The following is a 57,671-nucleotide window of genomic DNA, read 5'->3' as shown; positions in this document are numbered from 1 at the left end:
CGTGGGTGGAAATCCACCCATCACACCTCTGTCATATGCCGGTGCAGCTCGTATTTCTGCATTTTTTCGTAGAGCGTTTTGCGGGAAATGCCGAGGCTCTCATAGACGGATTTCAGATTGCCGCCATGGACGGCTATCGCGCGCGCAATCAGGCTTTTTTCATAGGCTGCGACCCTCGTGGCAAGCCCTTCCCTGCCATCATCCTGAAACGGCGGCGAGGCTTCGGAAGCATCGCTTTCCAGGCCAAGGACGAAGCGGTCCGCCGCATTGCGCAGTTCACGCACGTTGCCGGGCCACTCGCGAAGGGAAACGACTGAGAGCAGTTCTTGCGGCACGTCCATGTCCTCCCGCCCGTAACGGGCGGCAGCCTCCCGCACCAGATGCAGGAACAGCAGCGGTATATCGGCGCTGCGCTGCGACAGGGAGGGCACGAGGATTGTCGCGACGTTCAAGCGATAAAGAAGATCGGCGCGGAACCGGCCTGCGGCAACTTCCTGTTCCAGATCGACCTTGCTGGTGGCGATGAAACGGACGTCGAGTTCAACGGTTTCATTGGAGCCGAGGCGGGTAATCACCCGCTCCTGCAAAACACGCAGAAACCGGCCCTGCAATTCGAACGGCATGGAGCCGATCTCATCCAACAGGATCGTGCCGCCGCGGGCATGCTCGAACTTGCCGTAGCGCGGGCGCAGCGCACCCGGAAAAGCACCGGCCTCATGGCCAAAGAGTTCGCTTTCGATCAGCGTCTGCGGAAGGGCGGCGCAATTGATCGCGACGAAGGGCCGGGTGGCTCTGGCGCTGATATCATGCAGCGCCCGCGCCACCACCTCCTTGCCCGCACCGGTATCGCCGACGATCAGCGTATCGGCATCCGTCGCGCCGATGGCGCGGATACGATACCGCAGATCGACCATGACCTGGGTTCGGCCGGGCAAACGCGTTTCGAGATCGTCATGTTTGCCCGCGACCGCCTTCAGGCGGCGGTTTTCCAGTACCAGCGCGCGTCGATCATTGGCCCTTTTGATGATCCCGGCGAGGTATTGCGGCGTGAATGGCTTTTCGATGAAATCATAGGCGCCGTTGCGCATGGCGTTGACAGCCAGTTGCACATCGCCATGGCCCGTCATGAGGATCACAGGTATTTCCGCATCAAGCTCCCGCACCTTCTGCAGCAGCGTCATGCCATCCATGCCGGGCATGCGGATATCGCTGACCACGACGCCGTCGAAGCTGTAACCGATGAGTTCGAGCGCATGTTCGGCGCTCGCCAGCATGGTGACGGCGAAACCGGAAAGCTCCAGCGCCTGTGCGGTGGAAAAGCGCAACTCCTCCTCGTCATCGATCAACAGAACCCGCGACATGGTCATTCCGCAGCCGCCTCCATACACCAGGCGGCTGCCGGCAATTCGATCTCGAATTCCGCCCCGCCCTCTTCATGGTTTCGGACACGCAACTGGCCGCCGAAATCCTTGATGATGTTGTAGGAGATGGAAAGGCCAAGGCCGAGGCCGCGCCCTACCCCCTTGGTGGTGAAGAAGGGATCGAAGATGCGTTCAGAAATCGCCGGCGGCACGCCGGGGCCACGGTCGCGAATGAAAATCGACACCGTCTGGTCATGCTGCACAGCCTTGAGGGCAATGCGGCGATCCTCTCGCCCTTCCACGGCATCGGCGGCATTGGAAATGATGTTGACGAGTACCTGCTGCAGCCGCACTGAGCCTGCCTTCACCGCAAGCGGCACCGGGCCGAGATCGACCTCCAGCACCGCATTGGCGGCATTCAGCCGCGCACCGACGATTTCCAGCGTATCGCGAAGCACGGCCTCCAGACCGACCGCCGCCATTTTTTCGTTGGGCTTGCGGGCGAAATTTCTCAGGTGTTTGCTGATGGACGCCATGCGATCGATGAGGCCCGAAATGCGTCTGAGATTTTCCGTCACGTCGTCCAGACGCCCGCGCTCCACCAGAAGCGAGGCGTTTTCCGCATAGTTCTTGGCAGCAGCAAGCGGCTGATTGAACTCATGCGACAGCGCGGCCGACATCTGACCGAGTGCGGCAAGCTTGCCCGCCTGCACCAGATCATTCTGCATCTTGCGCAATTGTTTCTCGGTCTGGCGGCGTTCGGCGATCTCGTGCTTGATCTCCTGGTTGACCCGCGCCAGATCAGCCGTGCGCTCCTCTACCCGGCGCTCCAGCTCCGCCTGCGCCTCCGCCTGATGGGTCAGTCGCTCACGCAGACGCCGCCGTCTCTGTAGCATGGCGGCAATGAGGGCAGCAGCGAGGCACAGACAAAGGATGATCGCGATCATCGCCGTCTTGACCTGTGTTCTGACTGAACCCGTATCCATCAGCACGCTGACAGTCCAGCCGGCATCCGCCATCGGCTGCGACAGGACCATATATTCCCTCTCACCGTCATTCTGGGTGATCGTCATCAGTTGATGGGAGCCGAAATTGCCGTTTTTCAGCGGCAGTTCCTTCAAGCCGGCGTTTGCGTAACGGCGCGATGTCTCCGTGCGCGCCAACCTTTCAGGGGTCAGCGGCATCAGGCCGGAATAAAGCCATTGCGGCGTTCCGGTCATGAAGATGATGCCTTCCGGATCGGAGACCAGAATACGGTTTTCACCATCACCGAAGGAGGCCTCTATGCCTTCAATATCGACCTTGAAGACGATGACGCCCTTGATCTCCTGATTGAAGAGGATCGGCGCAGAAAAATAATAGCCGCGTTTGTGAGAGGTGGTGCCGAGCGCGAAGAAGCGTGACTTGAAGCCTTTGGCCGCATCCTGAAAATAGGGACGATAGCTGAAATTCTCGCCGACGAAGCTCGTGGGTCCATCATAGTTGCTGGCCGCGATAGTCTCGCCATCCAGCGTGATGATGTAGATATCGGAGGATTCCAGCAGGGTGTTGATGGATTTGAGGTAGACATTGGCACGCTGGCGCAGCGTCTCATCCTTCGGATGCGCAACCAGCTCTTCAATGTCGTCGTGGTCAGCAATCAAAGCCGGCAGCGGCTCATAACGGCTCAAAAGCCCGCCGAGGGCCGAGACGGCCAGCCGCAGAGTGGTGCGGCCCTGATCGGAGACTTCGCCGAAATAGCTTTCCGCGATGATGCCGCCGCCCCTTGTCACGGCGCCATAACCGAGGCCGAGGCTGAGAAATATCAGCAAAATCCAGCGATATTTCACCGAAGCTCCTCTCCCACATCAGGCGCCCGCTAACTCCCACAGAGAGTGTAAGAGGTGTTATCTTATTTTCCAAGTGACCCGCCTTTGACTGACGCCACCTTCAGAAAACAAAAAACCGGCCACGAGGGCCGGTTTTTTGCAAATAAGATTTCAGAAAAGCTTATGCGCTTTCCTTCGGCGTCAGAACCTGACGGCCGCGATACATACCGGTCTTCAGATCGATATGGTGCGGACGGCGCAGTTCGCCGGAGTTCTTGTCTTCAACGTAGGTTGCAGACTTGAGACCATCAGCCGAGCGACGCATGCCGCGCTTGGACGGGCTTGTTTTTCTTTTAGGTACAGCCATTTTTGTTACTCCACTTTAGCGGCGAAACAACGTAACCGGCCAGAACCAAAGGCCGAATGTCGGGTGTCTCGATATCGGAAATTTGGCGCGCTTATACATGCCCAAACGGGCTTTGACCAGCCCTGACACGCATTTTTTCCGATTCAGCGGAATTGGTGCGAAGGGCCGCCGTCAGGCGTAGCAAATCGTGCCTCACCTCTTATCGAAAACAATAAGCTCCTTGAAGTGGTTCATATCCTTGAATTCACAGAAAGCTGGTGGCCGCATCTCAATGACCGGCGCTGCCGCCCGCAGTTCTTCCAGTTCTTCATCAAGCATCGCCTGCCAGCGCTGCAGGCATTCCGGATCGAACCAGCGTGTGACGTAAGACAGCGTAATGTGGAACTCATAACTTTCATGGTTGGGATGCCGGTAACCGAAGGCTTGGGCAAATGCATCCCGCCACAATGCAACGATCCGGTCGTCTTCGGCTGTAACACCCTGCATCACCAGCCCTGTTGGCTTGAGGCCAGTCACCTGCATGTTGAAAACCGGAAGGGCGGGAAAGGCCAAAAGACGGTCGCGATAATGCTCCGTCATCGTGTCGATCGGCGTATCGAGCGGCATGTTCTCCGGCCAATAGGGCAGCGCGCGCCGGAACTCGATGATGCCCTGAAATACCGTCATATGCAGGCTGGAAACCGGCGTGAAGGCAAGCTGCGATGCCTCGGGCATATCCAGGAAACGCTGGCGCGTCTTGATGATAGCGCTTTCGCTCTGCGATGCTTCGAGCAGATGGCAAACCACCGTATTGCCCGGCTCGGGCAGAAATTCGCCATCCAAATTATAACGGCTGCCGAGATGGCGCGGTGGCTTATCGTGGCTGTTGGCGGAGAAATATTCCAGATCTTTTGAGACGAGCGAGGCGTGCATCGGGGAACTCCTTGTGAGAGGTTTCCCCTAGTCCGCGCGCGCAACAAATCAATGACATTGACCGATCAGATGGCCGGTCAATGCGCCTCGTCCCAATTCTCCGCAGCACGCGCATCCACCTGCAACGGCACCTTCATGGAAATTGCAGGCATCGCGGCATTCTCCATCACCGAGACGACGACAGGCAGGGTCTTTTCGATTTCCGCTTCTTCGACTTCGAAGATGAGTTCGTCATGCACCTGCAAGAGCATGCGGGCGGAGAGCTTTTGCTCTTCCAGTACCGGCTCGATACGGACCATCGCACGGCGAATGATATCGGCGGCAGAACCCTGGATCGGGGCATTGATGGCCGCACGTTCGTTGAAGGCTTTCACCGAAGGATTGGAGGAGCGGATTTCCGGATAATGCGCGCGGCGGCCGAAAATCGTTTCGACATAGCCGTTTTCGCGGGCGAAAGCTTTGGTCGCTTCCATGTAATCGCGAATGCCGGGGAAACGCTCGAAATATTTCTTGATATATTCACCGGCTTCCGAACGGGCGATGCTCAGCTGGTTGGCGAGACCGAAAGCGGAAATACCATAGATGATACCGAAGTTGATGGCCTTGGCGCGGCGGCGCACTTCCGAGGGCATGCCCTCCACCGGCACGCCGAACATTTCCGATGCGGTCATCGCATGGATGTCGATGCCGTTTTCGAAGGCGTTGCGCAGCTGCGGAATATCGGCGACATGGGCCAGCACGCGCAGTTCGATCTGGCTGTAGTCAGCGGACAGTAGCTTGTGGCCGGGCGTGGAGATGAAGGCCGTGCGGATTTTGCGGCCTTCGGCCGTGCGCACCGGGATGTTCTGAAGATTAGGCTCCGAGGATGACAGACGCCCCGTCGTGGTCGAAGCGAGCGCGTAGGAGGTGTGCACGCGTTTCGTTTCAGGATGGATATATCCCGGCAGCGCATCCGTATAGGTCGATTTCAGCTTGGTCAGCTGCCGCCAGTCAACGATCTTGCGCGGTAGTTCGGCACCTTCCGCCGCCAGATCTTCCAGGACCTGCGCCGATGTCGACCATTGGCCGGTCTTGGTTTTCGAGCCACCGGGCAAGCCCATCCGGCCAAACAGAATATCACCAAGCTGCTTTGGTGATCCGATATTAAAGCGTTCGCCCGCCAGCTGGTAGACTTCCTCTTCGAAGGCCCCCGCTTTCTGCGCCAGTTCACCGGAAAGACGCGACAGGATCTGTCGGTCCACCGTGATGCCTCGCTCCTCCATATGCGCGAGGACCGGCACCAATGGGCGCTCCAACCGCTCGTAGACGCTGGTGAGGCGAGCTGCGGCAAGCTGCGGCTTCAGCACCATCCAGAGGCGCAGGGTGACATCCGCGTCTTCCGCTGCATACGCCGTCGCCTTGTCGATGTCGACGAAATCAAAGGTGATGCTCGACTTGCCCGAACCTGCCACGTCCTTGTAAGCAATAGGTGTGTGGCCCAGCCAGCGTTCAGACAGCGAATCCATGCCATGCGTGGCCTTGCCGGCCTCGAGGACATAAGAAATCAGCATCGTATCGTCGAAGCTCTGCATGACGACGCCATGGCGTTTCATCAGCAGATAGTCATATTTGAGGTTCTGGGCGATTTTCAGAACCGCCGGGTCCTCAAGGAGGTTTTTCAAACGCGCCAGCGCCTCGGCAAACGGCACCTGCCCTTCGGCAAGCTTAATACCATCGCTGAAAAGATCGCCGCCGGAACCGGTCTTGTGCGTCAAGGGAACATAGGCAGCGCGGATATCGGTGCCCGAGGCGTCCTTGCCATTATCGGCAATGGCCAGCGAAAACCCGACGAGTTCCGCCTGCATCGGATCGAGCGAGGTCGTTTCGGTGTCGAATGCGACGACGCCGGTCTCACGGGCCGCAGCAACCCAGCGGTCCAGTTCTGCAAGGTCTCTGATCGTCGTATAAGCGGTCGTATCGATTTTGGCGGCTGAAAAAAGCGCCTGGCGCGCGGCGGTGAGGTCGGCAGGCGCGCTGCCTTCCCCGGTCAGCTTTCTCGCCGGAGCAGCGGGCGAGGTCGAGGCGGCAGTTGCGCCAGCGGCTACGTCACCCGCCCTAACGGCGGCAGCGGGCGCATCGAGATCAGGACCATGGGCATCGGCGCCCCATTGCACCGGCACATTGGCGGGGTCGATGGCAGAGGCGTCGCTGTCGGTCGCTTCGGCAACGCGGCGGGTCAGCGTCGTGAATTCCATCGCCTTCAGAAAAGCGATGAGCTTCGGGCCGTTCTGCGGTTCGAGCACCAGCGCCTCGAGAGATTGCTCCAGCGGCACATCGGTTCTGAGCGCCACGAGCTGTCTGGAAAGGCGGGCAAGCTCCGCATTGGCGATGATGTTTTCCCGACGCTTCTGTTGCTTGATTTCGCCCGCCCGTTCCAGCAGCGTATCGAGATCGCCATATTCCTCCAGCAATTGCGCCGCCGTCTTCGGCCCGATGCCGGGAATGCCGGGAACATTATCGGTGGAATCGCCGGTCATCGCCTGCAGGTCGATCATCTTTTCCGGGCCGACGCCCCATTTTTCGATGACATCAGGAACGCCGATCTGCTTGTCCTTCATGGCGTCGTACATATGCACATTGGCCGTGACGAGCTGCATCAGATCCTTGTCGGAAGAGATGATGGTGACGTCAGCGCCGATCGCCTCCGCCTGCCGGGCGTAAGTGGCGATGATGTCATCCGCCTCGAAACCTTCCGTCTCGATGCAGGGAAGGTTGAAGGCGCGTGTCGCCTCGCGGATCAGGCCAAACTGCGGAACCAGATCTTCCGGCGGTGCAGAACGGTTGGCCTTGTAGAGATCATAAAGCTCGTTGCGAAATGTTTTCGACGAATAGTCGAAAATCACGGCGAAATGCGTGGGCGTGACGCCGACATCGGTGTTGCGCGCATCCTTCAACAGCTTCCACAACATGTTGCAGAAGCCGGAGACGGCGTTGACCGGCAGCCCGTCCGACTTGCGGTTCAGCGGCGGAATGGCATGGAAGGCCCGGAAAATGAAACCGGAACCGTCAACGAGGAAGAGATGATCGCCTTTTTTCATGGCGATATGGATAGCGCGGGGCCGTTTTGGCGTCCACCGAAACTTCGCACAACACACCGCAAAGCACTGGAAACGAGGCGGCGCGAATAGGCCGGAAAATTCACCTGAACGTTACCGATTTGTAATCAGCCCTTCCCTTGAAAAGCCGCATTTGCAGACACATTTCATAAGGGACGGCGCCTGATCACGCCGTAGTCTGATTGCTGGCTCGTCCCCCGCCGCATCAGACCGGACAAAGGCCTTTCCCCCTCTCCGGGCCTTTGTCCTCCAATATGACCGCCATGGCCGATCCCTCCCGGCCATGGCGGTTTTATTTTGTGCCGGGTGCCGGGCTGACATAAACATATCATACGATATATATCGCGCTATCGAATTGCCGGAATATGCCGGCAGAAATGCTCTACGGACGGAAAAATGGGATTTTCCCGGGACGATTCGGCAATTTATCTCGCCACGAAAATGGCGCGGGAATTCACCATGGCGCTGCAAAAAAGAGCTGCTGCCCTGGGCTTCTCCCCCGGGCAATTCCCCGTCCTCATCGAGCTATGGCATGAGGAAGGCCTGACGCAGCGGCAATTGCTTGATAGAATCGACGTCGAACAGGCAACGCTTGCCAATACCCTCGCACGTATGGAGCGTGACGGGCTGATCATCCGCAAGTCTCATCCCAGCGACCGCCGCGCCCAGATCATTGAACTGACCCAGCGCGGCAGGGATCTGGAGGCAAACGCCATTGCAGCATCTGAGGCCACCGAAGACACGCTGCTTAAGGATTTCCGCCGTTTCGAAATACAGCTCCTGCTGGAATATATGCGCCGGGCGATCGAAAGCGCGAAAAAAGCGAAATAGCATTTGCACCTTGAAACCGCTGCTTATTTGCTCCGCGACCTGTCATTGCTGAGGGCTTCGGGTTTTGTTGATGCGTAATTTCGGATGGAAAACCGCTTCGCAGTTTTCCTGAACTGCTCTATCGTTCCGGCGGCTGTACGTTTGGCGATTCACGACACGTCAGCCCCTTGTTCCCACGCGATGCGCGATGCCCGGATGCCTCGTCCATCGCCGGGTCACGACAGACATGACAGGATCAGCGATGACAGACGTTTCCCCCATTCTTTCCACCGCCGACGACAATCTTACATCCAGCCTCGAGCGGCTGTTCGAACTGGTGCGCATTCCGTCGATTTCCACGGATCCGGCCTATAAGGCGGAGTGCCGCAAGGCGGCGGAATGGCTGGTCAGAACGCTCTCCTCACTGGGATTTGAGGCTTCCGTTCGCGATACGGCCGGTCATCCGATGGTGGTGGCGCATCACGATGCAGCCACCAAAGACGCACCACATGTGCTTTTTTACGGCCATTACGATGTGCAGCCCGTTGATCCGCTCAATCTCTGGGAAAACGACCCGTTTGAGCCGACCGTGAAAGATATCGGTGCCGGTCGTCAGGTGATTACCGGACGCGGAACGGCTGACGATAAGGGCCAGCTGATGACCTTCGTGGAAGCGTGCCGGGCTTACAAGGCCGTCAATGGTGGCCTGCCGGTGCGCGTCACCATTCTCTTTGAGGGCGAAGAGGAATCCGGCTCACCCTCGCTGAAGCCGTTCCTCGAAGCCAATGCGGATGAGCTGAAGGCCGATTATGCGCTGGTCTGCGATACCGGCATGTGGGACCGCGATACGCCCGCCATCGCAGCTGCGCTGCGCGGCCTCGTCGGTGAAGAAATCGTCATCACCGCAGCCGACCGCGATCTGCATTCGGGTCTTTTCGGGGGTGCGGCCGCAAATCCGATCCACATTCTGACGGATATTTTGGCCGGCCTGCATGACGAGACCGGCCGCGTCACACTTTCCGGCTTTTATGACGGCGTGGAGGAAACTCCTGCCAACATCAAGGCCTCCTGGGAGACGCTGGGGCGCACGGCGGAAGCCTTCCTCGGTGAGGTCGGCCTTTCGGTTCCCTCAGGCGAAAAGGGCCGCACCGTGCTGGAGCAGACCTGGGCGCGGCCGACGGCGGAAGTCAACGGCATCATCGGCGGCTATACTGGCGACGGCTTCAAAACCGTAATCGCCGCAAAAGCTTCCGCCAAGGTGTCTTTCCGTCTGGTTGGCGAACAAAACCCAGCGGCCATTCGTGAGAACTTCCGGGCTTATGTGCGCTCGAAAATCCCGGCGGATTGCTCGGTGGAGTTTCATGAGCATGGCGCATCGCCGGCCATCCAGCTTTCCTATGATTCACCCGTACTGACCAAGGCCAAAAACGCGCTTTCGGACGAGTGGCCAAAACCCGCGGTCGTCATCGGCATGGGCGGCTCGATCCCGATCGTCGGTGATTTCCAGAAGATGCTGGGCATGGATTCGCTGCTTGTCGGCTTCGGCCTTACCGACGACCGCATTCATTCGCCTAATGAAAAATACGACCTGCAGTCCTTCCACAAGGGCATCCGCTCCTGGGTCCGCATTCTCGACGCGCTGGCGGCGAAATAATCAAAAAAAGAGGAGGCGTCGGCTACCCGGCTCCTCCTCCCTTTTTGTTTGGTGCTCAAAAACAAAAAGGCCGGGGCAAGCCCGACCTTTCCATCCGTTTTCGTCAATGCCAGTACATCCGTGGTCAAAGCGTTCAACGGTCTGATGCTTCAGAGCGCGTCGATCATGTCGACGCTGCTTTCACGATCAGGATCAGCTGTTTCGGTTAATCTTTGGTTAACACGACAACAACGGCACTATTAAAATGCCTGCCTGACAGTTTTCATCCGAAACACTGTTGAACCTTATATTGGTATGCGATCCGTTCTTTTCAAGGCCGGCCCGTTCAGGACCATCTTTCAAAAGAAAAAGGCCGGAAAAATCCGGCCTTTCCATTCATGTCAGTGGCCCGTTGGGGGCCAGATCGCTTATCAGGAAACGACGAGCTCGCTTGCGGACATCTTGCCCGAGCGGCGATCCTGCATCAGCTCGTAGGAGAGCTTCTGACCGTCGTTGAGGGCGGTCAGACCAGCGCGCTCAACAGCGGAGATGTGCACGAATACGTCCTGCGAACCGTCGTCAGGCTGAATGAAGCCGTAGCCCTTGGTTGCGTTGAACCACTTTACTGTACCAGTCGCCATAACGATTTCCTTCCGTTGGCAAATTGTATTTGCACTGCAAGCAGTGCGGTCTTGGGTCGAATTTGAAGGAAAGATCGTCGTGTGCACCCGAAAAGGCGCCGAAGCTCTGGTCGTCAAACAAATATCGATGGGCGAACACCTAGGTTGGCAAGGGCTAAAAGTCAAGTTTCTTTGAAAACAGCGTGATCTTTGTGAAGCACGAGCAAACCGAAGCCGCTGAAAACAGGGCCAGAAACAGCAAAAACCCGGCGCGGGAGGAGGTGCGCCGGGTTCTTGAAACTGACTGACAATTGGGAGGAGGAGTATTGTCAGTCCAATCGGGCGACGCTGGGAGGAGGAGTGCGTCGCTTCGATGGTTTGAACATACAGGATATCAGCTCAAAAAACAGACACTTCATCGCAGCGCAGCATTGCATAAAATGCATAGCTATCTCCTGGTGTCTTGAAGCTCGCTCGGTTACCGCCTAATAAATACGCATGACTATCGAATCCGTGAGAGCCTTCTTCACCGAAAAATTGCCGGAAGTGACCGTTATCGAAACGGAAGCCAGTTCGGCAACCGTCGCGCTGGCCGCCGAAGCACATGGCGTCGCCCCCGACCAGATCGCCAAAACTATATGCCTGAAGGCTGGCGACACCATTCTTCTCGTCGTCGCCGCGGGTACGAAGCGGCTCGACAACCGGAAATTCCGCGATCATTTCGGCACCAAGCCGCGCATGCTGGGGCCGGAAGAGGTCGTTGCGGTGACCAGCCATCCCGTCGGCGGCGTGTGCCCTTTCGGGCTGCCCTCACCTCTTCCGGTGTTTTGCGACATATCGCTGAAAAATTATGATGAAGTGGTGCCGGCGGCCGGCGCCACCAATGCGGCGGTGCGGATTTCGCCCGATGCCATGGCTGAATTGACGGGAGCGAAATGGGTCGACGTCTGCCAATGACGGCGATTTGATCCCGTCTGAACTTAACCCCGCCTTAAATTGCCGCATTTAAACTCTTCATCCTGGATTAAGGATCGCGCCGGCATAGAAGCCTGAAGGTCATATGGGTGCGCGGCGTCGTGAATTAAGGAGCAATTTCGGCTGGATGGCAGGCAAGGGCAAATCACGCGATCGGGTAGAACCTTCCTTCGGGGATTTCCACGAGTCCGGTGATGATCTGCGCCTCGATGCGAGCGAGCGCATCAGTGGGACCGCAAAACAGCCTACCAGAAAGCCCAAGGCCACCGCTGGGCGCGCCAAATCGCAGAAAAAAGAAAAGCGCATCCGCAATTCCTCCGGCCGCGGCGCGACGGGCATTGTCCGTTCGTTGGTTTACTGGTGCGTCGTACTCGGCATCTGGGGCGGTATCGGCGTTGCCGGCCTTGTCCTCTATTATGGCGCACGCATGCCCAGCGCCAGCAGCTGGTCCATTCCCGAACGCCCGCCGAATGTGAAGATCGTTTCGGTCAATGGCAGCGTGCTTGCCAATCGCGGCACGACAGGCGGCGAGGCGCTCGCGCTGGAAGACATGTCGCCTTATATTCCGCAGGCCGTCATGGCGATCGAGGACCGGCGGTTTTATTCGCATTTCGGCATCGATCCGCTCGGTCTCGGCCGTGCGATCGTGACGAATGTGCTGACGGGGCGAACCGTGCAGGGCGGCTCGACGCTGACGCAGCAGCTGGCGAAAAACCTGTTCCTCTCTCCCGACCGGACGCTGGAGCGCAAGGTTCAGGAAGTGCTTTTGTCCTTCTGGCTGGAACATGAATTCACCAAGGACCAGATTCTCGCGATGTATCTCAATCGCGTCTATTTCGGGTCCAACGCCTATGGCGTCGAGGCGGCTTCCCGGCGTTACTTCAACAAATCCGCGCGCGACGTCAATCTGGGCGAAGCGGCGATGCTTGCCGGGCTTCTTAAAGCGCCCTCGCGCCTTTCACCGGCACGAGATCCGCAGGCGGCGGAAGAGCGGGCGCAGGTGGTGCTGCAATCGATGCGCGATGTCGGCTTCATCACCGACGATGAAATCAAGACGGCCATGTCGCAGCCGCCGACCAAAGCCAAACGTTTCTGGTCCGGCGCCGAACATTACGCTGCCGATATGGTTCTGGAGGAAGTGCGCGGCCTGATTGGCGACGTCAAGCAGGATATCGTTGTCGATACGACCATCGACCCCAATCTCGAGCGTGACGCCGAAAAGGCGCTTACCCATGTGTTACAGGGAGACGGCAAGAAGCAGGGCGCTTCGCAGGCGGCGCTGGTTTCCATCGATGGCACGGGCGCGATCCGGGCCGTGGTGGGCGGGGCGGATTATGCCGAAAGCCAGTTCAACCGCGCCGCCAAGGCGAAACGTCAACCCGGCTCGGCATTCAAGCCCTTCGTATACGTGGCCGCGCTTGAATCGGGGCTTACCCCCTACACCATCCGCAATGACGGGCCGGTCCGCATCGGAAACTGGACACCGGAAAACTACGAGAAGAAATATCGCGGCGAAGTCACGCTTGCCACTGCGCTTGCCAACTCCTTGAATACGATCGCCGCGCAACTGGTGATGGAAGTTGGCCCCGAGCGGGTGACGCAGGTGGCGCATCGCATGGGCATCGAATCGGAGTTGCAGAACAACGCCTCCATCGCGCTCGGCACCTCGGAAGTTTCGCTGATGGAGCTGACCGCTTCCTATGCACCCTTCATGAATGGCGGCTACAAGGCGACGCCGCATATCGTCAAGCGTATTACAGACGCGGACGGGAAGGTGCTTTACGAAAACAAATACGACAATCCGCCACGTGTGCTGAGTGAGGAAATCGCCGCGACGATGAACGGCATGCTGTCGCGCGTCATCACCGAAGGCACAGGCAAGGCCGCACGCCTGCAGGGCTGGCAGGCGGCGGGAAAATCCGGCACCACCCAATCCTTCCGCGACGCACTTTTTGTCGGCTATACAAGCAATCTCACCACAGGCGTCTGGTTCGGCAATGATGACGGCACCTCGATGAAAAAGGTGACCGGCGGCGGGCTTCCGGCAAGGGCCTGGAAAGATTTCATGACCGCCGCCCATTCCGGGCTTTCGCCTTCGCCGCTCTTCGGCCTTGGCGCGGGTGCCGTGCCGCCGCTTGGGGAAATGCAGCAACCGGCGCCCGAAAACGCACCTTCCTCCATCGGCGACATCATATCCAATGCGCTCGGCGGCGGCGCAACGAACACCCGAGCCTATCCCGAAGCGCCGGTTTCACCGAACCCTGCTCAGCCGGGTGTCGCTATGCCGCCCGCAAATATCCCGTCCCGCGACATCGAACCCGGCTATGCGGCCGGCAATGGGCCCGTTCCGCCTGCCGATATCGGTGGTGAGGCGTCTCCGAATTCCAGGCCAAAACAGACGACCCTGCTTGATATTCTGATGGGTAATTAATCGCCTTTTTGGTAGCCGTCCGACCAGTTAGGTGGCGAACGGTAAAGCGCGTCGATCCTGCTATCTTCTCCACGACGCCCTCCGTTTTCCAGCAGCTTAATCATCTGCGACCCACAGCCGGCAGCCGACGTGGCCTTGGTGCCGCAACATATGCGTGCACCTGCGTTAACCGTAGATTGCTATTTGCGCAGTGATAGCTAAATTTCAGATGACTTTTACGGTAAATGAATTATTAATCGATCATATAAATTAATTTTCTTGTTTCAAAATAACTTTTCAGGGTTCCATATTATGCTGGGTACTAAAGGCTCATCGCATGCCGTTTTTTACGGTGCTCCCTATCCTGCGACCGCCAGTTTCGAACCGGCGGAAATGCAAACTTTCATTTCGGAAAAAAGCCCATCAACGCTGCAGCGCGGCCAGTTCGCGCTCAAAAGAACAATCGACATTGCAGGGGCGTCCATCGCCCTTGTCGCGCTCGCTCCCGTATTGCTGACGGTTGCGGCGCTGGTCAAATTCGATAGCAAGGGGCCAGTCCTGTTCTCGCAGGTCCGCTGGGGCATGAACGGGCGTAAAATCCGCGTCTATAAATTTCGCTCCATGCAGACCGAACTGGGCGACGCCACCGGCGTGGCGCAAACAGTGAAGAACGACCCGCGCATAACCCGTATCGGCGCAGTTCTGCGCCGCACGAACATCGATGAATTGCCACAGCTTATCAATGTACTGAAGGGCGACATGTCGCTTGTCGGCCCGCGCTGCCATGCCATCGGCATGCTGGCGGCCGGCCGCCCTTATGAAGAGCTGGTTCCTCATTATCATATGCGGCACCAGATGCGGCCGGGTATAACCGGCCTTGCACAGATGCGAGGGCTGCGCGGCCCGACGGATCGTAGTGACAAGGCGCGGGCGCGGATTGTCTCCGATCTTTATTACGTCGACAATTTCTCGGTCTGGCTGGATATCAGGATCATGGTCGGAACCGTGATTTCCGAATTGCGCGGCGGCAAGGGCTTCTGATCTTTTAAGAGCGGACATGCCTTAGAATGAAAAAAGCCCGGCATCACTGCCGGGCTTTTTCATGAATCAGATTTTTTCTTCAGTTCGTCGGCGCGGGAGCAGCTGCCGGATCCGGCAGCGGCGCCGGGTTCGCCGACAGCGTGCGCAGATAAGCGATCAGATCAGCTCTTTCTGTTTCTTTCTTCACACCCGCAAAGCCCATGGCCGTTCCGGGAACGTGTTTCTTGGGAGATTCGAGGAAGAAGCTGAGATGATCGTAATCCCAGTTCACGGAACCGCCCTTGGAGAAATCCTTCATGCCCGCGGAATAGCTGAAACCTGCATGGCTGGCGATCGGCCGGTTGACGATATCGAAGAGATTGGGGCCGACCTTGTTTGCACCACCACTCTCTCCGGTATGACAGCTCGTACACTTCTTGAAGACCGTTTCGCCCTTGGCAGCGTCGGCGCTCGCAAGCAATTGCGCGATTGGTGTCGCTGCGGCAGCGGCTTCTCCGCCGGCTGCTTCTCCGCCGCTTTCTGCAGCAGCAATAGCATAACCTTCCTTCTCGGGCGTGGGCGCATGAAAAATGCCCTCAGACGCAATTGACACCGACATCAGGACAAAAACCGTACCCAGCAACGCCCCAACGCCCATATTTACATAAGAATTCATCTATATGCGCTCCCTCGCATCCGCTCCATATAACCGGGCATCTTGAAATTACTCGAAAGCTATGGCTTTTGCACAGCCTGCGCAACTTGAATAATGGTCCCCACTCCGTGACGTTTTGACACTTTTCGGAGGGGATTTGAAGGGTGTCGGATGAAGAATCGGGATTTCGAGAAAGCTGTCGTCCTCATACCGGCACGGATGGCATCCACACGCCTGCCGGGCAAGCCGCTTGCGGATATTGGCGGCAAGCCGATGATCGTTCAGGTGGCGTTGCGTGCACGAGAAGCAGGTGCGGAACGAATCGTCGTTGCGGTGGATGACGAACAGGTTTTTTCGGCTGTTCAAACCGCCGGTTTCGACGTGATGATGACGCGGGACGACCACCAGTCCGGCTCGGACCGCATTTTCGAAGCGCTGCAAAAGGCCGATCCTTACGGCAACGCCGAATACGTCATCAATGTGCAGGGCGATCTTCCGACCATCGAGGCGGAGACGATCCGCGCCTCTCTGCGCCCGCTGGAGAACCCCGCCGTCGACATCGCCACTCTAACGGTGGAAATCACTGACGAAGACGAAAAAACCAATCCGAATGTCGTGAAAGTCGTGGGCAGCCCGCTCTCCGAAACTCGGCTGCGCGCCCTTTATTTTACGCGTGCGACCGCACCTTCTGGCGACGGCCCGCTTTATCACCATATCGGGCTTTACACCTATCGCCGCGCCGCACTTGAGACATTCGTGAGCCTTCCGCCCTCGCCGCTGGAGAAACGCGAACGGCTGGAACAGTTGCGCGCGCTGGAAGCCGGCATGCGCATCGATGCGGAAATCGTTCGCTCCGTGCCGCTCGGCGTCGACACACCGCATGATCTCGAAAAAGCCCGCACCATTATTGCAAGCAGAACCTTTTAACGGAAAATTTCATGACCTTGAGCACAAATCGCATTGCCTTTCAGGGCGAATTCGGCGCGAATTCCGACATGGCCTGCCGCGACATGTTCCCGGATATGGAGCCTCTGCCATGCCCCACTTTTGAGGATGCATTCAACGCCATTGAAAATGGCGAAGCCGATCTCGGCATGATCCCGATCGAGAACACGCTGGCCGGCCGCGTCGCCGATATTCACCATCTGCTGCCGGAATCGCGCCTGCATATCATCGGTGAATATTTCATGCCGATCCGCTTCCAGCTGATGGTGATGCCGGGTGTGAAAAAAGACGAGATCCGCACCGTCCATAGCCACATTCATGCGCTTGGCCAGTGCCGCAAGATCATCCGCTCCAACGGGTGGAAACCGGTTATCGCCGGCGATACCGCGGGTGCGGCCAAGCAGGTTTCGGAAAAGGGCGACCGCAGCATGGCGGCCTTGGCACCGCGCCTTGCGGCCAATCTCTATGGTCTCGATATTCTCGCCGAAAATGTCGAGGATTCGGAGAACAACGTCACCCGTTTCGTCGTGCTGTCGCGTGATGAAAACTGGGCCAAACGTCAGTCTGACGACAATTCTACCGACGAAATCATCGTCACGACCTTTGTTTTCAACGTCCGCAACATTCCGGCCGCCCTCTTCAAGGCCATGGGCGGCTTTGCCACCAACGGCATCAACATGACGAAGCTGGAAAGCTACCAGCTGGGTGGAAAATTCGTGGCGACGCAGTTTTACGCCGATATCGAAGGCCATCCGGATGACGAGCCGGTACGGCATGCGCTGGACGAGTTGCGCTTCTTCTCAGAAAAAGTCCGCATTCTCGGCATCTACAAGGGCCATGCAATGCGCGGCAAGCTCAACCAGAGCTGAGCCTGTCGCAACGCGTTTCATTTCGTCCATTCCACCCAGTCGCGCATCAGCCGGTGCGCGATGGCGCCGCCCGGAGGGGCGGAAAAGCCGTCACCCGTCGCTGTCTCCAGCATCGTGGCCACCTCAGTGCGCGTAAACCACCGGCAATCCTCCAGTTCGATCTCGTCACGGGCGATATCGAAAGAGAGCGCTTCGGCATAACAGCCGATCATCAGCGTATGCGGCATCGGCCACGGCTGAGAGGCATGATAACGCACGCGGCCGATGTCGACACCGGATTCCTCATGCGTTTCGCGGCGGACGGCCTGTTCGATGGTTTCACCCGGCTCAACGAAGCCGGCAAGGCAGGAATACATGTCCGGCGCAAAATGGGCGCCGCGACCAAGCAGGCAAAGATCACGCTCGATATCGATTGTCATCATGATGACGACAGGATCGGTTCGCGGAAAAATAGTGTGATTGCAGGCAGCGCAGATCCGCTTGTAACCGCCGATCCGCAGCTCCATGCTCCCGCCGCATTTTCCGCAAAACCGGTTGTCGGCATTCCAGTGCGTCAGGCTGACAGCCTGGGCAACCTCGCTGAGTAACTCCTCATCGAGCAGATGGTCGCGGTAAAGCGTGCGGGCGTCGGCGAGCTTGTAGTGGCTTGCCAGCTGGTCTTCGGCGACGGCAACTGGCACGGCGATTCTCGGTTCGCCGGTTTCACGGTATCCAAGCAACACGGCATTGTCGAAATCCGGCTGCAATTCGGCCAACTCATAGGCGGAGAACAGGGGATCGATGACCTGATCATCGTGCTTCAGCACAAGCCGGTTACCCGAGAAGGCAAAAATATGGGTGCCGTCGATTTTCAGCGCATCGGCAACGCACTCTTCCGTCCGCTTTTCGGCGAAACGGTCGAGGGCATTTTTAGAAAAGGCTGTCAGCAGGCTTGCTTCGGGATGGGGAGCGTTGGTTTCAAAAATTGTCATTGACATCATCAGAGCGCGCCGGAGATTTTTTTCATGAAAGTTTCCTTTTCGCCCACCGCATAGGGCACCGCCGTTCCGTGACCCCAGATGGGGCCGGGCCAGCAGGTGTCACCTTCATTGCGGGCGATAATATGGACGTGAAGTTGCCGGACGATGTTGCCCAGCGCACCGACATTGATCTTGGTGGCCCCCGTGACATCCTTTAGCGCGGCGGCGACGAGATTGGTCTCAAATGTCAGCATAGCCTGATCGAGCGGGGTCAGATCAAACAATTCGCTGACATCGTCTCGCTGCGGCACCAGCACCAGCCAGGGCCAGCGGTTATCGTTCTGCAAACGCAATTCACATAGTCCCAAACGCGTTACGAGCACACTATCGCGCGCCAGCCTGTCGTCCAGCCGGAATGTCTCCAAGGTGTCCTCCCTGTTTGTTTTCATCGTGATAGCAGTTTTTTGAAGGCTTGGCTTGCATTTGCTGTCGATATTGCCGATATGTGGCCCCGGGAGGTTGGTGGTGGACGAGCCACTCGCCAACCGGGTCAGGTCCGGAAGGAAGCAGCCCTAACGAGCCAGGCACGGGTCGCCGTGCCAGCCTCCCACCTTTTTCAAAATGCCGCTCAGCTTTCGCCGGGCCAGTTCAGCCCCGAAACAAACTGGCAAAACAAACTGGCGAGGCGATGAGCGATACCGTACCCACCACAACAAGCGAATCCCAGAGCGGGACCGGCTACCGGGTACTGGCACGCAAATATCGCCCGAAGGATTTTTCCGATCTGATGGTCGGCCAGGAGCCGATGGTTCGCACGCTGACCAACGCGTTCGAGACCGGACGCATCGCGCAGGCCTATATGCTGACTGGCGTTCGCGGCGTGGGCAAGACGACGACGGCGCGCATTCTCGCCCGGGCGCTGAATTACAAGACCGACCTGATCGACAAGCCGACCATCGACCTGCGCATTCCCGGCGAGCATTGCCAGGCGATCATGGAAGGCCGACATGTCGATGTCATCGAGATGGACGCCGCCTCCCACACCGGTATCGACGACATTCGCGAGATTATCGAGCAGGTGCGTTATCGTCCGGTCTCGGCGCGCTACAAGGTCTATATCATCGACGAAGTGCACATGCTTTCGACGCAGGCCTTCAACGGTCTTTTGAAGACGTTGGAAGAGCCGCCGGAGCATGTGAAATTCATCTTCGCAACCACCGAAATCCGCAAGGTGCCGATTACCGTTCTGTCGCGGTGCCAGCGCTTCGACCTGCGCCGCATCAGCGCCGCCGATCTCGTCGGCCTGTTCACCGCCATTGCCGGCAAGGAAGGTTTCGAAGCCGAGACACAGGCGCTTTCGATGATCGCCCGTGCGGCCGAGGGTTCGGCCCGTGACGGCCTTTCCCTGCTCGATCAGGCGATTGCCCATGGCAGCGGCCGCGTGGAGGCAGAGGCGGTGCGCGGCATGCTCGGCCTTGCCGACCGCGCGCGCATCGTCGATCTGTTCCAGCACGTCGTCAAAGGCGATGTTGCAGCCGCTCTCTCAGAATTCAACGGGCAATATGAGGCGGGCGCGAACCCCGTCGTGGTGCTGAACGACCTCGCCGATTTCACCCACCTCGTCACCCGCATGAAATATGTGCCTGACGCGGCGGAAGACCCGTCGCTTTCCGAGGTCGAACGTGTGCGTGGTGCGGAATTTGCCGAAACCATCGCCGTGACGGCCCTGTCGCGCATCTGGCAGATGTTGCTGAAGGGCATTCCGGAAACGGAAAATGCCTCGCGTCCGGCAGGTGCTGCCGAAATGGTGCTGATCCGTCTTTCGCATGCCGCCAATCTTCCGGCACCGGAGGATGCAGCACGGCGTCTGCTCGAACTTTCTGCCGGCGATGGTGGCTATGCCAACGGCGCGCCTTCGGGCGGCGGCAATGGCGGCGGCGCACGAGCCTATTCGTCAGCGCAGACCGTGGCTGCCACAAGACCTGTCGATCTTCCGGCCCAGCGCCCGGCGACGCCGCAAACGTCTGCCATACTGCGCGCCGTTCCCGACAGCCGCCCGCGCGACATGCAGGTCGTCACGCCGAAGACCGAAGAGCGGCCCGAGCCAAAGGTTCCGGTCAACTCCCTGCAGGATATTGCCGACCTTTGCCAGAAAAACCGCGACCCCGTCATGCGGGCGAAGGTGCGCAACTTCGTGCGGCTGGTTCGGCTGGAACCGGGCCGGCTCGATATGCGCCTCGGTGAGGGCGCTCCCGGCTCGCTGCCCGGCGAGCTTGGCGTGAGGTTGAAGGAGTGGACCGGTATCCACTGGATCGTCAGCCTCAGCAAGGAAGAGGGCCAGCCGACGCTGGTGGAGGCCGAGGGCAATGCCCGCGACGCCCGCCTTGTTGATGCAAGACAGGACCCGGATGTCGTCGCCATTCTCCAGCAATTCCCCGGCGCAAAAATCACCGACGTGCGCATCAGAGCTGTCGAACAGGATGAGGCGGACGAGATCGCCCCGCCATCGGTCGCCGAATCGAGCGACGGCGACATCCTTCCCGGCGACGACATTGAATTTTAATATATAACAAAAACAGGAGTTTGGCACATGCGTGACATCATGGGTATGATGGGCAAGGTCAAGGAAATGCAGGCCAAGATGGAAAAGATGCAGGCGGATATCGCCGCGCTTGAAGTCGAAGGCAAATCCGGCGGCGGGCTCGTGACCGTGAAGTTGAACGGCAAGGGCAGCCTGCTGGGCCTGAAGATCGACCCGTCGCTGTTTAGGGAAGACGACGTCGAAATTCTCGAAGATCTGATCGTTGCCGCCCATAATGACGCCAAGGAACGTGCCGAGGCCATCACTGCCGAAAAGACCAAAGAAATCACAGCCGGCCTGCCGATCCCGCCCGGCATGAAGCTGCCGTTCTGATATTGGCGCTCATACCTCCAGCATGGCGCGGAAGCGGCTTGCAAGCGGTGTGTCGAGATAGGCAGCGCGTTCCTCCTGCGTCAACTGCATGGGGCGGAAGCGCTGCAAAATAACCGGTATGGGCAGTTTCGTTCCCTCATAAGGTTCGAGGGCGATTTCCTCACCGGCGGCAAGCATTCCGCCTTTCAGCACCCTGCAATAGAAACCCGGCTGACCGGCCTGGCGAAAGCGTGGTGCGAAGCCGGGGTCGCCGAGCCGGGCTGACAGGGTGGCGCAGGGAATGCGGGCGGCGGTCACTTCCAGCACCACTTCCTTTGCCAAAAACCTGTCGCCCACATGCAATTTTGCGCTGTCTACGCCGTCCAGCACCAGATTTTCCCCGAAAAATCCGTCCTCGACCGTAAAGTCAAGCGTGTGGGACCAGAAGTCGAGATCGACTGAACCCATGACGTAAATTGCCTGATCCGGCCCACCGTGATGTTTGCGATTGCAGACGGCATCGCTGACGATGCCTTCACCATCCACCATGACCGGGCCTTGCACGGCATATTTGAAAATGCCCGTTTTCGTCGTCTTTCCCGGCAGGGTCTTCGCTTCGCCGCGGCATACCGCCCGTATTTTCATGGACTGCCCTTCGCGCTTCATGATTCCCGTTTCCCGATTTATGCAGTAGAAAGCGCTCATGGCAAAACGAGTCACCGGTCCCGAAATCGAAAAACTGATCCAGCTTCTGGCAAAAGTGCCGGGGCTTGGCCCCCGCTCGGCCCGGCGGGCGGCGCTGCATCTCATCAAGAAGAAGGAGCAGCTTCTCGGGCCGCTGGGCCATGCCATGGGCGAGGCCTATGACAAGGTGAAGATCTGCTCCTGCTGCGGCAATGTCGATACCATCGACCCCTGCACCGTCTGCGCCGACGACAGGCGTGATCAGTCTATCATCATCGTGGTGGAAGACGTGTCTGATCTTTGGGCGCTGGAGCGGGCGAGCGCCATGAACACCGCCTATCATGTGCTGGGCGGCACGCTGTCGCCGCTGGATGGCGTCGGGCCGGAAGATTTGAATATCAAGGGATTGATCGACCGCGTCAGTGCCGGTGGTATTCGTGAGCTTATCATCGCCGTCAATGCGACGGTGGAGGGGCAGGCAACCGCCCACTATATCACCGACCGCCTCTCCGATCTCGGCGTCAAGATCACCCGGCTTGCGCATGGCGTGCCGGTGGGCGGCGAGTTGGACTATCTGGACGAAGGCACATTGACGGCAGCGCTTCGAGCCCGCACGACGATCTGACGCCTTCCTTCACTCCGCACGACCCAAAGAGGAGACCGAATGCGAAACCGATTTGCACCCACGGCGCTGGCCGCCATTCTTTCCGTATTTTCAGCGACGGCGGCCTTGGCGCAATCCGTGCCGACAGGGGCGACTGCTGCCCGATACGACGCCGAATTCAATACGTGGCTGAAAAAGGAAATCTGGCCGGAAGCGCGCAAGGCGGGCATTTCGCAAAAGACGCTCGAAGCGGCTCTCGGCGGTCTCTCCATCAACTGGAAGCTGCCTGATCTCATCATCCCCGGCCAGAAACCGCCGAAGGAACAAAGCCAGAGCCAGGCGGAATTCTCTTCACCGGGCGCCTATTTCTCCGAGAAGCGATTGCAGGGGCTTGCCGGCACCGGTCGGTCGCTTGCAGCAACACATGCCGCCACCCTTCGCCGCATCGAAGCGAAATATGGCGTGCCCGGCGATATCATCGTGGCGATCTGGGGCCGCGAATCCGGTTTCGGCCGTGCGAAACTGCCGCATTCCGTAGTCGATGTGCTGGCCACGAAGGCCTATATGTCAACTCGCAAGGAGATGTTCCGCACCGAGCTGATTGATGCGCTAAAGATCATCGAGAGCGGCGATATTGCAGCCTCGCGCATGATGGGCTCCTGGGCCGGCGCGCTCGGCCAACCGCAATTCATGCCGTCGAGCTACCTCAAATATGCGGTGGATTTCGATGGCGACGGTCGGCGGGATATCTGGAATTCCGTACCGGACGCGCTGGCATCCATAGCGAACTATCTTTCTCAGCGCGGCTGGCAGCGCAACCGCGACTGGGGTTTCGAAGCCTCGATCCCGGCCAATGTCTCCTGCGCGCAGGAAGGCCCGGACCTTGCGAGGCCGGTGGCCGACTGGGCGAAGATGGGCATTACCCGCATTTCCGGAAAAGCCTTTCCGGCCAATGACCTTACTGCCGATGGCATGATGCTGGTGCCGGCCGGACGGCATGGGCCGGAATTCGTGGTGACGCCGAATTTCTACGTCATCAAGGAATATAACAATTCCGACCTATACGCCCTGTTCATCGGTAATCTCGCCGATCGCATCGCCCATGGGGCGGGGCCGTTCAAGGCAGAATGGGGCAGTGTCGGATCGATGCTGCGATCGGATGTTCTGGCCATGCAGAAGGCGCTCGTCGCCAAGGGCTATGATGTCGGCAAGGCGGATGGGTTGGCCGGCTTCAAGACACGCCGTTCGCTCGGCGACTGGCAGGCGAAAAACGGGCTGGCCCCGACGTGCTTTCCTGACGCCACACTGAAGGCGAAGCTGAAATAGCAGGTTGACGGCGAAGCGCTAAACTCTCTTCCGTCATGGTCGGACCTGTGCCGAGCATCTGCAACCTATTGATTTTACGATACGTGATTGGATCCTCGGGACAGGCCCGAGGATGACGGGCAGCGCTTGGCAAATGTTGCCACCACTCTCCTCCCCCCAGCCTCTCAATGCTGGTCGGTATGCGGCTTGTGGAAGATATCGTCGGTCGGTGGAATTGTCTGCCGCTCGATCATCCGGTGCACACGCGGCCGTGTCTTGCCACGATGAAGCTCGAGCAACCGGTCCCAGGCCTCCGCATCCGCCTGGGTGCGGCGGTGGTTATGGCGGACATATTCCACCCAAGTCGGCACATGGTAGCTTTCGGTCCAGATGTCAGGATTTTCAAGATCGCGCATCAGGTTCCAGTTGCGCGCGCCATCCCGGATGCGGATGCGGCGGCGTTCGGCCATCAGCGGCAGGAATTCACCGAGATCCTCGTCATGAATTTCATAGTCGATGAGAATGGCGATCGGGCCGCTGCGTGGCTTGATGTCCAGCCTCAGCGGCGGTTCGACGAAGCGGTTGAGCGGATCGAGATTGAGCGAGGCGAAAGCAGGCATGGCGAGCTTGAGGCCAACGACGACGCCGAGCAGCATCAGCACGCAGGAACAGAGAAGCGAATAGGAAATGCCATAGTCTTCGGCCAGTTCGCCCCACAGCCAGCTGCCGACCGCGATGCCGCCGAAGGTCAGTGTCTGGTAAAGCGACAGCGCCCGGCCCACCACCCAGCGCGGCGTGGAAAGCTGGACGATGGTGTTGAACAGGGAAAGCGCCAGAACCCAGCAGGCGCCGGCGACCGTCAAAACAAGCGAGGTGATGATCGCACTCGTGCTGATTGCCGTTATGCCGGAACTGAAGGCGAAACCTAAAAAGGCGACACGCACGATCCATTCGCTGGACATGACTTCCCGCAGCCGGGCGCTGATCAACGCACCACCAATGGCGCCAACGCCGAATGCACCCAGCATGACGCCATAGGTCAGCGGACCGCCCTCGACCAGATCGCGGGCAACGACCGGCATCAAGGCCAGGATGGCACTGGCGGAAAGGCCGAAGAGAAAGCCGCGCACCAGCACCTTGCCGATATTGGGCGACATGGCCACATAGCGCATTCCGGCCGATATGGCGGCAAGAAGCTGCTCGCGCGGCAAGGTCGAGGCGTGTTTGGGCGGCTGCCAGCGAAACAGGGCGTAAAGCAGGGTGAAATAGCTCAGCGCGTTGACGAAAAACGCGGCGGCAGCCCCTGCGGCGGCGACGATGATGCCGCCGATGGCGGGGCCGACGCTGCGGGTGATGTTGAAGCCGACGCTGTTCAGCGTCACGGCGGCGGGCAAATCCTCGCGCGGCACCATTTCGCCGACGGAAGCCTGCCAGGAGGGATTGTTAAGCGCGGTGCCGCAGCCGATCATGAAAGTGAAGAACAGCAACAGCCAGGGGGTAAGCCAGCCGCACCAGGCAAAAACCGTCAGCAGCACGGAGGCCGTCAGCATCAACAGCTGCGCCGAAATCATGATGCGGCGACGGTCGAAACTATCGGCCAGCGCGCCTGAAATCAGCGAGAACAGCATGATCGGCAGCGAGGTGGAAGCCTGCACCAGCGCTATCATGTTTTCCGAACTCGACAGCGAGGTCATCATCCATGCCGCACCCACCGCCTGGATCAGCCCGCCGAAATTCGAGGCAAGGCTGGCGATCCAGATTCGTCTGTAAGTCAAATGCCTTAAAGGCGCGAGCGGCGATTTACGGTCAGGCACGATCAGTCCACTTGATGCAACTGCGATCTATCAAACGGCAACTATAGACAGTGCCGGAAATCATGCCAGCCTTTCCGACACGGGGAAGGTGAAAATGTGGCTGCCATCGCCATTGAAGCAGGAGCGCCCGCGAAAACCTTGCAATCCTGCCTCGATGGGTCTATATGACCCCTGAAATTCTTGATCGCTTGATGAAGAGTGGGGCCGCAAGGCTCCGCTCTTTTTCGTTAGGCGAACAGGAAACCACGGGCCAGGAGCCCGGTGAAAATCAAAGACCGGAAGGCCAGATGGCAGACACCGCACACGAACCGCGACTGATAACCGAAACGGGCATCGACCAGCGCATTGCCGAGATCATCGAGCCTGTTTTGACGGGCATGGGATATCTTCTGGTGCGCGTGCGGCTCTCCAACCAGAACGGCATGACGCTGCAGGTGATGGCCGAGCGCGAAGACGGAACGATGAACGTTCAGGACTGCGAAGCCATCTCGATGGCGATTTCACCGGTTCTTGATGTGGAAGATCCGGTCGAAAAAGCGTATCATCTCGAAGTTTCCTCGCCCGGCATCGACCGGCCGATGGTTCGCAAAACGGATTTCACCCGCTGGCAGGGCCATCTGGTGAAGGTCGAAACCTCCATTCTGGTCGAGAACCGCAAGCGGTTTCGCGGCAAGATCGTCGAGGTCGATGCGGACAGCTTCAAGCTGGAACGCGATCAGATCGCCTATGGCGAAGAACCGACAGTCACCGTTCCGTTCAGTGCGCTTTCCGATGCGAAGCTCATTCTGACGGACGATCTTATTCGTGATGCGTTGCGGGCAGACAAGGCGGCAAAGGCCGCCGCCGCAAATCAGAACGACGAAAACGAAGCAGACGAAGACTAATTCAAACGTAAAAAGGCCCGAAAACGGGCCATCCCCGCAATTATGCGACTTACGGAGACATAAAAATGGCAGTGAGTGCTAACCGGCTTGAGCTTCTGCAGATCGCCGATGCTGTGGCGCGCGAAAAGGTCATCGACCGCGAAATCGTGCTTGCCGCAATGGCCGACGCTATCCAGAAAGCCGCCCGCTCGCGCTATGGTTCGGAAACCAACATTCGCGCCGACATCAACTCCAAGACCGGCGAAATCCGCCTGCAGCGTCTTCTGGAAGTGGTGGAAGCAGCCGAAGACTATTCGACCCAGATCCCGCTTGAGCTGGCCCGCGACCGCAATCCGGACGCCAAGCTCGGCGACTTCATCGCTGATCCGCTGCCGCCGATGGATTTCGGCCGTATCGCCGCGCAGTCCGCCAAGCAGGTGATCGTCCAGAAGGTGCGCGAAGCCGAGCGTGACCGCCAGTATGATGAGTTTAAGGACCGTATCGGCGAAATCGTCAACGGCACCGTCAAGCGCGTCGAATACGGCAATGTCATCGTCGATCTCGGCCGTGGCGAAGGCATCATCCGTCGTGACGAGATGATCCCGCGCGAAAACATGCGTTACGGTGATCGCGTGCGCGCTTATGTTTACGACGTTCGTCGCGAGCAGCGCGGCCCGCAGATTTTCCTGTCGCGTACCCATCCGCAGTTCATGGTGAAGCTCTTCACCATGGAAGTTCCGGAAATTTACGACGGCATCATCCAGATCAAGTCGGTTGCCCGTGACCCCGGTTCGCGCGCCAAGATCGCCGTCATTTCGAACGACTCGTCGATCGATCCGGTCGGCGCCTGCGTCGGTATGCGCGGTTCGCGCGTTCAGGCCGTCGTCGGCGAACTTCAGGGCGAGAAGATCGATATCATTCCGTGGAGCCAGGATCCGGCTTCCTTCATCGTCAACGCCCTGCAGCCCGCTGAAGTGGCCAAGGTCGTTCTGGATGAAGAATCCGAGCGTATCGAAGTGGTGGTTCCCGACGAGCAGCTGTCGCTCGCCATCGGCCGTCGCGGCCAGAACGTGCGTCTGGCATCGCAGCTGACCGGCTGGGATATCGACATCATGACCGAGCAGGAAGAATCCGAGCGCCGCCAGAAGGAATTCAACGAGCGCACGGCACTCTTCATGGATGCTCTCGACGTCGACGAGATGGTTGGCCAGGTTCTGGCCTCCGAAGGCTTCGCGCAGGTTGAAGAACTTGCCTATGTCGATCTTGGCGAAATTTCCTCGATCGACGGTTTCGACGAAGACACCGCCGATGAAATCCAGACCCGCGCCCGCGAATATCTGGAACGTCTGGAAGCCGAAATGGACGCCAAGCGCAAGGAACTCGGCGTTGCCGACGAGCTGCGCCAGATCGACGGCCTGACCTCGCAGATGATGGTTGCGTTGGGTGAAGACGGCATCAAGACGATCGAAGACTTTGCCGGTTGTGCGGCGGACGATCTGGTCGGCTGGAGCGAACGCAAGGACGGCGAGACGAAGAAGTTCGAAGGCATCTTCTCCAAGCTCGACGTTTCGCGCGTCGAGGCTGAGAACATGGTGGTACAGGCCCGTCTTCTGGCTGGCTGGATCACGGCTGAAGACCTCGCTTCCGCAGCGGAAGCCGATGTTGAAGCTACCGAGGAGGCGGATACCGCCGAACAGGAATGACATCGCAGGCGCATGAGCCGGACGAGTTGCCCGAAACCGATGAGGACGGGCGGCTCGAAGGCAACGTCAATGGACGTATGTGCATTGTGACACGGCAAAGCGGATCACCGGATGAGCTGATCCGCTTCGTCGCAGGCCCGGACGGCAGCGTCGTGCCGGATCTGAAACGCCAATTGCCGGGGCGCGGCTGCTGGGTGACCCCCGAGCGCGCCCTGATCGAGAAAGCCATTGCGAAGAAGATCTTCGCACGGGCACTCAAACGCGACGTCAAGGCCGGACCGGAGCTTCTTGCTCTCCTCGACCGGCTGATGGCGCAGCAGCTTGCCGGAATGATGAACATGGCGCGCAAGGCGGGCCAGTTCATCAGCGGCGCAACGAAGGTCGATGCCGCCGTCCGGTCCGGGAACGCGATTGCCGTGTTCCACGCAACCGATGCCGCGGCAGACGGCGTTCGAAAACTGGACCAGGCCCGCAGGGCCTGGGCGTTCGGCAGCGATGCCGGCAATGAAATTCCGTCCTTCCGGCTCTTCAGTAGCGCCGAAATGGACGAGTTGATGGGCCAGAATGCTTTTATCCATGCTTGCGCGCTTGCGGGGCAGGCGGGTGAGGGTGTAGTGAAGCGCGCAACGATGCTTGAGCAGTACCGCCTTGGCGGTCGATCTCAGGCGGAACGCGACGCTGCCCGGACAGAACAATGACGCGGTTAACCGACATGAACGGTCGCCGCGTTCCGATGCAGCAATTGAACGACGAGACCTGATGGACGTCATCCGGTTCTCGTCCGAAGGAACGGGAACGAATGACCGACAACAACGACGACAAGACACTTAACGCGCCGGCCAAGAAGACTCTCACCCTCAAGCCGGGCGGGATGAATCAGGGCACCGTGCGGCAGGATATGGGTCGAGGTCGCACAAATGCGGTTGTCGTGGAAACACGCAAGCGCCGCCCCCTACGTCCCGAAGACGAGAAGCCGGTTCAGCCCGTCGTGGCAGCAGCACCAGCGCCGAAGCCCGCGGCACCTGCCCCTGCCCCCGTGGCAGCGCGTCCGCAGGCTCCCCAGCCGCGCATTCATCAGCCAGGCGGCCAGCAGCAGCGTCCGGGTTCTTCCCAGTCGCAGCAGCGTCCCGGCTCGTCCGCACCCCAGCAGCGCCAGCCTGACCGTCCGCGCGGCAACGTTCTGCACGATCTTTCCGCCGGCGAGATGGAAGCCCGTCGCCGTGCGCTGATGGAAGCGCAGGCTCGTGACGTGGTGGAAGCCAAGCAGCGCGCCGAAGACGAAGCCCGCCGCAAGGTCGAGGAAGAACAGCGCATCGTGGCCGAAAAGGTCGAGGCCGCAAACCGCGCTGCCGAAGAGGCTGCGGCTGCCAAGGTAGCGGCAAGCCAGCCTGCCGTTGCGGCGAAATCCGAACCGACCGGCGAAAGGCCGGCTGCGGCCTTTACGCCGGCGCCACGCACCGACGCCCGTCCTCAGTCTGCCACGGCTGCTCCCCGTTCCGCTCCCGCCACGCCTGACGCCGCTGCTCCGCGCGGACGTCGTACCGGTGGTGACGAAGAGGAAGATCGTGGTGCCGTGCGTCGCAGTAGCAGCCTTCCGGCTCGCGGCAAGGTCACGGCTCCGGTTCCGGCCAAGCCCGCTGCCCGCCTCAAGACAGAAGAAGAGCGTCGTCGCGGCAAGCTCACCGTCACATCCAATCTGGAAGAAGACGGCACCCAGCGCGGCCGCTCCATGGCATCCATGCGCCGCCGCCAGGAGAAATTCCGTCGCAGCCAGATGCAGGAAACCCGCGAAAAGGTTATGCGCGAAGTCATCCTGCCGGAAACCATCACCATTCAGGAACTGTCGCAGCGCATGTCCGAACGCGCCGTCGACGTTATCAAGTTCCTGATGAAGGAAGGCCAGATGATGAAGCCGGGCGACGTGATCGACGCCGATCTGGCGGAACTGATCGCCGTCGAATTCGGCCACACCGTCAAGCGCGTTTCCGAATCCGACGTGGAAGAAGGCATCTTCAACCAGGCGGATGACGCAGGCGAAATGGTTTCCCGTCCGCCGGTCGTCACGATCATGGGTCACGTCGACCACGGCAAGACCTCGCTGCTCGACGCCATCCGTCAGGCAAATGTCGTTTCCGGTGAAGCCGGTGGCATCACCCAGCATATCGGCGCCTATCAGGTCGAGAAGAACGGTCACAAGATCACCTTCATCGACACCCCCGGCCACGCCGCCTTTACGGCCATGCGTGCCCGTGGCGCACAGGCGACCGATATTGCCGTGCTGGTTGTTGCCGCAGACGATAGCGTGATGCCGCAGACGATCGAGTCCATCAATCACGCCAAGGCGGCCGGTGTTCCGATCGTCGTTGCAATCAACAAGATCGACAAGCACGAGGCAAACCCTGAAAAGGTTCGCCAGCAGCTGCTGCAGCACGAAGTTTTCGTGGAATCGATGGGGGGTGAAGTTCTTGATGTCGAGGTTTCGGCCAAGAACAAGCTCAACCTCGACAAGCTGCTCGAAGCGATCCTGCTCCAGGCCGAAATCCTCGATCTGAAGGCGGATCCGAGCCGTACCGCAGAAGGCACGGTCATCGAAGCCGAACTCGACCGTGGCCGTGGCTCGGTTGCCACCGTTCTGGTTCAGAAGGGTACGCTGAAGCCCGGTCAGATCATCGTTGCCGGTGATCAGTGGGGCCGCGTGCGCGCGCTCGTCAACGACAAGGGCGAACACGTCAAGGAAGCCGGTCCGGCCATGCCGGTCGAGGTCCTCGGCCTTTCCGGCACGCCTTCGGCCGGTGACCGTTTTGCGGTCGTCGAAAACGAAAGCCGCGCCCGCGAGATTTCCGAGTATCGCCAGCGTCTGACACGCGACAAGGCTGTCGCCCGCCAGACGGGCCAGCGCGGTTCGCTGGAACAGATGATGAGCCAGCTACAGTCTTCGGGGATGAAGGAATTCCCGCTGCTGATCAAGGGCGACGTGCAGGGCTCGATCGAAGCCATTGCCGGCGCACTCGACAAGCTCGGCACCGACGAAGTTCGTGCCCGCATCGTCCATTCGGGCGCCGGCGGTATCACGGAATCGGATATTTCGCTTGCCGAAGCATCCAACGCCGCGATCATCGGCTTCAACGTGCGTGCCAATGTGCAGGCCCGTCAGGCGGCTGAGCGCGCCGGTATCGAAATCCGCTACTACAACATCATCTACGATCTGGTGGATGACGTTAAGGCGGCCATGTCGGGTCTTCTTTCGCCGGAACGTCGCGAGACCTTCCTCGGCAATGCCGAAATCCTCGAGGTGTTCAACATCACCAAGGTCGGCAAGGTCGCAGGTTGCCGCGTCGTCGAAGGCAAGGTGGAACGTGGTGCAGGTGTGCGTCTGGTACGCGACAACGTCGTCATCCACGAAGGCAAGCTCAAGACCCTCAAGCGCTTCAAGGACGAAGTCAACGAAGTGCCTGTTGGTCAGGAGTGCGGTATGGCATTCGAAAACTACGAAGACATCCGCGCCGGCGACACCATCGAGTGCTTCCGCGTCGAGCACATCACGAGAACGCTCTAAGCGTCTCGTCGCAAAACAGGACTTTACTGTCGGGCGCCGGCTTAACCGGCGCTCGCTTTGTTTGAGGCATTACCCATGGCAAAAGCAACATCATCGGCCCCTTCGCAACGCATGCTGCGCGTTGGCGAACAGGTGCGCGCCGCACTGACGCAAATTCTCCAGCGCGGCGAAGTCCGCGACGATCTGATCGAAAGCGCCGTTATCTCCATCTCGGAAGTGCGCATGTCGCCCGATCTCAAGATCGCGACCGCCTATGTGACGCCGCTTGGCGTTGCCGATCACACCGACATCATCAGCGCGCTGAACCGCCACGCGAAATTCATGCGCGGCCGCCTCGGCCCGCAACTGCGGCAAATGAAATACATGCCGGAACTGCGCTTTCGCGACGATACCAGTTTCGACAATTACCAGAAGATCGACGCACTCCTGCGGTCACCGGAGGTGCAGCGCGATCTTGGACCTTCAAACGAAAAAGACGACGAACAGAACTGAAGCATGTCCAAACCACGCAAACAGCAGCACCGCAAACCCAAGGGCCGCCCGATCTCGGGCTGGCTCATTCTCGACAAGCCGCTCGATTTCGGTTCCACCGAAGCCGTTTCCAAGATCAAGTGGCTGTTCAATGCCCAGAAGGCGGGCCACGCCGGCACGCTCGATCCGCTGGCATCAGGCATGCTACCGATTGCGCTCGGTGACGCCACCAAGACCGTGCCTTACGTCATAGACGGCCGAAAAATCTACGAATTTACCGTGACCTGGGGCGAACAACGCGCGACCGACGATCTGGAAGGCGAAGTGATCAACTCTTCCGACCAGCGTCCGGACGAACAGGCAATCCGCGATATTCTGCCCAACTACACCGGTGTGATCGAGCAGATACCGCCGCAATTTTCCGCCATCAAGATCGCCGGCGAGCGCGCCTATGATCTGGCGCGCGAAGGCGAGACGGTGGAAATCCCGGCACGCGAGGTGGAGATTCATCGCCTGACGCTGCTCGCTTGCCCCGACGCCGATACCGCGCATTTCGAAGTGGAATGCGGCAAGGGAACCTATGTGCGGGCACTGGCGCGCGACATGGGTCAAGACCTCGGCTGTTTCGGCCATATTTCGCAGTTGCGCCGCACCATGGTCGCCCCCTTCGGCGAAGACATGATGGTGCCGCTTGAGACGTTGACGGCGCTAGAGGCCATCGAAGACCGCGTCGAGCGGCTCGAGGCGCTGGATGTCTATCTGATCGACACGGCGGAGGCGCTTTCGTCACTTCCTCATTTGATCATCAACGACGATCAGGCACATCGGCTGAAGATGGGCAATCCGATCCTGCTGCGCGGGCGCGATGCGCCGGCCAATCATCCGGAAGCCTATGCCACCGTGCAGGGCAAGCTCGTCGCCATTGGCGAGATCGGCGAAGGAGAGTTTCGGCCGAAGCGGGTTTTTGGCTGAAACGGCGCAGTCAATCGCCTCTTTCAATTGTACCCGGAATAGTTTATAGGCAGCGCCAGCTTGGGCTTTGCCTATGCTACTGAATGGCCAGAGCTGGACGACATCCCGGCTCTAGGCGTCCCCGTTTTTCCTTAAAACAAGAAAGGATCGCACGATGTCGATTACTGTAGAGCGCAAAGCCGCCCTCATCACGGAATATGCCACCAAGGAAGGTGACACTGGTTCTCCGGAAGTTCAGGTCGCAATCCTGACCGAGCGGATCAACAACCTGACCGGTCACTTCAAGGATCACAAGAAGGACAACCACTCCCGTCGTGGTCTTCTGACGCTGGTTTCGACCCGCCGTTCGCTTCTCGACTATCTGAAGAAGAAGGACGAAGGCCGTTACACCAAGCTGATCGGTGCTCTCGGCATCCGCCGCTAAAATTTTATCCGGCGGGTTTCACAACGATACCCGCCGGTTTTTATATCGGGCCTTTTGAAGCCCACGAATTTCCGGACGGTTGCTGCAAATGCGGCCCACCGGGCGATAAGGTAGAACCGGATGGGCCGGTGTCGCCTTTTCAACCGCAGACCTGTCATGGGGCAGGATTGCCGGATGCTTGCACCTCGAAAGCCTCCCGCTGTCTTGCCCGTGATCGCGTCGTTCTTTGCCCCCATAAGGCGGGCAAGTACAAACAAGGACAAGATATGTTCAATAAACACTCCGTGGAAATCGAATGGGCAGGCCGCCCGCTGAAGCTCGAGACCGGCAAGGTTGCCCGTCAGGCTGACGGCGCCGTCATCGCAACCTACGGCGAGACGATGGTTCTCGCGACCGTGGTTTCCGCAAAGTCTCCGAAGCCGGGACAGGACTTCTTCCCGCTGACGGTCAACTATCAGGAAAAGACCTACGCAGCCGGCAAGATCCCCGGCGGTTATTTCAAGCGCGAAGGTCGTCCTTCCGAAAAGGAAACACTGGTTTCCCGCCTGATCGACCGTCCGATCCGCCCGCTGTTTCCTGAAGGCTACAAGAACGACACGCAGGTTGTCGTCACCGTCATTCAGCACGATCTGGAAAATGACCCGGACGTTCTGTCGATGGTTGCCGCATCCGCAGCCCTCACACTGTCCGGCATTCCCTTCATGGGCCCGGTCGGCGGCGCGCGCGTTGGTTACATCAACGGCGAATACGTTCTGAACCCGCATCTTGATGAGATGGACGAGTCGGTTCTGGATCTGGTTGTTGCCGGCACGCAGGACGCCGTCCTGATGGTTGAATCGGAAGCCAAGGAACTCAACGAAGACATCATGCTCGGCGCCGTCATGTTCGGCCATCGCGGCTTCCAGCCGGTTATCGACGCGATCATCAAGCTCGCCGAAGTTGCCGCCAAGGAACCGCGCGAATTCGAACCGGAAGATTTCTCCGCGCTCGAAAACGAAATGCTTGGCCTCGCTGAAACCGAACTGCGCACTGCCTACAAGATCACCGAAAAGGCTGCCCGTTACGCCGCCGTCGACGCCGTGAAGGCAAAGGTCAAGGCCCACTTCCTGCCGGAAGAAGGCGAAGCCAAGTACAGCCCGGAAGAAATCGGCGCCGTCTTCAAGCATCTCCAGGCCAAGATCGTTCGCTGGAACGTTCTCGACACCAAGAGCCGTATCGACGGCCGCGATCTGTCGACCGTTCGTCCGATCGTCTCTGAAGTCGGCATTCTGCCGCGCACGCATGGTTCGGCACTGTTCACCCGCGGTGAAACGCAGGCGATCGTTGTTGCCACCCTCGGCACCGGCGAAGACGAACAGTATGTCGACAGCCTGACCGGCATGTACAAGGAACGCTTCCTGCTGCATTACAACTTCCCGCCCTACTCGGTCGGTGAAACAGGCCGCATGGGCTCCCCGGGCCGCCGCGAAATCGGCCACGGCAAGCTCGCATGGCGCGCTATTCGCCCGATGCTGCCGACGGCGGAACAGTTCCCCTACACGCTGCGCGTCGTTTCCGAAATCACCGAGTCCAACGGCTCTTCGTCGATGGCAACGGTTTGCGGCACCTCGCTCGCACTGATGGACGCTGGCGTTCCGCTGGCTAAGCCGGTTGCCGGTATCGCCATGGGTCTCATCCTCGAAGGCGAGCGCTTTGCGGTTCTCTCCGACATCCTCGGTGACGAAGACCACCTCGGCGACATGGACTTCAAGGTTGCGGGTACGGCTGACGGCATCACCTCGCTGCAGATGGACATCAAGATCGCCGGTATCACCGAAGAGATCATGAAGATCGCTCTGGAGCAGGCACAGGGTGGCCGCAAGCACATTCTCGGCGAAATGGCCAACGCCATCACCGAGAGCCGTGGTCAGCTTGGCGAATTCGCACCGCGCATCGAAGTCATGAACATTCCGGTCGACAAGATCCGTGAAGTCATCGGCTCCGGCGGCAAGGTCATTCGCGAAATCGTCGAAAAGACCGGCGCGAAGATCAACATCGAGGATGACGGCACCGTCAAGATCGCCTCTGCTTCCGGCAAGGAAATCGAAGCGGCCCGCAAGTGGATCCACTCGATCGTTGCTGAACCGGAAGTCGGCGCAATCTACGAAGGCACGGTCGTCAAGACCGCCGACTTCGGCGCATTCGTCAACTTCTTCGGCGCGCGTGACGGCCTCGTTCACATCTCGCAGCTTGCATCTGATCGCGTTGCCAAGACCTCCGACGTCGTCAAGGAAGGCGACAAGGTCTGGGTAAAGCTGATGGGCTTCGACGAGCGTGGCAAGGTTCGCCTGTCCATGAAGGTTGTCGATCAGGCAACCGGTCAGGAAGTCGCTGCCGACAAGAAGAAGGAAGACGGCGAAGCCGCTGCCGAATAAGGCAGCGTCGCCAGACCCTATCGAGGCGCGGGTTTTGCCCGCGCCTTTTTTCTATTTCATCTTAAGGACGCTCCCATGAGCCGCGACGCTGTTAAAACCCTGTTCCACCCCTTTGCCGCAGAAATGCTCGACATGCCGAAAGAGGGCGAACGCGTTCTGTTTCTGGGAGCGGAGGCCGGCCCGAAGCTGGATGGTTTTGACGCGGAGATTATTGCCGTCCAACACCTTCGGCCGCTTTACCGGGCTCTGCAGGCGCAAGGCGCGCAGGTCACCCCGGACATTTCAGGCGAAGATTACGATGCGGCGCTGTTGCTGTGCGGCAAACATCGTGGCGAGAACGAAAACCGTGTTGCCGAAGCGCTGTCGCGCGTGAAAGCCGGCGGCCTGATCGTCGCAGCGGGATCGAAGGAAGACGGTATCGTGACGCTGCGCAAGACGCTTGCGAAGCTTGGCATCGAGGCCGACTCCACACCTAAATACCACGGCGTTGCACTCTGGTTCCGACGCCCCGACGATGTGGCGCTTGCAGTCTCCAAACTTGCCCAAAAGCCCGTAACGGTTGAAGGGCGTTTCACCGCCCTGCCCGGTATGTTCTCACATGACCGCGTCGATGACGGTTCGGAGCTTCTGGCATCGCGCCTGCCGACCGATTTTGACGGCAATGCTGCCGATTTCGGCGCGGGCTGGGGTTATCTCTCGGTCATGCTGGCGGAAAAATCGCCGCGCACAGCCCGTATCGACCTTTTCGAAGCCGACTGGAACGCGCTGGAATTTGCAAAGACCAATCTTCTCGAAAACACGCCGCGACTGACGGCCCGTTTCTTCTGGCAGGATCTGGCAAACGAGCCGCCGAAGGAAAAATACGACCTCATCATCATGAACCCGCCTTTCCACGCGGCGGGACAGGCGGCGGAGCCTGCGCTCGGTCAGGCCTTCATCAAGACGGCTGCAGGCGCGCTACGCAGTGGCGGAAAGCTGCTGATGGTCGCCAATCGCGGCATGCCCTATGAGCCGGTGCTGGCAGCGGAATTCCGCACCAGCGCCGAGGTGTGCCGTAACGCCCGCTTCAAGATCCTCAGCGCCCAGAAATAATCAATTCGGCAGAGTCATCAGCTCAGCAGCCATGCCCACAGCGACACGGAAAGAACGCCGGTCGCCGTGGAAATGCTGATAGTGGAGGCCGCAACGCTGTGGCCGATGCCGAAGCGGTTGGCGATCAACCACGCATTCACCCCCGTCGGCACCGACGAGGTGAGCACAAGTGCCGCCGTCCATTCGTGGCTGAGGCCGAGAGCATGGCCCATGGCCCACACGCAGGCGGGCAGAAGCAGCAGTTTGAACACCGTCATGGTGACGGCAATGCCCAGATTGCCGCGAATGGTATATTTCGTCAGCGCCATGCCAAGCGAGATCAGTGCCGCTGGCCCTGCCATCGAAGCAATCTGATCGACCACGGTTTTGAGGATGGGCGTCAGCGTCACACCTGAAACATTGGTCGAAAGCCCGATCGCCAGGCCGATCACCAGCGGATTGGTGACGAGATTACGACCTACCTGTTTGAAGACCGCAGCCATGCTTCGCTTTTCGCCGCCGACCGCCTTGTGCGTGGCGTTCTCCATCAAGATCGTGCCGGCGATCATCATGACCGGCAGGTGGATGGCCAGCAGGATGGAGAGAGCCACCAGCCCCTCATCCCCCACGGACCGACCGACGAGCGGCAGACCGATGAAGATATTGTTGGCAAAGGCCGAGGAAATCCCGGCAATCACAGCGATACGCACATCCTGCTTGAAGGCGTAACGGGTGACGATATGTCCGATTGTCCAGGTCACGGCCACGCCGGCGAAATAGGTGATCCAGAGTCGGAAGGGCGATGCACCGTGAAAATTCGCTTCCGCGAGCGTGCGAAAGATCAAAGTCGGCACGGCGATCTTGAACACGAAATCGCTGAGAATCTCACCGGCATCGGCCCGGAACAGACCGGCCTTGACAGTGAGCCAGCCGATCAGGATGAGAATGAAAATTGGAGCGACGTTAGCGGCAACGGCAGACATGGAGGGAAAGCTTTCGCGGCTTTGCGGGATATACCCCGCTTTAGAGCGTTTTCCACCGAAATGGAATCGCGAAAACGCGGCGCTTCCTTGTTTTCGCCGAATTGCGGATTGCCTGCAACGCAGGAAACAGACCGATTGAGCGCCTTCACCGAGAGGGCTCGCCGCTGCGTGCAAACCGCATTCCGCGGTGTCACACCAAAAGAAAAAGCGGGGTTTCCCCCGCCTTTTATGTCCGTTATACGCCGCCAGTACATCCGTGGCGGAGATAACGGTTGAGCCAGAAGACCATCATGTCTTCCATTCCGGTACGCATTCACACACCTTTTGCTCTGAAAGGAGCAATAGCTTAACCACATTACAGGCAAATGACGTGTTTCGTCTTCTTGGGGGGAGAACCGCATATTTTCCCTTTGGGCTTTTCTTGCCGCCAGAAATGTTTAAGACCGTTTAAAAAATACGCACACACCTCGTGCGAACCGGATAGGGCCTATGACGAAATTCGACGTACTGACTGTCGGCAATGCCATCGTCGACATCATCTCTCGCTGCGATGATCGCTTTCTCAACGACAATGCCATTACCAAAGGTGCGATGAACCTCATCGATGCGGAACGGGCCGAGCTGCTTTATTCGCTGATGGGGCCGGCTCTCGAAGCCTCCGGCGGAAGTGCCGGCAACACGGCGGCGGGCGTTGCGAATTTCGGCGGCAAGGCCGCCTATTTCGGCAAGGTCGCCGAAGACCAGCTCGGAGAAATCTTCCAGCACGATATCCGCGCACAGGGCGTCTATTTCGAAACGAAGCCGGAAGGCACGTTTCCGCCGACCGCCCGTTCGATGATCTTCGTCACCGAAGACGGCGAGCGTTCGATGAACACCTATCTTGGCGCTTGCGTCGATCTTGGCCCTGAAGACGTCGAAGACGACGTCGTGGCGCAGACCAAGGTCACTTATTTCGAAGGTTACCTGTGGGATCCGCCGCGCGCCAAGGACGCCATTCGCGAATGCGCCCGCATTGCGCATGAAAACGGCCGCGAAGTTTCCATGACGCTGTCCGACAGTTTCTGTGTCGGCCGTTACCGCGAAGAATTTCTCGACCTGATGCGCTCCGGCACGGTGGACATCGTTTTCGCCAATAAGCAGGAAGCGCTTTCGCTTTACGAAACCGACGATTTCGAGCTGGCGCTGACGAAAATCGCCGCCGATTGCAAGATCGCGGCGGTGACGATGAGCGAAGAAGGTGCTGTTATCCTGCGCGGCACTGAGCGTGTGAAGGTAGAGGCCTATCCGGTGCATGATGTGGTCGATACGACAGGTGCAGGCGATCTTTTCGCCGCCGGTTTCCTGTTCGGTTATACGCAGGACCGATCGCTCGAAGATTGTGGAAAGCTCGGCTGCCTTGCGGCGGCCGCCGTCATTCAGCAGGTCGGGCCGCGCCCGATGTCATCGCTCAAGGCTTTGGGCGCGAAACACGGCCTTATTTAAACGCCTCACCAGGGTAGGCCCCCCAGATTTCGCCCTGCGATACCCAGCCCGAGGCCTGACCGGCCTCGGCACGGCACCAGTCGCCATTGCATTCGCCGATCCTGAAGACGACGCCCGGCTCCAGCCGGGCAATGACCGAAGCGCCCGACTGCGCATCGCGGCGCATATTGACGTAAACGTCCTTGCCCTTGCCGCGCATCCACGGCGCAGCAACGGCCGTGCGCTCGCCCGACAGCAGCGCCTGGTTGACCCAGCCTTCCGTGCCATCGGCGTCACGGATGCGCCGCCAGTTTTCATATTCCTGGATGATTTCGACCGGCATTCCCGATTTCATATACATCCACGACACGGCATAATCCGTGCTGGGGCCGATGCGCATATTGACGCGCCTGGATTTCAGGCTGACAAAACGCGGCAAGGGCAAGCCGCTTGCGCCCTTGGCGGCACCCTGCGCCATGGCTTCGGTTGCCGCACCAAGGAGGCCCAAAGACAATGCAATGCAAACGATAAAAACCACACTGCGCATGCCCATTTCCGTTTCCCGCCTTCTGCAAACCGGATGATATTCGAGGAGGCTCGTTTCCACATGCCTCGAGCCTCGGCGAGTTTTGTTTGTCTTCGCCGGCGGGTCTGGTAGAAACGCCCTGATTGAGAGAAATTATCGCTCTTTCTGGTTAATGACTTCTGAACAAGGCAGCGGCAAACGATGACCCACAAGAAGAGACCGACAGTTTATATCACCCGCAAATTGCCTGACGTCGTCGAAACCAGAATGCGCGAACTCTTCGATGCCGAACTGAATATCGACGATACGCAGCGCAACGAGGAAGAGCTTGTCGCCGCCATGCAGCGGGTCGATGTGCTGGTGCCGACCGTGACCGACCGCATCACTGCCGCCATGATCGAGAAGGCCGGGCCGCAGCTGAAGCTGATCGCCAGCTTTTCCAACGGCATAGACCATGTGGATGTCGATGCCGCCGCCAGAAAAGGCATTACCGTTACCAATACCCCGAATGTGCTGACCGAGGACAGCGCCGACATCACCATGGCGCTGGTGCTGGCCGTGCCGCGCCGCATGATCGAAGGCACGCGCGTGCTTGCCAATGGCTCGGACGAATGGCTGGGCTGGTCGCCGACCTGGATGCTCGGGCGGCGCATTTCCGGCAAACGCATCGGCATTGTCGGCATGGGTCGCATCGGAACCGCGGTTGCGCGGCGCGCCAAGGCCTTTGGGCTTTCCATTCATTATCACAACCGCAAACGCGTCAGCCCGGCGACGGAGGCGGAGCTTGAGGCAACCTATTGGGACAGCCTCGACCAGATGCTGGCGCGGGTGGATATCGTTTCCGTCAATTGCCCTTCCACGCCTGCGACCTATCACCTGATCTCGGCGCGGCGCCTGGCGTTGATGCAGCCGACCAGCTACATCGTTAATACCGCGCGCGGCGATATCATCGACGAAGCGGCGATGATCCAGTGCCTGCGCGAGGGAAAGATCGCCGGCGCCGGCCTCGATGTCTATGAGAACGAGCCTGCGGTGAACCCCAAGCTCATCAAGCTAGCCAAGGAAGGCAGGGTCGTGTTGCTTCCGCATATGGGCTCCGCGACCATCGAAGGCCGCATCGAGATGGGCGACAAGGTCATTATCAACATCCGCACGCTCTTCGACGGACACCGCCCGCCGAACCGGGTGCTGCCGGGGCGGAGTTGAGCTGGCCAAGGCAAGCGTTGTCCGATTTTCACGTGTGAGGGAGAATTCCATGAGAATTCAGGCGAAGTTTTTGCTGCTCATATCCGTCATGCTCGTTCTGGTCAGCGGCCCGGCCCAGGCGGCTTCGCCCTCACCCGAAGAAACCGCGGAATTCTATTATCGCGCCTGGCTGAACTTTGATCGCGCCAGCATGGTTCGCCTGAACAAGGAATGGGGAGCTTCGGGCAATGGCCCGCGCTACATCGACATGGATCTGGTTACCAATCCGGTCGCGTGGCAGCGCAAATACAAGGGCATGCACGCTCCCAAGGGAACCACAAACGAGCAGTCCGACCAGTTCGCACGGCTCTGGGTGGCGAGCACGGAGCGGGTGCGTTGTGAGGCCGAGCCTGCGCGTATCGGTTCCCAATCGCCCTCGGGCCTCTTTATAGCGCGGATAAAGATGAACTGCTCCCTGCCGGATGTCGGGCCTGCGTTCCAGCGGCTGAAGGCCAACGCAAATGCGGACGATATTGGCGATAAAACCCGCATGCCTTCCGCGAAACTCATGAAGCAGATGGTCGGGGCCACGAAGGCGGCTCCACTCACCTACAAGGTCACGACGGAAATGCAGCTCTTCAGTGGGCCGGATAAAGGCATCTGGCGGGTGGGGTCAGCCGAAGTCCAGCCACAGACGGGCGCTGACCGCGTCTCTTCTGTCTTTCTCTCGCAGATGCTTCAGTCCGGCCTTTTACGATAGGGGCGTCATGCCTCTATCCACGGGCTTTTTCGGCTGTCCCGGACCGGATTAGCGCAGGGTAGAATTAGGCAGCCTCAGCCAAGAAATTTAGTCATTTCAATCGAAGTTATTCGATCATAACCGGCATGGGCATTTTCAGCGGTCCTGACGAAACCCCAGGCGGCGAATTTGGCATGATTGGCACCAAGTTCGATGCGTGTTTCCAAGCGTAGCGTCGGCAGTGCCAATTCGCCGGCCAATGCTTCAGCTCTTTCAAGCAGCATCCTGCCGATGCCCTTTCCCTGCGCTTTCGGGGAAACGCAAAGCTTGCCGACATAAAGACAGGCCGGCGGCTCCGACCGGCAAAACAGGCAGCCCAGCAGCTCATCACCATCAAGCGCCACGAAAGCAATCTCCGCCCTCGCTTTTTCGGCAAGATTCTCCAGTGTCAGACGATCGGCCGAGGATGGCGGGTCGATGACGCCATCCATATAGGCAAAGGACGCCATGATGAGCGCCAGCAATTCCTGCCAGCGATCGAATTCTTCCCCAACCCTTGCGATCTCGATCATGGTTTCTTTCCGGCCGGCCGGCGCTTGTAACGCACGGTTTCAAAACGGGCCGACAGCGCGTCATAGAGCAGCAGGCGACCGATCAGCGGCTCACCGGCACCGGTGATCACCTTGATCGCCTCCATGGCCATGAGGGTGCCGATAACCCCGGTCAGCGCGCCGACGATGCCCGTTTCCGCGCAATTGGGAATGAGGCCCGGCGGCGGCGGTTCCGGAAACAGATCGCGGTAACCCGGCAACAGAGTGCCTTCCGCATTGGTCTCATAGGGCTTCAGCACCGTAACCGACCCGTCGAAACGACCGACCGCGCCCGTCACCAGCGGCCTTTTCGCAGCTTCCGCCGCATCGGCGGCGGCATAACGCGTATCAAAATTGTCCGAGCCGTCGATCAGGAGATCGAAGGATGACAGGTGGTCATGCGCCCAGACCTGCGAAAAGCGATCCTCATAAGCCAGCGTGCGGACTTGCGGATTCAGCCGGGCGATGGCCTTGCGGGCGCTTTGCGTTTTCAGCTCACCGATCGTGCCGGTATCGTGGATCACCTGCCGCTGGAGGTTGGACAGGGAGACCACATCGTCGTCGATCATGCCGAGCGTGCCGACACCCGCGGCGGCAAGATAATGAAGGACGGGCGCTCCGAGCCCACCTGCTCCAATGACCAGCACGCGCGCTGCCTTCAGCCGCTGCTGACCGGCACCGCCGATTTCGGGCAACAGGATGTGGCGTTTGTAGCGTTCGATTTCTTCCGGGCTCAGCGGGTCCATGTCGTCCTCCATCTCTTAGCCGTCATACTGTGACGCTCCCGTGGGAAACATTGAAGAACTGCGCCCGCTCACCAAGGGCGGAGAACATGGCCGCATCCGTTCCGGTCATGAAACTCTGGCCGCCGAGCGCGTGGATGAGATCGAACAAAGCGGCCCGCCTGCCCTCGTCCAGATGGGCGGCGATTTCGTCCAGGAGCAGAATGGGCGCATGTCCGGTCATATTCGCGGTCAGCTGCGCATGGGCAAGCACCAGCCCGACAAGAAGCGCCTTCTGCTCCCCCGTTGAACAGCGTTCGGCTTCCATATTCTTTTCCGCATGGCGCACGAAGAGATCGACGCGATGCGGGCCGTCCAACGTGCGGCCTGCCGCCGCGTCCCGATACCGGCCCTCCCGCAGCATTAGACCATATTCGTCTTCCAGATCGACGGCCGGCCGATGAAGCCCGTCATCCATGAAGCCGGAGAGCGAAAGCGCCGCAGAGGGGAAAGCTGCGTTGCCGGCCCGGCCCTCAATCAGGGTCTTCAACAGGCCAAGCATTTCATAACGGGCAACCGCCATGGAAATGCCGAGTTCGGCCATCTGTTTTTCGATGCCGTCCAGCCAGACCGGATCAAAACGGCCTTCCGACAGCAGGCGATTGCGGCCGCGCATGGCCTTTTCGAAATCGCTTGCCCGCCTGCCATGGGCGGGATCGAGCGACAGCACCAGCCGGTCGAGAAAACGCCGGCGGTCCGATGACGAGCCGGTGAAGAGGCCGTCCATGGCGGGCGTCAGCCACAGCACGCGCAGATGATCGGTCAGTTCGTCGACGGATTTTACCGATGTGCCGTTCAGCCGCAAGCGACGCGACACCACGTCGCCATCACCTTCAATCCCGGTGCCGATGGCCACTTCGCCATCCATGCCTTCGACATCGGCGAAGATCGAGAACCCGGCGTCCGCGCCGACGCGGGTAACATCGGACAAGGTGGCCCGGCGAAGGCCCCTGCCGGGTGAAAGAAACGAGACGGCCTCCAGCAGATTGGTCTTGCCTGAGCCATTATCGCCGGTCAGCACAACATGGCGATCATCAAGTGTGAGCGACGCCGCCGTATAGTTGCGGAAGTCCGTGAGTTTCAGCCGTAAAAGCGACACCTTGTTCGTCATCTGTACGGCCTAAAACGAACATGGCCGGATGGCAAGCAGGGGAATGTCCATCCGCGTCGAAGACCGTCACAGCAAGGCAATTCATTCTCCAGTAGCAACTTTTCGGACGGCCGGTTATTTATGAGCCGTTCCTTATCATCGGTAGCCCATTCATGCGCCTGATCTTTTCGCTGCTTCTCACTCTCGGTCTTCTTTCATCCTGTGCGGGCAGGCCGGGGGCGGACGTGCTGCAGGCCGTAAACACCAAGGCTCACGGCACGAAAATCGTGACGGCCTATGTGGTGAGCACGCGGGAGAAAAACACCGACGCGAAAAAGGGGTTTGGCACGGAGCGGGCAATGGAGCCGAATTATGCAAGCTTCGACATTTCTATTCCTCCTACTCATAAAAGTGGAAAAATCGAGTGGGCCAGCGGCAAGCCGGATCCGAACAAGGATTTTGTCGTTACCCGCGCCGATATGCTGACGAAGCCGAGCTTCAATGCCGATCTTGGCGACGTCGCCCGGTCCGGCAAGCAGATCGCGCTTTTTGTGCATGGTTATAATTACAGCTATCAGGAAGCCCTGTTCCGCGCCGCGCAAATGGCTGCCGATGCCAAGATGGATGGCGTGCCGCTGGTGTTCTCCTGGCCATCGCAGGCCAACGTCACCGGTTACGTGGCCGACAAGGAATCGGCGACCTTCTCGCGTGATGCGCTGGCGGGTGTGCTGATCGACCTTACCCGGCAGACCCCGCGAAAAAGCGTTGTTGTGTTTGGCCACAGCATGGGTGGCTGGCTGGTCATGGAGGCGCTGCGACAGTTGCGCTTGCAGGGCAGGAACGACGTGCTCGCCAAGCTGCAGGTGGTGCTGGCAGCACCTGACATCGACGCCGATGTGTTTCGCAAACAGATCGAGGTGGTCGGCCGGCTCAACCCGCCGCTCACCGTTCTCGTCTCCAAGGACGACCGCGCCCTGAAGGCATCCTCCATTTTGGGCGCGGATGTTACCCGCATCGGCGCGCTGGATGTGACCGACCCACAGGTACAGGAAGCCGCCCTGAAGGAGGGCGTACAGTTCATCGACATTTCCAATCTGGAGGCGTCGGACCCGCTCAATCACGACCGCTATGCCGCGCTGGCGTCAATGGTGCCGCAGCTGGAATCCAGCAGGCGCGGGGGCGATATCAACAGTGCGGGTGCCTTCGTTTTCGATGCGATCGGCGCAACCGTGTCCAGCCCCTTCCGCCTTGCAAGCCAGGTGGTGAACCCGCAGTAGCTTCTGCGGGTTCTTCCCGGCCTCTGGTTTCAGAAATCCCAGTCTTCGTCTTCGGTGGCAACAGCCTTGCCGATGACATAGGACGAGCCGGAACCGGAGAAGAAGTCGTGGTTTTCATCGGCATTGGGTGAGAGTGCCGAGAGGATCGCCGGGTTGACCCGGCAGGCCTCGGCCGGAAACAGCGCTTCGTAACCCAGATTCATCAAGGCCTTGTTGGCATTGTAATGCAGGAACTGCTTGACGTCCTCGGTCAGACCGACGCCGTCATAGAGGTCTTCGGTATATTTCGCTTCGTTGTCGTAAAGCTCGAGCAAGAAATCGAAGGCGAAGTCCTTGATCTCCTGTCTTTGTGCCTCGCCCAGACGATCCAGCGCCCGCTGGAACTTGTAGCCGATATAATAGCCGTGCACGGCCTCGTCGCGGATGATCAGACGGATCAGATCCGCCGTGTTGGTGAGCTTGGCGCGGCTTGACCAGAACATCGGCAGGTAGAAGCCGGAATAGAACAGGAAGCTTTCCAGAAACACGCTGGCGATCTTCTTTTTCAGCGGATCACCGCTGTCATATTCCCGCATGATGAGCGCGGATTTGCGTTGCAGGAACTCGTTTTCCTCCGACCAACGATAGGCATCATCGACGTCAGGCGTGGAGCAAAGCGTCGAGAAAATCGAAGAGTAAGAGCGAGCGTGCACGGCCTCCATGAAGGAGATGTTGGAAAGCACCGCCTCCTCATGCGGTGTTGCCGAATCCGCCATCAGCCGCACGGCGCCGACACCGTTCTGGATGGTGTCGAGCAAGGTCAGCCCGGTGAAGACACGGATCGTCAGCTTCTGCTCTTCCGGTTTCAACGTTCCCCATGAGGGAATGTCGTTGGAAAGCGGCACTTTTTCCGGAAGCCAGAAATTCGAGGTCAGGCGGTTCCAGACTTCAAGATCCTTGTCATCCTCAATGCGGTTCCAGTTGACCGCGCGAATGCGGGACGCGGGTTTTACGAAAATGTTCATTGTTTAGTCCCTCAATTCAGAGCGTGCAGGAGACGCAGCCCTGAACCTGCGTGCCTTCCAGCGCCATCTGGCGCAAACGGATGTAATAGATGGTCTTGATGCCCTTCTTCCAGGCGTAGATCTGCGCCCGGTTGATATCGCGTGTCGTCGCCGTATCGCGGAAGAACAGCGTCAGCGACAGGCCCTGATCGACATGCTGGGTGGCTGCCGCATAGGTATCGATGATCTTGTCAGGACCGATCTCGTAGGCGTCCTGATAATATTCGAGATTGTCGTTCGAGAGGTAGGAAGCCGGGTAATAAACGCGGCCAATCTTGCCCTCTTTACGGATTTCAATCTTCGAGACGATCGGATGAATGGAAGAGGTGGAGTGGTTGATATAGGAGATCGAGCCAGTAGGCGGTACGGCCTGAAGGTTTTGGTTATAAAGACCGGATGCCATCACATCCTGCTTCAACGCCGTCCAGTCCTCCTGCGTCGGAATGGCAATGCCGGCTTTTTCGAACAGCTCTCGGACCTTTTCCGTCGCAGGCAGCCATTCCCGGTCGGTATATTTGTCGAAATAGTCGCCGGAGGCATATTTTGAATTTTCAAAGCCCTTGAAGCTTTCGCCCCTTTCCGCAGCAATACGATTGCTGGCGCGGATGGCGTGATAGGTCACGGTGTAGAAATAGATATTGGTGAAATCGACGCCCTCTTCGGAACCATAAAAGATGCGTTCGCGTGCCAGATAACCGTGCAGGTTCATCTGGCCCAGCCCGATGGCGTGGCTGGCGTCATTGCCCTTTTCCACCGAGGGGACGGAGGAAATGTGGCTCATGTCCGATACTGCCGTCAGCGCCCGGATGGAGGTCTCGATCGTCTTGCCGAAATCGGCCGAATCCATCGCCGAGGCTATGTTGAGCGAGCCAAGATTGCAGGAAATATCCTTGCCCATATGGCTGTAGGAAAGATCGGCATTGAACTCGCTCGCCTCGCTGACCTGCAGGATTTCCGAGCAGAGATTGCTCATGCTGATGCGGCCGGCGATCGGATTGGCGCGGTTCACCGTATCTTCGAACATGATGTAGGGATAACCGCTCTCGAACTGGATTTCGGCGATCACCTGGAAGAATTCGCGCGCCTTGATCTTCTTCTTGCGGATGCGACTATCCGCGACCATCTCATGATATTTTTCGCTGACCGAAATCTCGGTCAACGGCACGCCGTAAACCCGCTCCACATCATAGGGCGAGAACAGGTACATATCCTCGTTGTTGCGGGCGAGTTCGAAGGTGATGTCAGGGATTACCACGCCGAGCGACAGGGTCTTGATACGGATTTTTTCGTCGGCGTTTTCGCGCTTGGTATCGAGGAAACGCATGATATCCGGGTGGTGGGCATGCAGATAGACCGCGCCCGCACCCTGACGCGCACCAAGCTGGTTGGCATAGGAAAAGCTGTCTTCCAATAGCTTCATGACGGGAATGACGCCGGAAGACTGGTTTTCGATCTGCTTGATCGGCGCTCCGAACTCGCGAATATTGGTCAGGGACAGCGCCACGCCGCCACCGCGCTTGGAAAGCTGCAGGGCCGAATTGATGGAGCGGCCGATGCTTTCCATATTGTCTTCCACGCGCAGCAGAAAACACGAAACCAGTTCGCCACGGCTTTTTTTGCCGGCGTTCAGGAAAGTGGGGGTCGCCGGCTGGAAGCGGCCGGAAATGATCTCGTCCATCAGATCGCGGGCAAGCTGTTCGTCGCCGCGCGCCAGAGCCAGCGCCACCATGCAGACGCGGTCCTCGTAGCGCTCTAGATAACGCTTTCCGTCGAAGGTCTTGAGCGTATAGGAGGTGTAATATTTGAACGCCCCGAGAAAAGTCGGAAAGCGGAATTTCCGGGTATAGGCCTCGTCGTATAGATCGCGGACGAAATTGAAGGAATACTGATCCAGCACCTCCTGTTCGTAATATCCCTCCGTCACCAGATAATCGATCTTTTCCCGTAGGTTATGAAAGAAGACGGTATTCTGGTTGACGTGCTGGAGGAAGTATTGTTTGGCCGCAAGGCGATCCTTGTCGAGCTGGATCTTTCCGTTCTCGTCATAGAGGTTCAGCATCGCGTTCAGCGCGTGGTAGTCCAGGCCCGCATCCAGCGGTTTCTGGGTTATGGCTGCCGGCTGTTTGGCGTCCTTGTTGAGCGCGGCGCTCGAGGTCAGCGTGTCCAAAATCGTTCCAATCCATGTTTGACGTTGGCGACATCTTCCTCCGTGCCGAGAAGCTCGAAACGGTAGAGAAACGGCACGGCGCATTTGCGCGCGACGATATCTCCGGCGGATGCGAAGGCTGCGCCAAAATTCGTATTTCCCGCCGCGATGACGCCGCGAATGAGATTTCGGTTGGAGGGCTCGTTCAAAAACCGGATGACCGGCTTCGGCACGGCCCCTTTGGTGCCGCCGCCCCCATAGGTGGGGGTGACCAGCACATATGGCTCAGACACATGAGGCACGTCCTCCTCGGCGCCGAGCGGCAGGCGAAACAATCGCCGCCCCAGTTTCAGAAGGAAACGATGCGTGTTTTCAGAGCGGCTGGAATAATAAACGATCAGCCCCATCACGCTGCCGCCTTAGCTGATCGCGCCGATCATATCCGGCCGGAAACCCGCCCAATGGCGTTCGCCGGCGACGACCACGGGAACCTGCATGTAACCGAGACCCCGGACATGATCGAGCGCATCCGCATCTTCGGAAATATCGACGATTTCATAGGGGACGCCGATGCGGTCCAGCGCACGATAGGTGGCGGTGCATTGGACGCAGGCGGGCTTGCTGTAAACGGTGACGGTCATAATTTCCTCTTTCGAAGCCGCTTTCACGCACGGCTCAACATTGCCGATTGCAGTCGCAATCGGCTGGCGACGGGTCTGTCATTCAGGTGAGGCGAACGGCCTGTAACTCAGCCGCAAAAAATCACTCTCTACGCCGACGAGCGCAGGAATTCAAAAAAATGCACTGGCATGACTTCACCCCGAAGCTTGTTCTGGAGGGGGCAGAAAAGGGCGAACGCAATTCATTTGCGCCATACCTTCCTTCCGGACACCCCGCCCGTGGACGTTTGCGCTCAAGGCAGGTCTCCTGACTTGCGGGTCACAACATCTATCCCGGCCTTCCCGGAGTTTTTGACTCCAGTGGCTCAAATCGGAACGATGCTCACCGCTTACAGTTGCGGGGGCAGTTTCGGCATTGCTCCACCATGATGGCGTTGCGCACCGAATTCCCGTCTTAGCTCCCAATCCTTGCGAATCGGAAGAACCTTGAACACCACATATAGTATATGAGGAAATTTTTGCGTCAATGAATAGACACACAAAAGCCCCACCCTGTGGATCAAAAAGATTCAACACATGGTCAACAAAGGCTTAACGGCAAATGCGCCTTGCCGCTGAAGGACGGAAAAGCGTTAATCTATTCCCAGATATCGATGTGAATATCAGCGGGGCGGGTGTTCTCGATCACCCTTTTGCCGTTCGGAAGATCGTTTTCAAACAGTTTGGCGTGGATCGCAGCCGCATCGAGACCGTAACCCTGCCATCTCTTCCGCAGCCTCTCTTCAAGGACTGCGACAGACGGCCCGACGAAAATGGTGAGGTCGAAGCTCTCGGAAAGCCTCGTCCACGGCGCCTCGTTCAGTAGCAGATAATTGCCTTCAGCCAGGATGAAGCGTGTCTCAGGTACGATAGCGCGGGCGGACGCAATGGCGATTTCCCGGGAGCGGTCAAAAACCGGAACAAGCACCTCCTGCCCGCCCTTGCGGACGGCGGAGACGATATCGAGGAAGCCACGCACATCGAAGGTTTCGGGCGCGCCCTTGCGCGACAGCAGCCCTCGCTCTTCAAGGATGCCGTTGTCCATATGGAAGCCATCCATGGGCAGCACGGCGGCCGTTTCGCCCCGCGCCAGCAAAGCATCACAAAGCGCATCCGCCAGCGTGGATTTGCCGGCCCCAGGGGGACCGGCAATGGCAATGATAAAACGGAATTTACCGTCTGCCCGCCGAAGAACGTCTTCGGCGATCGTCTCAAGCTTCAGCGTCATGCGGCAAGCGTTTCCTTCGGCGCTTCCTTTGCACCGGTCATGAAAGCGACGGCGTCGGACATGGAATAGTCCTTCGGATTGATGACGCACAGGCGCTTGCCCAGCCGGTGAATGTGGATGCGGTCCGCAACCTCGAACACATGCGGCATGTTGTGTGAGATAAGCACGATCGGCATCCCTCGCGAGCGCACATCGAGAATGAGTTCAAGAACGCGGCGGCTCTCCTTGACACCAAGTGCGGCCGTTGGTTCGTCGAGGATGACGACCTTGGAGCCGAAGGCCGCAGCACGTGCCACCGCCACACCCTGGCGCTGGCCACCGGAGAGGGTTTCCACGGCCTGATTGATGTTCTGGATGGTCATCAGGCCGAGTTCCGACAGTTTATCGCGGGCGAACTTCTCCATGGCCGGACGGTCCAGCGCCCGGAACAGGCTGCCCTGAATGCCGGGTTTGCGAAGTTCCCGGCCGAGAAACATATTGTCGGCTATGGAAAGCGCCGGCGACAGCGCAAGGTTCTGATAGACGGTTTCGATACCTGCCTTGCGCGCCTCGATCGGTGAGCGGAACTGCACGGTCTGGCCTTCAAGCTTTATCTCTCCCTCATCGGGCGTTACCGCACCGGAGATAGCCTTGATGAGAGAGGATTTGCCGGCGCCATTGTCACCGATCACGGCCAGAATTTCACCCGGATAGAGGTCGAAATCGGCACGGTCGAGCGCGGTCACACGACCATAGCGTTTGACGAGATTGCGTGCTGTGAGAATGGGTTCTTTTGTCATCAGCCTGCTACCTTTCTGATCCACTGGTCGATTGCGACAGCCATGATGATGAGGACGCCGATCAACAGATAGGTCCATTGTGGGTCGGTTCCGATGAGCCTGAGGCCGAGCGAAAAGACACCGACGATCAAGGCGCCAAAGATCATGCCCATGATGGAGCCGCGTCCGCCGAATAGCGATAGGCCGCCAATGACCACAGCCGTGATGGATTCGATATTGGCAAATTGACCGGCGGTCGGCGAAACCGAACCGATGCGGCCGATCAGCGCCCAGCCCGCGAAGGCACAGATGAGGCCGGACAGCGTGTAGACGGTCGTCAGCATGCGCTTGACGTTAACGCCGGCCAGTTCGGCGGCATCCGGGTCATCGCCCACCGCATAAAGATGGCGGCCCCAGGCGGTGCGGTTGAGCACATACCAGAGCAGAGCAACGAGCAGAACCATGGCGATGACGCCATAGGTGAAAACGGCGCTGCCGATACGGAGATTATAGCCGAAGAATTGCAGGATAGGTGCCTGCTGGGCGATATCCTGCGCGCGGATCGTTTCGTTTGCGGAATAGAGGAAATTCGTCGCCAGCACGATCTGCCACATACCGAGCGTGACGATGAAGGGCGGCAAACGCATGCGCGACACAAGTATGCCGTTGATAAAGCCACAAAATGCGCCGACGGCGAGACCACAGAGAATGGAAAGTTCCGCCGGCAGACCATAGCGGAAAGTAAATTGTCCCATGATCACTGAGGACAGAACCATGATCGCGCCGACCGAAAGATCGATACCTGCCGTCAGAATGACCAGTGACTGCGCTGCACCGACGATACCGACGATCGCGACCTGCTGCAGGATAAGGGTCAGCGTAAAGGCCGAGAAAAACTTGCCGCCAAGGGTAATGCCGAAGACAGTCAATGACAGAACCAGCACGATCAGCGGCACGGCCGCCGGGCTGGAATGCAGAAAGTACTGGAATTTTTCCAGAATACTTTTGTCGTGCGTATCGAAAGCAGCGACCTGTGTCGAACTATCCGACAGCACTTTTTCGAATTCATTATGCGGCTGAGCCCGCACCGGCTGCTCGCTCATGGATTTTCCTCCCGATCGCTCTATCGCATCCGCCCTGAAAACGGGTCTATCTCCAAAGAGAATGATGCGCAGATTCAAAGTGTTGTGAAGCGGGCCAATCTCGTGTCTGCGGGACGCGCGGCGCGCTCGTTTGTTCCTTTGTCCGATCCCCCGGATCGTCCCTGAAATTATTCCGGTCCAATGGCGGGGGCAAAAATGCCCCCGCGAGTTTCAACGCTAAAGCCTTAGCCCCAGCACTTGTTGAGACCTTCCTTCGTGTCGATCGAGTCGAGACCCTTGACCGGCTTGTCGGTTACCAGCGTCACGCCGGTGTCGACGAAGCTCTTGCCTTCGGTCGGCTTCGGCTTTTCGCCGGTATCGGCAAACTTCTTGACGGCTTCGACGCCGAGCGCCGCCATCAGCAGCGGATATTGCTGCGAGGTTGCACCGATCACACCTTCCGCGACGTTCTTGACGCCCGGGCAACCGCCATCGACGGAAACGATCAGAACGTCCTTCTCACGGCCAACCGCTTTCAGCGCCTCGTAAGCGCCGGCAGCCGCAGGCTCATTGATGGTGTGAACGACGTTGATGGTCGGATCCTTCTGCAGCAGGTTTTCCATGGCCGAGCGGCCACCTTCTTCGTTGCCATTAGTGACATCATGGCCAACAATGCGCGGATCGGTTTCATCACCGATCTTGTTGATGTCCTTCACGTCGATGCCAAAGCCCTTCATGAAGCCCTGGTTGCGCAGCACATCCACCGTCGGCTGGGAGGGGGTGAGGTTGAGGAACGCGATTTTCGCGTCCTTGGCCTTGTCGCCGAGGGTGCCCGCGGCCCATTTGCCGATCAGCTCACCAGCCAGAAGATTGTCGGTGGCGAAGGTGGAATCGGCGGCATCGACGGGCTCCAGAGGAGTATCGAGAGCGATCACCAGAAGGCCAGCATCACGTGCCTTCTGCACGGCCGGAACGATGCCCTTGGTGTCCGATGCGGTAATCAGGATACCCTTGGCGCCATCGGCGATGCAGGTCTCGATCGCGGCAACCTGGCTTTCGGAATCACCGTCGATCTTGCCGGCATAGGATTTCAGCGTCACGCCAAGTTCTTTCGCTTTGGCAGTCGCGCCTTCCTTCATCTTGACGAAGAAGGGATTGGTGTCGGTTTTGGTAATGAGGCAAACCGATGTGTCTGCCGCGGATGCGACGGAAGCGAAAGAAACGCCAAGCGCAAGCGCGCCCAGAAGAGCGGAAACAGTGGTCTTCATGAGATCCTCCCAATGGATATTTGAGCACCGTGACGGTTACCCGACGATCTAGTCTCCTCCGAGAACAATGATCGTTGGCCAGATGGAACCACCAAAGGAAACGTCTGTCAATAAATAAATCCGATTGAATTATTAATTCGGTATGGCATTCTAATACGCGGCAGGGAGGAATATCGCCGCCGTTGTTTACGTTGCGATAGCAAGATTGCCATAAAGCCTGCAGGTATCGGTCGTGAGGGATATAGCGGGCGGGAGGATGACATTATGAGACAATCTGTCGAGACGGCGCCGCCTGCGCCGTCCACCATTATGGATATGAGCGGCGGCGCCAACCAGATCGGGGTCCGCGCTTATAATGAGCGGCTGGTACTCTCACTCGTTCGCCGCCATGGCGGATTGTCGAAAGCCGAAATATCCAGACTTTGCGGCCTGTCGGCGCAGACAGTCTCGGTCATCATGCGTTCGTTGGAAAAAGACGGACTTCTCATTCGTGGTGAAAGGTTGCGCGGAAAAGTCGGGCAACCATCGACGCCGATGCGCCTCAATCCCGACGCCGTCTTCTCTTTCGGCGTGAAAATCGGCCGGCGTAGTGTCGATCTTGTGCTGATGGATTTTGTTGGCCGGATAAGACTGAAGCTTCGCAAGACTTACCCCTACCCCATGCCGGAATGGATATTGCCGTTCGTGATCGACGGCATAACCGAGATTGAATCGAAATTGTCCCCCGGGGAACGGCAAAAAATCACCGGAGTTGGCATTGCCGCCCCATTCGAGTTGTGGAACTGGGCCCAGGAAGTGGGCGCCCCGCAGGCCGAAATGGAACGGTGGCGGGATGTTGATATCCGCTCCAAAATTGCCGAAAGCGTCAGCTACCCGGTCTTTTTGCAGAATGATGCGACCAGTGCCTGCGGTGCAGAACTGGTTTTTGGCGCCGGCCAGAACTACGCCGATTTTCTCTATATCTTTATCGGCTCCTTCATCGGCGGCGGCGTCGTTTTGAATTCAGCGCTGTTTTCCGGAAAAACGGGTACTGCCGGTGCGATTGGCCCCCTGCCGGTACAGGGGCAGGATGGCAATACGGTTCAGCTTTTGAAAATCGCATCGATCTTCGTTCTGGAAAATATGCTCCGCGAAAAAGGTATAGATCCACGTCCCCTGTGGTTCTCACCCGACGAATGGATCGATTTCGGCGAACCGCTGGAAAGCTGGATCAACAAGACGGCCGCCGCCTTGGCGCAGGCCGTCATCGCCGCCGCCTCCATCATCGATTTTTCAAGCGTCATCATCGATGGCGGTTTTCCCGAATGGGTCAGAACGAGGATCGTCGTCGCCACCCGGCTTGCCCTCAAACACCACGATCTTCAGGGCGTCACGCTGCCGGAGATCATCGAGGGCGCGGTCGGCAGCCAGGCCCGGGCGATCGGCGGGGCAAGCCTGCCCCTGTTTTCCCGCTATCTCATCGATCAGAACGTTCTGTTCAAGGACACGACAGGCTGAGCCTTTACCCTTCACCTTACTATCCTGAAGTAACTCTTCGCGGAATTTATCTGTCAGTCACTCGCCAGCGGCGTGCTGCATGATCGCCTCCAGAAAGGCGGGGCCGTAGCGCTCCAGCTTGGTGTCCCCAACGCCGGGGATCTGTGCCATCTCCCTCGCCGAGGCCGGTTTTGCAGCTGCCAGTTCGATGAGGGTCTTGTCGTGGAAAATCACATAGGGCGGAACGTTCTGCGCGCGGGCAATTTCCATGCGCTTTACACGCAGTGCCTCAAAGAGACCACGATCGGCCTCCGGCAAAGCTGTGGAAGCGGCCTTGCGCGGCGTCTGCTGCCGGGCCGAACGCGGCGCGGATGGAATTCTCAACATCAGAGACTGCTTTTCGCGCAGGAACCGTCTTCCCTCTTCGGAAATCGACAATCCGCCATGCCCGGACAGATCCACCTCGATCAGACGCAGCGCAACCAGCTGCCGCAAGATGGCGCGCCAGGTGCGATTGTCATGCTCTTTGCCGATCCCGTAGGTAGTGATCTGATCGTGCCCGAAACGCGAGATCCGCTCATCTTCAACGCCCAGCAAGACGCGGATGACATAGGCTTGACCGAAACGTTCCCCGGTGCGGTAAATGCAGGAGAGCAGCTTTTGCGCGGCTATCGCGCCGTCAAACAGATCAGGCGGCTCCGCACAGGTATCACAATTACCACAGGGCTCGCACCGGTCACCGAAATAGGAGAGCAGCACCTGCCGACGGCAACCGGCTGTTTCCGCAAGGCCGAGCAGTGAATCAAGCTTCTGGCGCTCCATATATTTGCGCTGGTCCGCGGCATCCGATTCTTCAATGAAGCGGTTGCGCAGGGCGATGTCTTCATAGCCGTAGAGCATAAGTACGTCGGACGGCAGGCCATCACGACCGGCACGGCCGGTCTCCTGATAATAGGCCTCGATGCTGCCGGGCAGATCGATATGGACCACGAAACGCACATCCGGCTTGTCGATGCCCATGCCGAAAGCGACGGTCGCGACAATGATGACTGCCTCACCGTGCTGGAAGCGGGTCTGGTTGTTCTCGCGCGCAGCCTTATCCATGCCGGCATGATAGGGCAGCGCATCCCGCCCCTCTTCCCGCAGCCACGCAGCCGTTTCATCCACCTTGCGTTTCGACAGGCAATAAACGATGCCGCTTTCATTTTCCCGGCCGTTGAGAAAACGTTTGAGCTGGGAGCGCGGATTGTCCTTTTCCATGATCGCGTAGCGGATGTTGGGACGGTCGAACCCGGCGATGAAAGCATCTTTTTCATCAATACCCAGATGGCCGATTATCTCGGCACGGGTAGGCTCGTCCGCAGTCGCCGTCAGCGCCATGCGCGGTGTATCGGGAAAACGCTCGATCAGTGTGTCGAGCTGGCGGTAAGGCGGACGGAAATCGTGCCCCCATTGCGACAGGCAATGTGCCTCGTCGACCGCAATCAGCGACAGGTCAATGGATTGAAGCGCATCTAGAACATCCGGCTTGAGAAGGGTCTCCGGCGCAGCATAGAGAATATCGACATTGCCGGCCCGCATATCCTGCCAGAGGGCGCGGCGCTGTTCCGGAGAGAGATCGGAATTGAGCGCCTCGGCCCGCACACCGGCCTGACGCAGGGCAGCCACCTGATCGACCATCAGCGCTATGAGCGGCGATACGATCAGTCCCATTCCCGCACGGGCAAGCGCTGGAATCTGATAACAAAGCGACTTCCCGCCGCCCGTCGGCATGAGGACAAAAGCATTGTTTCCCGCCATGACATGCTGGATGATCTCGCCCTGCCGTCCACGGAATGTATCATAGCCATAGATGGTCTTGAGTATCTGCAAAGGGTCGGCGGTCACGGCGGCCTTCTTCTGAACTGAGCGGTTTGCGCATCATGGCCAAATCCAGCTTCATCGCAATGTCGAAAGCCGGAATTCACGCAGAAACACGATTGGGAATTGGACATTATGCTCACCCTGCCTCTACGGGGTTGAGTCACAATGCGCGCGCAAACGCAAAATGCCCCACGAAGGGGTTTCTTTCATAGGACTTGGAAGATTTGGTTGCGGGGGCAGGATTTGAACCTGCGGCCTTCAGGTTATGAGCCTGACGAGCTACCGGGCTGCTCCACCCCGCG

Annotated in this window: 50 protein-coding genes, 1 tRNA gene, 1 other RNA gene and 1 riboswitch; of the genes, 26 read left to right on the top strand and 26 right to left on the bottom strand. The window is 58.9% G+C overall.

Annotated features, from left to right (window positions below; translation table 11 throughout):
* Positions 1-20: 20 nt before the first annotated feature.
* The 5 genes from JZX89_RS11085 to polA form a co-directional block, all read right to left on the bottom strand.
* Positions 21-1,367, bottom strand: coding sequence for a sigma-54-dependent transcriptional regulator (locus tag JZX89_RS11085; RefSeq protein WP_207134069.1), 1,347 nt, complete (start codon positions 1,365-1,367; stop codon positions 21-23).
* On the bottom strand, positions 1,364-3,190 hold the full coding sequence (locus JZX89_RS11080) for a sensor histidine kinase (RefSeq protein ID WP_207134068.1): 1,827 nt from the start codon (positions 3,188-3,190) through the stop codon (positions 1,364-1,366). Before JZX89_RS11080 ends, JZX89_RS11085 begins: the two co-directional genes overlap by 4 nt.
* A gap of 160 nt (positions 3,191-3,350) precedes the next feature.
* A complete protein-coding gene (gene rpmF, locus JZX89_RS11075) occupies positions 3,351-3,536 on the bottom strand; it encodes a 50S ribosomal protein L32 (RefSeq protein WP_003507205.1) in 186 nt (61 codons plus the stop codon).
* 192 nt (positions 3,537-3,728) lie between these two features.
* The gene (locus tag JZX89_RS11070; RefSeq protein ID WP_207134067.1) at positions 3,729-4,448 is read right to left on the bottom strand and encodes a DUF1868 domain-containing protein; all 720 of its coding nucleotides are present in this window, start codon (positions 4,446-4,448) and stop codon (positions 3,729-3,731) included.
* 77 nt (positions 4,449-4,525) lie between these two features.
* Positions 4,526-7,525 (bottom strand): DNA polymerase I, encoded by a 3,000-nt coding sequence (gene polA / locus JZX89_RS11065; RefSeq protein ID WP_207134066.1) that lies wholly within the window; start codon positions 7,523-7,525, stop codon positions 4,526-4,528.
* Positions 7,526-7,939: 414 nt separating this feature from the next.
* Between polA and JZX89_RS11060 the strand changes: the two genes are divergently transcribed.
* Positions 7,940-8,374 (top strand): MarR family winged helix-turn-helix transcriptional regulator, encoded by a 435-nt coding sequence (locus JZX89_RS11060; protein WP_207134065.1) that lies wholly within the window; start codon positions 7,940-7,942, stop codon positions 8,372-8,374.
* Positions 8,375-8,615: 241 nt separating this feature from the next.
* Positions 8,616-10,007, top strand: coding sequence for a dipeptidase (locus JZX89_RS11055; protein WP_207134064.1), 1,392 nt, complete (start codon positions 8,616-8,618; stop codon positions 10,005-10,007).
* 410 nt (positions 10,008-10,417) lie between these two features.
* On the opposite strand, the gene JZX89_RS11050 is transcribed toward JZX89_RS11055, so the two are convergent.
* Positions 10,418-10,627, bottom strand: a complete 210-nt coding sequence (locus JZX89_RS11050) for a cold-shock protein (RefSeq protein ID WP_149898205.1) — start codon at positions 10,625-10,627, stop codon at positions 10,418-10,420.
* A gap of 477 nt (positions 10,628-11,104) precedes the next feature.
* On the opposite strand from JZX89_RS11050, the gene JZX89_RS11045 reads away from it, so the two are divergent.
* The 3 genes from JZX89_RS11045 to JZX89_RS11035 all read left to right on the top strand — a co-directional run bounded on the left by JZX89_RS11045 (position 11,105) and on the right by JZX89_RS11035 (position 15,032).
* Positions 11,105-11,563, top strand: coding sequence for a YbaK/EbsC family protein (locus tag JZX89_RS11045; protein ID WP_153515327.1), 459 nt, complete (start codon positions 11,105-11,107; stop codon positions 11,561-11,563).
* A 145-nt stretch (positions 11,564-11,708) separates the two neighbouring features.
* Positions 11,709-14,012 (top strand): transglycosylase domain-containing protein, encoded by a 2,304-nt coding sequence (locus JZX89_RS11040; RefSeq protein ID WP_207134063.1) that lies wholly within the window; start codon positions 11,709-11,711, stop codon positions 14,010-14,012.
* Positions 14,013-14,303: 291 nt separating this feature from the next.
* Entirely contained in the window at positions 14,304-15,032 is a 729-nt protein-coding gene (locus JZX89_RS11035; RefSeq protein WP_153515329.1) for a sugar transferase, read from the top strand.
* 79 nt (positions 15,033-15,111) lie between these two features.
* Here JZX89_RS11035 and JZX89_RS11030 read toward each other — a convergent pair whose 3' ends face one another.
* On the bottom strand, positions 15,112-15,687 hold the full coding sequence (locus JZX89_RS11030) for a c-type cytochrome (RefSeq protein WP_149898200.1): 576 nt from the start codon (positions 15,685-15,687) through the stop codon (positions 15,112-15,114).
* A 150-nt stretch (positions 15,688-15,837) separates the two neighbouring features.
* Between JZX89_RS11030 and JZX89_RS11025 the strand changes: the two genes are divergently transcribed.
* A complete protein-coding gene (locus tag JZX89_RS11025) occupies positions 15,838-16,593 on the top strand; it encodes a 3-deoxy-manno-octulosonate cytidylyltransferase (RefSeq protein WP_207134062.1) in 756 nt (251 codons plus the stop codon).
* 11 nt (positions 16,594-16,604) lie between these two features.
* Positions 16,605-17,480 carry a prephenate dehydratase gene (locus tag JZX89_RS11020; RefSeq protein WP_207134061.1) on the top strand — a complete coding sequence of 292 codons (876 nt, stop codon included), beginning with the start codon at positions 16,605-16,607 and terminating at the stop codon, positions 17,478-17,480.
* A 17-nt stretch (positions 17,481-17,497) separates the two neighbouring features.
* On the opposite strand, the gene nudC is transcribed toward JZX89_RS11020, so the two are convergent.
* The gene (gene nudC / locus JZX89_RS11015) at positions 17,498-18,457 is read right to left on the bottom strand and encodes an NAD(+) diphosphatase (RefSeq protein WP_207134221.1); all 960 of its coding nucleotides are present in this window, start codon (positions 18,455-18,457) and stop codon (positions 17,498-17,500) included.
* Positions 18,458-18,459: 2 nt separating this feature from the next.
* Complete coding sequence (locus tag JZX89_RS11010) at positions 18,460-18,888, bottom strand: HIT domain-containing protein (protein ID WP_174374040.1); 429 nt, start codon at positions 18,886-18,888, stop codon at positions 18,460-18,462.
* Between the two features lie 65 nt (positions 18,889-18,953).
* Here JZX89_RS11010 and ffs point away from each other — a divergent pair.
* The 3 genes from ffs (at position 18,954) to JZX89_RS10995 (ending at position 21,353) form a co-directional block, all read left to right on the top strand.
* An RNA gene (gene ffs, locus JZX89_RS11005) (signal recognition particle sRNA small type) lies at positions 18,954-19,050 on the top strand.
* A 77-nt stretch (positions 19,051-19,127) separates the two neighbouring features.
* Complete coding sequence (locus tag JZX89_RS11000) at positions 19,128-21,002, top strand: DNA polymerase III subunit gamma/tau (protein ID WP_207134060.1); 1,875 nt, start codon at positions 19,128-19,130, stop codon at positions 21,000-21,002.
* Between the two features lie 27 nt (positions 21,003-21,029).
* On the top strand, positions 21,030-21,353 hold the full coding sequence (locus JZX89_RS10995; protein ID WP_149898194.1) for a YbaB/EbfC family nucleoid-associated protein: 324 nt from the start codon (positions 21,030-21,032) through the stop codon (positions 21,351-21,353).
* A 9-nt stretch (positions 21,354-21,362) separates the two neighbouring features.
* Here the strand turns inward: JZX89_RS10995 and JZX89_RS10990 are convergent, their stop codons facing one another.
* Positions 21,363-21,998 (bottom strand): MOSC domain-containing protein, encoded by a 636-nt coding sequence (locus JZX89_RS10990; protein ID WP_207134059.1) that lies wholly within the window; start codon positions 21,996-21,998, stop codon positions 21,363-21,365.
* Positions 21,999-22,035: 37 nt separating this feature from the next.
* Between JZX89_RS10990 and recR the strand changes: the two genes are divergently transcribed.
* Both recR and JZX89_RS10980 read left to right on the top strand, forming a co-directional pair.
* Entirely contained in the window at positions 22,036-22,641 is a 606-nt protein-coding gene (gene recR / locus JZX89_RS10985) for a recombination mediator RecR (protein WP_174374037.1), read from the top strand.
* Positions 22,642-22,680: 39 nt separating this feature from the next.
* Positions 22,681-23,946 (top strand): lytic murein transglycosylase, encoded by a 1,266-nt coding sequence (locus JZX89_RS10980; protein ID WP_207134058.1) that lies wholly within the window; start codon positions 22,681-22,683, stop codon positions 23,944-23,946.
* 164 nt (positions 23,947-24,110) lie between these two features.
* Here the strand turns inward: JZX89_RS10980 and JZX89_RS10975 are convergent, their stop codons facing one another.
* The gene (locus JZX89_RS10975; protein ID WP_174374035.1) at positions 24,111-25,739 is read right to left on the bottom strand and encodes an MFS transporter; all 1,629 of its coding nucleotides are present in this window, start codon (positions 25,737-25,739) and stop codon (positions 24,111-24,113) included.
* Between the two features lie 287 nt (positions 25,740-26,026).
* Here JZX89_RS10975 and rimP point away from each other — a divergent pair, with 287 nt between their 5' ends.
* From rimP to JZX89_RS10930, 9 genes are all read left to right on the top strand, one after another.
* Complete coding sequence (rimP, locus tag JZX89_RS10970) at positions 26,027-26,623, top strand: ribosome maturation factor RimP (protein WP_207134057.1); 597 nt, start codon at positions 26,027-26,029, stop codon at positions 26,621-26,623.
* A gap of 65 nt (positions 26,624-26,688) precedes the next feature.
* Positions 26,689-28,305, top strand: a complete 1,617-nt coding sequence (gene nusA / locus JZX89_RS10965) for a transcription termination factor NusA (RefSeq protein ID WP_207134056.1) — start codon at positions 26,689-26,691, stop codon at positions 28,303-28,305.
* Positions 28,302-29,003 (top strand): RNA-binding protein, encoded by a 702-nt coding sequence (locus tag JZX89_RS10960; RefSeq protein WP_149898188.1) that lies wholly within the window; start codon positions 28,302-28,304, stop codon positions 29,001-29,003. The genes nusA and JZX89_RS10960 overlap by 4 nt, the downstream gene beginning before the upstream one ends.
* A gap of 101 nt (positions 29,004-29,104) precedes the next feature.
* Positions 29,105-31,861 (top strand): translation initiation factor IF-2, encoded by a 2,757-nt coding sequence (gene infB, locus JZX89_RS10955; RefSeq protein WP_207134055.1) that lies wholly within the window; start codon positions 29,105-29,107, stop codon positions 31,859-31,861.
* Positions 31,862-31,936: 75 nt separating this feature from the next.
* On the top strand, positions 31,937-32,353 hold the full coding sequence (rbfA, locus tag JZX89_RS10950) for a 30S ribosome-binding factor RbfA (RefSeq protein WP_149898186.1): 417 nt from the start codon (positions 31,937-31,939) through the stop codon (positions 32,351-32,353).
* A gap of 3 nt (positions 32,354-32,356) precedes the next feature.
* Entirely contained in the window at positions 32,357-33,304 is a 948-nt protein-coding gene (truB, locus tag JZX89_RS10945; RefSeq protein WP_207134054.1) for a tRNA pseudouridine(55) synthase TruB, read from the top strand.
* Between the two features lie 154 nt (positions 33,305-33,458).
* Positions 33,459-33,728: a 30S ribosomal protein S15 gene (gene rpsO / locus JZX89_RS10940; RefSeq protein ID WP_149898184.1), complete on the top strand. Its 270-nt coding sequence runs from the start codon at positions 33,459-33,461 to the stop codon at positions 33,726-33,728.
* 266 nt (positions 33,729-33,994) lie between these two features.
* Positions 33,995-36,142, top strand: a complete 2,148-nt coding sequence (gene pnp, locus JZX89_RS10935) for a polyribonucleotide nucleotidyltransferase (protein ID WP_174374031.1) — start codon at positions 33,995-33,997, stop codon at positions 36,140-36,142.
* A 75-nt stretch (positions 36,143-36,217) separates the two neighbouring features.
* Positions 36,218-37,234, top strand: coding sequence for a class I SAM-dependent methyltransferase (locus JZX89_RS10930; protein ID WP_174374030.1), 1,017 nt, complete (start codon positions 36,218-36,220; stop codon positions 37,232-37,234).
* A gap of 17 nt (positions 37,235-37,251) precedes the next feature.
* On the opposite strand, the gene JZX89_RS10925 is transcribed toward JZX89_RS10930, so the two are convergent.
* Entirely contained in the window at positions 37,252-38,196 is a 945-nt protein-coding gene (locus tag JZX89_RS10925) for an AEC family transporter (RefSeq protein ID WP_149898963.1), read from the bottom strand.
* 489 nt (positions 38,197-38,685) lie between these two features.
* Here JZX89_RS10925 and JZX89_RS10920 point away from each other — a divergent pair, with 489 nt between their 5' ends.
* Positions 38,686-39,678 (top strand): adenosine kinase, encoded by a 993-nt coding sequence (locus tag JZX89_RS10920; protein ID WP_046799104.1) that lies wholly within the window; start codon positions 38,686-38,688, stop codon positions 39,676-39,678.
* Here JZX89_RS10920 and JZX89_RS10915 read toward each other — a convergent pair.
* A complete protein-coding gene (locus JZX89_RS10915) occupies positions 39,671-40,204 on the bottom strand; it encodes an SH3 domain-containing protein (protein WP_207134053.1) in 534 nt (177 codons plus the stop codon). The genes JZX89_RS10920 and JZX89_RS10915 overlap by 8 nt on opposite strands.
* Before the next feature lie 180 nt (positions 40,205-40,384).
* On the opposite strand from JZX89_RS10915, the gene JZX89_RS10910 reads away from it, so the two are divergent.
* Together JZX89_RS10910 and JZX89_RS10905 are read left to right on the top strand one after the other, a co-directional pair.
* On the top strand, positions 40,385-41,389 hold the full coding sequence (locus tag JZX89_RS10910) for a 2-hydroxyacid dehydrogenase (RefSeq protein ID WP_149898179.1): 1,005 nt from the start codon (positions 40,385-40,387) through the stop codon (positions 41,387-41,389).
* Positions 41,390-41,438: 49 nt separating this feature from the next.
* Entirely contained in the window at positions 41,439-42,128 is a 690-nt protein-coding gene (locus JZX89_RS10905; protein WP_207134052.1) for a hypothetical protein, read from the top strand.
* A 74-nt stretch (positions 42,129-42,202) separates the two neighbouring features.
* On the opposite strand, the gene JZX89_RS10900 is transcribed toward JZX89_RS10905, so the two are convergent.
* The 3 genes from JZX89_RS10900 to recF are packed head-to-tail and all read right to left on the bottom strand — an operon-like array spanning position 42,203 to position 44,590.
* On the bottom strand, positions 42,203-42,679 hold the full coding sequence (locus tag JZX89_RS10900) for a GNAT family N-acetyltransferase (protein WP_207134051.1): 477 nt from the start codon (positions 42,677-42,679) through the stop codon (positions 42,203-42,205).
* Complete coding sequence (locus JZX89_RS10895) at positions 42,676-43,443, bottom strand: molybdopterin-synthase adenylyltransferase MoeB (protein ID WP_207134050.1); 768 nt, start codon at positions 43,441-43,443, stop codon at positions 42,676-42,678. The genes JZX89_RS10900 and JZX89_RS10895 overlap by 4 nt, the downstream gene beginning before the upstream one ends.
* Before the next feature lie 22 nt (positions 43,444-43,465).
* Positions 43,466-44,590, bottom strand: a complete 1,125-nt coding sequence (gene recF, locus JZX89_RS10890; protein ID WP_153515346.1) for a DNA replication/repair protein RecF — start codon at positions 44,588-44,590, stop codon at positions 43,466-43,468.
* A gap of 152 nt (positions 44,591-44,742) precedes the next feature.
* Here recF and JZX89_RS10885 point away from each other — a divergent pair, with 152 nt between their 5' ends.
* Positions 44,743-45,846, top strand: a complete 1,104-nt coding sequence (locus tag JZX89_RS10885) for an alpha/beta hydrolase (protein ID WP_153515347.1) — start codon at positions 44,743-44,745, stop codon at positions 45,844-45,846.
* A 29-nt stretch (positions 45,847-45,875) separates the two neighbouring features.
* On the opposite strand, the gene nrdF is transcribed toward JZX89_RS10885, so the two are convergent.
* From nrdF to JZX89_RS10845, 8 genes are all read right to left on the bottom strand, one after another.
* Entirely contained in the window at positions 45,876-46,850 is a 975-nt protein-coding gene (gene nrdF / locus JZX89_RS10880) for a class 1b ribonucleoside-diphosphate reductase subunit beta (protein ID WP_207134049.1), read from the bottom strand.
* A gap of 16 nt (positions 46,851-46,866) precedes the next feature.
* Positions 46,867-49,056 carry a class 1b ribonucleoside-diphosphate reductase subunit alpha gene (gene nrdE, locus JZX89_RS10875; protein ID WP_153515349.1) on the bottom strand — a complete coding sequence of 730 codons (2,190 nt, stop codon included), beginning with the start codon at positions 49,054-49,056 and terminating at the stop codon, positions 46,867-46,869.
* Entirely contained in the window at positions 49,044-49,442 is a 399-nt protein-coding gene (gene nrdI / locus JZX89_RS10870; RefSeq protein ID WP_153515350.1) for a class Ib ribonucleoside-diphosphate reductase assembly flavoprotein NrdI, read from the bottom strand. The genes nrdE and nrdI overlap by 13 nt, the downstream gene beginning before the upstream one ends.
* A gap of 12 nt (positions 49,443-49,454) precedes the next feature.
* Positions 49,455-49,676, bottom strand: coding sequence for a glutaredoxin-like protein NrdH (gene nrdH, locus JZX89_RS10865; RefSeq protein ID WP_046799096.1), 222 nt, complete (start codon positions 49,674-49,676; stop codon positions 49,455-49,457).
* Between the two features lie 259 nt (positions 49,677-49,935).
* Positions 49,936-50,159, bottom strand: a riboswitch (cobalamin riboswitch).
* A 133-nt stretch (positions 50,160-50,292) separates the two neighbouring features.
* Positions 50,293-50,922, bottom strand: coding sequence for a nucleoside triphosphate hydrolase (locus JZX89_RS10860; protein WP_153515351.1), 630 nt, complete (start codon positions 50,920-50,922; stop codon positions 50,293-50,295).
* Positions 50,919-51,701, bottom strand: a complete 783-nt coding sequence (locus JZX89_RS10855; protein ID WP_149898169.1) for an ATP-binding cassette domain-containing protein — start codon at positions 51,699-51,701, stop codon at positions 50,919-50,921. The genes JZX89_RS10860 and JZX89_RS10855 overlap by 4 nt, the downstream gene beginning before the upstream one ends.
* Complete coding sequence (locus JZX89_RS10850) at positions 51,701-52,783, bottom strand: ABC transporter permease (RefSeq protein ID WP_149898168.1); 1,083 nt, start codon at positions 52,781-52,783, stop codon at positions 51,701-51,703. The genes JZX89_RS10855 and JZX89_RS10850 overlap by 1 nt, the downstream gene beginning before the upstream one ends.
* Positions 52,784-53,007: 224 nt before the next feature.
* Positions 53,008-54,030 (bottom strand): sugar ABC transporter substrate-binding protein, encoded by a 1,023-nt coding sequence (locus JZX89_RS10845; RefSeq protein ID WP_142840711.1) that lies wholly within the window; start codon positions 54,028-54,030, stop codon positions 53,008-53,010.
* A gap of 264 nt (positions 54,031-54,294) precedes the next feature.
* On the opposite strand from JZX89_RS10845, the gene JZX89_RS10840 reads away from it, so the two are divergent.
* Positions 54,295-55,527: an ROK family transcriptional regulator gene (locus JZX89_RS10840; RefSeq protein WP_207134048.1), complete on the top strand. Its 1,233-nt coding sequence runs from the start codon at positions 54,295-54,297 to the stop codon at positions 55,525-55,527.
* Positions 55,528-55,584: 57 nt separating this feature from the next.
* Here JZX89_RS10840 and recQ read toward each other — a convergent pair whose 3' ends face one another.
* Both recQ and JZX89_RS10830 read right to left on the bottom strand, forming a co-directional pair.
* A complete protein-coding gene (gene recQ, locus JZX89_RS10835) occupies positions 55,585-57,393 on the bottom strand; it encodes a DNA helicase RecQ (protein WP_207134047.1) in 1,809 nt (602 codons plus the stop codon).
* A gap of 201 nt (positions 57,394-57,594) precedes the next feature.
* A tRNA-Met gene (locus JZX89_RS10830) sits at positions 57,595-57,671 on the bottom strand.

It is taken from the genome of Agrobacterium burrii, from assembly GCF_017313405.1.
GTDB classification, from domain to species: Bacteria; Pseudomonadota; Alphaproteobacteria; order Rhizobiales; family Rhizobiaceae; genus Agrobacterium; species Agrobacterium burrii.
The sequence above is the reverse complement of the archived record's forward strand: the minus strand, read 5'-3'. Positions and strand labels throughout refer to the sequence as shown.

Bases quoted from the DNA above. Each gene is read 5' to 3' on its own strand.
- JZX89_RS11085 (WP_207134069.1), bottom strand. From the start codon at position 1,367: ATGACCATGTCGCGGGTTCTGTTGATCGATGACGAGGAGGAGTTGCGC.
- rpmF (WP_003507205.1), bottom strand. From the start codon at position 3,536: ATGGCTGTACCTAAAAGAAAAACAAGCCCGTCCAAGCGCGGCATGCGT.
- JZX89_RS11070 (WP_207134067.1), bottom strand. From the start codon at position 4,448: ATGCACGCCTCGCTCGTCTCAAAAGATCTGGAATATTTCTCCGCCAAC.
- polA (WP_207134066.1), bottom strand. From the start codon at position 7,525: ATGAAAAAAGGCGATCATCTCTTCCTCGTTGACGGTTCCGGTTTCATT.
- JZX89_RS11060 (WP_207134065.1), top strand. From the start codon at position 7,940: ATGGGATTTTCCCGGGACGATTCGGCAATTTATCTCGCCACGAAAATG.
- JZX89_RS11055 (WP_207134064.1), top strand. From the start codon at position 8,616: ATGACAGACGTTTCCCCCATTCTTTCCACCGCCGACGACAATCTTACA.
- JZX89_RS11050 (WP_149898205.1), bottom strand. From the start codon at position 10,627: ATGGCGACTGGTACAGTAAAGTGGTTCAACGCAACCAAGGGCTACGGC.
- JZX89_RS11045 (WP_153515327.1), top strand. From the start codon at position 11,105: ATGACTATCGAATCCGTGAGAGCCTTCTTCACCGAAAAATTGCCGGAA.
- JZX89_RS11040 (WP_207134063.1), top strand. From the start codon at position 11,709: ATGGCAGGCAAGGGCAAATCACGCGATCGGGTAGAACCTTCCTTCGGG.
- JZX89_RS11035 (WP_153515329.1), top strand. From the start codon at position 14,304: ATGCTGGGTACTAAAGGCTCATCGCATGCCGTTTTTTACGGTGCTCCC.
- JZX89_RS11030 (WP_149898200.1), bottom strand. From the start codon at position 15,687: ATGAATTCTTATGTAAATATGGGCGTTGGGGCGTTGCTGGGTACGGTT.
- JZX89_RS11025 (WP_207134062.1), top strand. From the start codon at position 15,838: ATGAAGAATCGGGATTTCGAGAAAGCTGTCGTCCTCATACCGGCACGG.
- JZX89_RS11020 (WP_207134061.1), top strand. From the start codon at position 16,605: ATGACCTTGAGCACAAATCGCATTGCCTTTCAGGGCGAATTCGGCGCG.
- nudC (WP_207134221.1), bottom strand. From the start codon at position 18,457: ATGTCAATGACAATTTTTGAAACCAACGCTCCCCATCCCGAAGCAAGC.
- JZX89_RS11010 (WP_174374040.1), bottom strand. From the start codon at position 18,888: ATGAAAACAAACAGGGAGGACACCTTGGAGACATTCCGGCTGGACGAC.
- JZX89_RS11000 (WP_207134060.1), top strand. From the start codon at position 19,128: ATGAGCGATACCGTACCCACCACAACAAGCGAATCCCAGAGCGGGACC.
- JZX89_RS10995 (WP_149898194.1), top strand. From the start codon at position 21,030: ATGCGTGACATCATGGGTATGATGGGCAAGGTCAAGGAAATGCAGGCC.
- JZX89_RS10990 (WP_207134059.1), bottom strand. From the start codon at position 21,998: ATGAAGCGCGAAGGGCAGTCCATGAAAATACGGGCGGTATGCCGCGGC.
- recR (WP_174374037.1), top strand. From the start codon at position 22,036: ATGGCAAAACGAGTCACCGGTCCCGAAATCGAAAAACTGATCCAGCTT.
- JZX89_RS10980 (WP_207134058.1), top strand. From the start codon at position 22,681: ATGCGAAACCGATTTGCACCCACGGCGCTGGCCGCCATTCTTTCCGTA.
- rimP (WP_207134057.1), top strand. From the start codon at position 26,027: ATGGCAGACACCGCACACGAACCGCGACTGATAACCGAAACGGGCATC.
- nusA (WP_207134056.1), top strand. From the start codon at position 26,689: ATGGCAGTGAGTGCTAACCGGCTTGAGCTTCTGCAGATCGCCGATGCT.
- JZX89_RS10960 (WP_149898188.1), top strand. From the start codon at position 28,302: ATGACATCGCAGGCGCATGAGCCGGACGAGTTGCCCGAAACCGATGAG.
- infB (WP_207134055.1), top strand. From the start codon at position 29,105: ATGACCGACAACAACGACGACAAGACACTTAACGCGCCGGCCAAGAAG.
- rbfA (WP_149898186.1), top strand. From the start codon at position 31,937: ATGGCAAAAGCAACATCATCGGCCCCTTCGCAACGCATGCTGCGCGTT.
- truB (WP_207134054.1), top strand. From the start codon at position 32,357: ATGTCCAAACCACGCAAACAGCAGCACCGCAAACCCAAGGGCCGCCCG.
- rpsO (WP_149898184.1), top strand. From the start codon at position 33,459: ATGTCGATTACTGTAGAGCGCAAAGCCGCCCTCATCACGGAATATGCC.
- pnp (WP_174374031.1), top strand. From the start codon at position 33,995: ATGTTCAATAAACACTCCGTGGAAATCGAATGGGCAGGCCGCCCGCTG.
- JZX89_RS10930 (WP_174374030.1), top strand. From the start codon at position 36,218: ATGAGCCGCGACGCTGTTAAAACCCTGTTCCACCCCTTTGCCGCAGAA.
- JZX89_RS10925 (WP_149898963.1), bottom strand. From the start codon at position 38,196: ATGTCTGCCGTTGCCGCTAACGTCGCTCCAATTTTCATTCTCATCCTG.
- JZX89_RS10920 (WP_046799104.1), top strand. From the start codon at position 38,686: ATGACGAAATTCGACGTACTGACTGTCGGCAATGCCATCGTCGACATC.
- JZX89_RS10915 (WP_207134053.1), bottom strand. From the start codon at position 40,204: ATGCGCAGTGTGGTTTTTATCGTTTGCATTGCATTGTCTTTGGGCCTC.
- JZX89_RS10910 (WP_149898179.1), top strand. From the start codon at position 40,385: ATGACCCACAAGAAGAGACCGACAGTTTATATCACCCGCAAATTGCCT.
- JZX89_RS10905 (WP_207134052.1), top strand. From the start codon at position 41,439: ATGAGAATTCAGGCGAAGTTTTTGCTGCTCATATCCGTCATGCTCGTT.
- JZX89_RS10900 (WP_207134051.1), bottom strand. From the start codon at position 42,679: ATGATCGAGATCGCAAGGGTTGGGGAAGAATTCGATCGCTGGCAGGAA.
- JZX89_RS10895 (WP_207134050.1), bottom strand. From the start codon at position 43,443: ATGGACCCGCTGAGCCCGGAAGAAATCGAACGCTACAAACGCCACATC.
- recF (WP_153515346.1), bottom strand. From the start codon at position 44,590: ATGACGAACAAGGTGTCGCTTTTACGGCTGAAACTCACGGACTTCCGC.
- JZX89_RS10885 (WP_153515347.1), top strand. From the start codon at position 44,743: ATGCGCCTGATCTTTTCGCTGCTTCTCACTCTCGGTCTTCTTTCATCC.
- nrdF (WP_207134049.1), bottom strand. From the start codon at position 46,850: ATGAACATTTTCGTAAAACCCGCGTCCCGCATTCGCGCGGTCAACTGG.
- nrdI (WP_153515350.1), bottom strand. From the start codon at position 49,442: ATGGGGCTGATCGTTTATTATTCCAGCCGCTCTGAAAACACGCATCGT.
- nrdH (WP_046799096.1), bottom strand. From the start codon at position 49,676: ATGACCGTCACCGTTTACAGCAAGCCCGCCTGCGTCCAATGCACCGCC.
- JZX89_RS10860 (WP_153515351.1), bottom strand. From the start codon at position 50,922: ATGACGCTGAAGCTTGAGACGATCGCCGAAGACGTTCTTCGGCGGGCA.
- JZX89_RS10855 (WP_149898169.1), bottom strand. From the start codon at position 51,701: ATGACAAAAGAACCCATTCTCACAGCACGCAATCTCGTCAAACGCTAT.
- JZX89_RS10850 (WP_149898168.1), bottom strand. From the start codon at position 52,783: ATGAGCGAGCAGCCGGTGCGGGCTCAGCCGCATAATGAATTCGAAAAA.
- JZX89_RS10845 (WP_142840711.1), bottom strand. From the start codon at position 54,030: ATGAAGACCACTGTTTCCGCTCTTCTGGGCGCGCTTGCGCTTGGCGTT.
- JZX89_RS10840 (WP_207134048.1), top strand. From the start codon at position 54,295: ATGAGACAATCTGTCGAGACGGCGCCGCCTGCGCCGTCCACCATTATG.